Here is a 57,671-nt window from a genome sequence, read left to right as displayed (position 1 = left end):
TACTAAGGCTAATGTTGGTGAAAAGGTAACTTACACAATCACTGTAACCAATAAAGGTCCTTCTAATGCTACTGGCGTTAAAGTGACTGAGAAGTTAAGTGGTCTTGTTAAAGTTGTAGACTATGGTACTGCTAATTATGATGTAGGCACTAACGTTTGGACTGTTGGTGATTTGGCCAAGGATGCTACTGCAACCTTAAACTTAGTTGTTGAAATCATCAATAACGGTACTGTTGAAAACGTTGCTATTGTAAACTCTACCGAAAACGACACTAACATAACCAATAACAATGCAACTTCTGATAATGTCACTGCTGTTCCTGTAGTTGATGTTGAAGTAACCAAGACAGTTGACAAGACTGTTGCTAATGTTGGTGAGCAAATTACTTACACAATCACTGTAACAAATAAAGGTCCTTCCAAAGCAACCGGTGTTAAAGTGACTGAGGAATTATCTGACCTTGTTAAATTGGTCAAAGATGTTGAAGGTTATGATGGTCATGTCTGGACTGTTGGTGATTTGGCTAAAGGTGAATCCAAAAAGTTAGAATTAGTCGTTGAAATTATTGCTAACGGTACTGTTGAGAACTTTGTAGCTGTAAACTCCACTGAAAATGATACCAACAAATCCAACAACAACGATACTGCGGATAATGTTACTGCTGTTCCTGTGGTTGACCTTGAAATCACTAAGGTTGTTAATACAACAAAAGCTAACGTTGGTGAAAAGGTAACTTACACAATCACTGTAACCAATAAAGGTCCTTCTAACGCTACTGGCGTTAAAGTGACTGAAAAGTTAAGTGATCTTGTTAAAGTTGTTGACTATGGCAAAGCAGATTATGATGTAGGCACTAATGTTTGGACTGTTGGTGATTTGGCTAAAGGTGCTACTGCAACCTTAAACTTAGTTGTTGAAATCATCAATAACGGTACTGTTGAAAACTTTGTAGCTGTAAATTCCACTGAAAATGATACCAACAAATCCAACAACAATGACACTTCAGACAATGTCACTGCTGTTCCTGTTGTAGATTTAGAAATCACTAAAGTGGTTAATACAACCAAAGCTAATGTCGGTGAGCAAATAACTTACACAATCACTGTAACCAACAAAGGCCCTTCCAAGGCTACTGGTGTTAAAGTGACTGAAGAGTTATCCGAGCTTGTTGAATTGGTTGGAACTGTTGAAGGTTATGACGGTCATGTATGGACTGTTGGTGATTTGGCTAATGGTGAATCCAAAAAGTTAGAATTAGTTGTTAAGATTATTGCTAACGGTACTGTTGAGAACTTTGTAGCTGTAAACTCTACTGAAAATGATACCAACAAATCCAATAACAATGATACTGCGGATAATGTTACTGCTGTTCCTGTAGTTGACCTTGAAATCACTAAAGTGGTTAATGTAACTACTGCTAATGTTGGTGAAAAGGTAACTTACACAATCACTGTAACCAACAAAGGTCCTTCCAATGCTACTGGCGTTAAAGTGACTGAAAAGTTAAGTGATCTCGTTAAAGTCATGGACTACGGTAATGCAGATTATGATGTAGGCACTAATGTTTGGACTGTTGGTGATTTGGCTAAGGATGCTACTGCAACCTTAAACTTAGTTGTCGAAATCATTAACAATGGTACTGTTGAAAACGTTGCTATTGTAAACTCAACTGAAAATGATACTAACATAACAAACAACAATGATACTGCTGATAATGTTACTGCTGTTCCTGTTGTTGATCTTGTAATCACAAAAACAGTTGACAAGACTTCCGTTCTTGTTGGTGACAATGTAACCTACACAATCACTGTAACCAACAAAGGTCCGTCCACAGCTACTGATGTCAAAGTGGCTGAAAAATTATCAGACCTTGTTAAATTAGCTGAAAAAGTGGATGGATATGACGGCAGCGTATGGACTGTTGGCACATTGGCTAAAGGAGAAACTAAAACATTGAAATTAGTTGTTACTGTCATTTCAAATGGTACAATTCCGAACAGCGTATCAGTCACATCTAAAGAAAACGACACTAACAAAACAAATAACAATGCTAGTGCTCCTGACGTTGATGCAAAACCATTGGTAATATTAAACATTACCAAGACAGTCGATGTCAAATCTGCAAATGTCGGAGAAAATGTAACATACACAATCACTGTAACCAACAACGGTCTTTCTGACGCTACTGGCGTTAAAGTGACTGAGAAGTTAAGCGATCTTGTCAAAGTTGTTGACTTTGGCGATGCTGATTACGATGTGTCCATTAATGTTTGGACTGTTGGCAACTTGGCTAAAGGCGCTACTGCAACCTTAAAGTTAGTTGTTGAAGTTATCAATAATGGTACTGTTGAAAACAGCGTATTCGTAAACTCAAATGAAAACGACACTGATGTAAACACAACTTCCGACAATGTTACTGCAATTCCTGTGGTTGACCTTGAAATAACTAAAACAGTTGACAAAACAGTTGTAAACGTCACAGATGAAATAACATTCACTATTGTTGTTAAAAACAATGGTCCTTCCAAGGCTACTGGTGTTAAAGTGACTGAAGAGTTATCCAAACTTGTTGAGTTAACAAAACATGTTGAAGGTTATGACGGTCATGTATGGACTGTCGGTGACTTGGCTAAAGGCGAATCCAAAGAATTGGTACTTGTTGTTAAAGTAATTGGAAACGGAACCATAGCAAACGCTGTAATCGTTGCTTCCAATGAAAATGATACAAACAAATCCAATAACAATGCTTCATCCGATAATGTGACTGCATTGCCTATAGTTGACCTTGAAATCACTAAAGTGGTTGACAGAACCACAGCTAATGTCGGCGAAAATGTAACATACACAATTACCGTTACTAACAAAGGCCCTTCAGATGCTACTGATGTTAAAGTAACTGACGTATTGAGTGATCTTGTTAAAGTTATTGACTTTGGTGATGCTGAATATGATGGAGGCACCAACGTTTGGACTGTTGGTGATTTGGCTAAGGACGCTACTGCAACCTTGAAATTAGTAGTTGAGATTATCAACAACGGCACTGTTGAAAACGTCGTATCAGTTTCATCTGCTGAAAACGATACAAACATGTCTAACAATAATGCTACTGCCGAAAATGTGACTGCAATTCCTGTAGTCGATTTAGAAATCTCCAAAACTGTTGATAAGACAACCGCTAATGTTGGTGATGAAATCACTTTCACTATTGTTGTTAAAAACAATGGTCCTTCCAAGGCTACTGGTGTTAAAGTGACTGAAGAGTTATCCAAACTTGTTGAGTTAACTAAACCTGTTGAAGGTTATGATGGTCATGTGTGGACTGTTGGTGACTTGGCTAAAGGTGAATCCAAGGAATTGGTATTGGTTGTAAAAGTCATTGCTGATGGAATCATTGAAAATAATGTAACCGTTTCAGGTAATGAAAACGATACAAACAAATCCAATAACAACGCTTCATCAGATAATGTTACTGCTGTTCCTGTGGTGGATCTTGTAATCACTAAAAAGGTTGATAAGACTACCGCAACCGTTGGTGACTTGATTAAATTCACAATTACTGTGACTAATAACGGTCCAAGTGATGCAACAGGTGTTAAAGTAACTGAAAAATTAAGCAAATTGGTCAAACTCCAAGGTACTGTCAAAGGTTACTCTGGAAATGTTTGGAATGTAGGCAATTTAGCTAAAGGAGAAACAAAAACACTGGAGCTTGTTGTTAAAGTAATTAGTGCTGGAACTATTGAAAACAATGTAGATGTAAGTGCTAATGAAAAAGACACAAATGTCAAAAACAACCATGCTTCATCTGATAAGGTTAAAGCAAAAGCTAAAGAGTCTGTTGTAAAAGTTAAGGTTAAATTCTTAACTAAAAAAGGCAAATTGCTTAAAAACCAGAAAGTTACTTTCAAATACTTGGGAAAAACATACACAGCGAAAACTAATAGCAAGGGAATTGCAACCATAAAAGTTAAAAAAGTTGGAAATAAAGTTAATGGAGTTGTTAAGTTTAATAAGGTTGTATTTGATGAAAAAGTTTTAAAACATAAAGCTATCAAATTCAAGTATTCCATTAAATTCACCAATTCCAAAGGCAAACCTTATGTTGGTAAGACTGTTGTTATCAAATTTAAAGGAAAAACATATAAAGTCAAAACCAATAAGAAAGGTGTAGCTTCTTTATCTCTTAAAAACTTGAAAAAAGGAAAATATAATATTGTTGCTTATTATAAGGACACATATTATAGCACATCCCTTAAAATTAAAAAATAGGTTATTAACTTAACCATTTTTTTATTTTTTTGATTAAGATTATAATGGAGGTATAAATATTAATAGGAAATTTTTAATATCAACAATACTGATCATGTTAATCCTATCCTGTGGAATTGTTGCTGCAGCGGATAATGGTACTGGTGACTCATTAAGCGAGGATTCAAATAATGATAATGCATTGTCTGAATCTTCTGACAGTGAAGACCAAAGCAGTGATGATCAAAGCAGTGAAGATTCATCAGCTGATTCTAGTTCAGATTCAGAAGATGAGGATGTGAATACAGAAATAGATGTTGATGTTATTTATGACAGGAATGTGACCAATGACGATAATGCATCAACAGAAGTTCCTTCAAAGCATCATAATCCTATAGATTTAACAGTGCATGAAACTAGCAATCCGATAGTTTTCGGTTTGATTGCTATAATAGGTATATTTTTGCCTTTTAGAGGACGTATATAATTACGTTTTCTATTTTTATTTTTTTAAAAACAAGTGTGTGGAGAGAATTTCTGAGTCATCCGCCAATGAACAAAATTCTTTTAAGTATCCACATGTAGTATATTATTTATTTATTCTATTTAAAGATATTACTATTTAGGATTTCCAAAATTCCATTTTTAAGAGCTTTTTTTAGGTAAACTTAAATTATCAATGGATATTTGGTTAATTGTTGCGATTAACAACATTTATATACTAAAAAAACTTAAACAATAAACAAGGAGTTAATATTATGTCAAGCTTAGTAATTTACTTTTCAAGAAACGGTGAAAACTACTTTGGTGGTGAACTTAAAAACATAGAAAAAGGAAACACTGAAGTGATTGCCGAATACATTCAGGAATTGGATGGTGCAGACTTATTTAAAGTGGAACCTGCAGTTGAATATCCTGCAGATTACATGAAATGCATTGATGTTGCCAAAAAGGAACAGCAAGCTGGAGCAAGGCCTGAAATTAAGGAAACCCTTGAAAGCATTGATCAGTATGACACAATTTACATAGGTTTTCCAAACTGGTGGGGAACATTGCCAATGCCTATGTTTACACAATTGGAACAACTTGACTTTACAGGCAAAGTCGTAAAACCATTTGTGACTCATGAGGGGTCCGGTTTTGGCTCATCACAAAAGGATTTGGCCAAATTATGTGAAGGTGCTGAAATCAAAAGAGGATTGTCCATTCCTGGCGCCAGTGTGGGCAGTGCAAAGGATACCGTAAAAGCATGGATCGAAGAATAATCCATTTCTTTTCACTATTTTTTTTATAATTTTTTCTGTTTATTTTTTGTAATATATTTCTTAATTTAGTATAAAATATTATACCTTAATTTGAAATATTTGTATTTTGAAATTTTTTTGTATTTTGATAATTTTCATAATTTTGTGATATATTTTTAATATGTATATTTTTTTTAACATTTTAATCTTTATTTTTCAATTAAAATGTACTTATTTTAAAAAATATTTTTTTTATTTAATTTTAAATATGTTCAATATTTTAATAATTTTAATAAATATTTTTGATATTAAACTTTAAATATTATTATTAAAATATGTTAAATATGCAATAATATTGTATTTTGTATATATTTATTGTGGATTGGATAATTTTTATTATCTAATTTTGATTAAATTTTAAAATTTAATTAAAAAAGGTATTAATTTAAATAATATATTAAAGATTTATTGGGTTAAATCAATATTATAGTGAATATAAAAAATCAAATGTTCAGATAAAATTTTACCTGAATATGATTGGTATTCTCCGGTCTAGTGCTGCTCATCATGGGCATGATTAAAATGATTTAGTCATGTTTCGTCTTGATTAGCATGCTGATGATTGTGTATATTATTTGTATGATGTTTAAATTAACTGGAAATAAATTTAATTTATATTATTATTAAATTATTGTTTGATTAGTTTATATTTTGATTTGACTCTCATTTGAGGGAAAAAATGAAATTTAATAAACTATTTAAGATTTTATTATTAATTAGTGTAATATGCTTATTTATGGGTGCTGTTGCAGCTGCTGATGATGTGGACAGTCATGCGGTTGGAGCAGAAGATGGAAATTTGGCGGTTGAACATGAAGACGTTTCTGACAAGTTACAGTCATCAGATGATGAGGTATTGAGTGCAGGTAACAGTTGGTATGTTAAGGCAGGTGCATCCGGAGGAGATGGATCTGAAACAAGTCCTTATTCTGATATAAAATCAGTAACAAATAACGCAAACTATAAGGAAAATGATGTTATTTATGTAATGGACGGTACTTACAAAGGTGCAAAAAACCGTAACATTGACTTGAAGGAAAACACTACCGTAAAGGCTTATGAAGGAGCAAATCCAATATTTGATGCTCAAAAACAAGAGTCTATATTTGTGCTTTCAAAGAATGGAATTACACTTCAAGGATTGACATTGATTAATGGTGGGGGAGTTGTTGCAACAACCGCACAAGGTGCAAATAACTGGTGTGGTGGAGCAATCTGCAACTCTGGAAATAATTTAACTGTTGACGGTTGTACCATAAAAACCAATGACCCTATCACATATGGTGGTGGAATCTACTCAAAAGGTAAAAACACACAAATCACAAACTCAAACTTTGAAGGATGTGAAGCAACTTATGGTGGTGCAATAGCAATTGACGGACCATATGCTAAAATTATTAACAATAAGTTTGAAAATAATGCCGGAAGTCAAGGTGGAGCAATAAACATCTATAATTATGGTGGAGCTCTCATTGCTGATAACTCATTTACAAGAAATCGTGCTAGTAATGGATATGCTGGAGGAATATACGCTCGTGCTGGTGACAATTTAATAAAAAATAACACTTTCGACCACAACACTGCAAAAAGTTATGGTGGAGCAATAATCACTGTAAATCCAAATAATGTAATAGACAATTGTACTTTTACTAATAATCAAATATTTAACGATAATTCAAATGCAAATTTTGGAGGAGCAATTTATTCCCAAGGGTTTAATACCACCATCTCAAATTCCAAGTTCAGCAATAATGCTGTTAGGGATAATGGTGGAGCAATATATGTTAGAAATAGTGATAACTTAATTGAAAATTGTTCCTTTGATAAGAATTGGGCCGCAAGAGGTGGTGCAATTTATATTGCACCAGTTGTATCCGGTAAGAATATCACAAACGTAACTGTAAATAACTGTATATTTGATAAAAACGGAGTTGATGAAAGTAAAGGAGGAGCTATATTTTCATATGCTCAAAATATTCATTTCATCGATTCAACATTTGAAGGTAATGTAGGTCTCTCCTCTGGTGCTATCCAATTGGTTGGTAATAATAACACTATTGAAGGTTGTACTTTCAAAAACAATATTGCAAATCACTACGGTGGTGGAGCTATATCCAGTGCAAGTACTGGAGACACTGTATCCAACTGTGTATTTGAAAATAACAGAGCTATGGGTTATGGTGGAGCCATCAGTATGAATTATGTCACTGTAGTCGACTCAATCTTTAATGAAAACAGTGCTGATCACGGCGGTGCAATTTATACAATTAACGCTACCTTAAAAAATTGTGAATTCAATGAAAACCAGGCTAACAACAATTGGGTTGTATTGGCTGAAGACACATTGGAATTGTCCGGCAACAAGAATTTAGGCGAGCTTGTCATTATTGACAACGATTTATTGATGGCAACAAGTGCAACTCCGCAAATTCCTGTTCAATTTGGAAATAATGAAAAAATCAAGATTACAACCAGTGAAGATGGAAACATTGCTTATGCTGACGGATATGTTGCATACTGTGTTGAGGAACTCACTGATGCACCTACATTCGGTGTTTTAAGAAGTGATGTTTCTGCAGTCAAAAACGCAGTCACTCAAGAGCAAGTCGGTGAATACCTTAAATTATTGGTTTATCATTATGGTGATAAATATGAGTATGAGGATTTCGCAAAATTAGTGCACATATTCACTGAAACCGATTACACTTCAAGCGATAACGAAATCGTTAAGGATGTATTGGCCAGATTCAACAACGGCGAATCACTGCCTGACGTATATATTGAAAAACAGGATGATGGTTCCTTCGTGCAATACACATTCAAATCCGTTATTGTGCCTCAAGCAACCCAGAACTTGCTGTTATACAACATCAGTTCAGTTGTGCCTAATATGACTGTTGAGAAAATATCAAACAATGTAACTGCAAAAGTTGGTGACTTGGTCAGCTTTGACATTACCGTTAACAATACAGGTAACTGTACATTAACAGGTGTTTATGTTATTGACAGCGATTACACTGACGGTTTGAAATATGATCACTTTGTCGATGAAACAGGCAAATGGTCTTATGAGGGCAACGGCAAGTTTGTTTACAAGGGTGCTCTTAAAGCAAATCAAACAGCTAAGTTCACTGTTGTATTTGAAGCATTAACCGAGGGATTCAAGGTCAACAATGTAACTGCAGGAAATAATCTAACTAATGATACAGTCAACAGTACAAACACAACTAATGTGACAGTTGTACCTAAGAATGAGACTGACGTTCCTGAAAATGAAACAGATGTTCCAGAAAATGAGACTGATGTTCCTGAAAACAAGACTGTGGATCATAAAAAGGTTACTAAAACAACAAAAGCTAAAACAGTGAAATCCAATGTTGAAAATGCAACTGGTAATCCATTGTTATTGTTATTGGCTGCATTGATCATTCCGGTAATTAGATTTAAAAGAAAATAAAAAATAAATGTATAAGGGGTTTTTAACTCCTTATATCTTCTTTTTTTTAAATTAATATTTTTATATTATTTTTTCATATTGTATATTGACTTATTTTTTTTTAAAGGCATAATGTATATTTATTTTGTATGAAACATGTTACATAGATAATTATTTAATAATATATTAAATGTTTATTATTCTGGACATGTCTTCTTTTTTTGTAAATATTTCATGTATTTATTAAAAATATTGTCATGTAATAAATATTATTCTTTTATTTGTAGATTCTTTTAATTTTATAGGCGGGTTATTAAATGCAATTATTTTTTTATAAATGAATTATGTTCAATATTTTTTAATTTTTTTAATTATTAACATTTAAATAATATGATTAAAATAATTTATTATGCAATAATATTATTTATTGTTATAACGATATTTATTTTTAATTAAAATTTAATATTTAATTAAAAAATTATTAATTTAAATAATATATTAAAGATTTATTGGGTTAAATCAAATCTTATGTTAAATATAAAAATCAAATGTTCAGATAAAATTTTTACTTGAATATGATTGGTATTCTCCGGTCTAGTGCTGTTGATATGAGTATGATCAAACTCGGATTTGGTTGTGTCTCGTTTTGAATTGCATGCTGATGATTGTGTATATTATTTATATGAGGTTTAAATTAACTGGAATAAATTTAATTTATATTATTAAATTAGGTATTTGATTAGTTTATGTTTTGGTTTGACTCTCATTTGAGGGCAAAAATGAAATTTAATAAACTATTAACAATTTTATTATTAATTGGTGTATTATGCTTATGTATAAATGCTGTTGCGGCTGCAGATAACTTGACTGAAAAATCTATGGTCGGAACAGATGACAGTAACTTGATGGTTGAAAAAAATGATGTTCATGAAGAAACTCATGAAGCAAGTGTTAATGATGTAAAGAACTCCAAATTGTCTAATAATAAGTTGGGTGCATCAAATGAGGAAGTATTGGGTGCTGGTGAGGATCCTCTTTACTACCTGTGGTACTATACTTATTATGCAGATGGAGAGTACGACTTGACTCATGACTATAAATACACTCCAGGTAGATGGGATGATGATCCCGCTATGGATATGGGAATTCAATTCAACAAGCCCCTTATAGTCAATGGTCACGGCCATACGATTGATGGGGGCGGAGTTAAAAATCTGTTGTTGGTCACCGGTAGCAATATCATTTTCATGGATATAAAATTTATCAACGGACACGATACATCAGATGGACCTATCCATATTTATGGAGATAATGTGTACTTCTTTAACTGCAGCTTTATAGACAATGACGGTGCCTCAGGGGGAGCAATAAACTGGCAAGGAAAAGACGGTGGTTTGACTGACTGTACTTTCAAGTCAAATAGTGCAACCAGTAACGGTGGTGCTTTGTATGTTGGCAATCCCGTTGAGATTCAAAATTGTGAATTCATAGAAAACACCGCAAGGTTTTTCGGAGGAGCGGTTTATGTTCCAGATAGTATCACAGACCAGCTAATCGCTGAGTCAACATTCACTAATAATTCAGCTGCTCATGGAGGGGCTGTTTATTTGGGAGGTAAAAAAGGAGATATTGCAAACTCAAAATTCAATGAAAACCACGCTGAAAGAGAAGGAGGTGCAGTTTACGTCAAGGGAGATGATTGCATAATCGACAATACCGAACTCCATGCTAATGAAGCGGAATATGGGGGTGCTGTCTATTGGAAAGGCGATGATGGGAAATTAATTTTTTCCATGCACATTGATGAAAACAAAGCTTCAGTAGGTGGTGCAGTTTACTGGGAAGGAGAAAACGGAAACATATACCAATCTCGTTTACACAACAATCACGCTTCATCTGGAGGTGGGCTTTATCTTAATGCTGCCAATAAAATAGAACACAGCCATTTTGATTCAAATGATGCTGAAAGCGGTGCTGGAATTTATGTCAGTTATAAAGCTGATGGTGTTGAAGTAGACCATACCAATTTTGGCCAGAATAGGGCTAGGAGTACCGGTGGTGCTATCTATTGGGATGCTCCTAATGGTATAGTTAACAATTCAGTGTTTTTCAATAATTGGGTAGATGCTAATCCAGGTTCTGCAAAAGGTGGTGCCATCTATTGTGACGGTGACAATGCATTAATCAACAATTCCAAATTCACCTGGAACATGGCATTTAGCCAAGGTTCTTATGCGGATGGTGGTGCGTTGAACATTAAAGATCACAATGTAATAGTGGAAAACTGTGAGTTTGAAAACAACATTGCAGGATCCAATGGTGGAGCAATTCACTGGGAAGGAGACCATGGTGTAGTGTACAACTCAACATTCAAAGGAAACAATGCATCAGTTGAAGGTGGAGCTATTAACGGTATTGGAGAAAATCTTCTGATTAATGAGTCTACTTTCATAAAAAACAATGCTCTTTACTATGTTGGTGGGGCTCTTGCTTTAGACGCTTACGGTACAGTCGATAATTCAACATTCATTGAAAACTTCGCATATAAGGGCGGTGCCATTCATTGGATTGATGAGGGATATTGTATAATAAACAATTCAGTGTTTTATAAGAACCATGCAATCTATGCCGGTGGAGCGGTTTCTTGTGACTATTACTATTTCCATGCAGATAAGTTCATCCAAAACACGGAATTTGTAAATAATTCATGTGTCAATTATGGGGGAGCTGTTGCATCTCTTGACACTGAAATGGATAACTGTACTTTCATAAACAATTCCGCAAATATGGGTGGTGCTGTTCATTCATATGATTCAAAAATTAACAGTTCCAAGTTTTCCAATAACAATGCGCGTTATGGTAATGACATTTACCACAGTGGAACATTGGATCTAATAAACATTGAAGTTCCAAAGGAAAACATAGTATTTGTTCCAAGTGAATTGGCGGAAATCGTAAAATATAATATTGGTAACTCTACACGTCTGATGAACAACTCATATATTGGGATGTGCTTTGAAAGGAATTCCCTATTGCCTAAATATGGTTCATATGATGAGTCCTTGCATGCTTTAATCAATGTTTTAACTGGTGAAAGCATTGTTGAATACTTGAAAATATTGATTTATGACTCATTCAATTCAATGGATGACGTATATTCTCATGAAGGGGACAATTACACATTATATCCTGAAGGATGGGAGGGAAGGCCTGAAAGCGAAGACAAATCAAATTGGGTACCTATTTCTCGTACTGACTATTACAGTAGGGTAGTTCACATCTTTTCAGACTGTGACTTTAGAAAAAGCGTTCACCCTGAAGTGAAACGTATATTGGAACTTTATGACAATGGATTCAGAGTAAATCAAGACCAGACAAAAGAGGTGAATGGTTCAACCATTTTATATCATTTCTCTACTTTGATTTCTCCAGCATCACAAAGCCTGTTCCTGTTCCTTATCCAAAAGCCTAACATGACAGTCAACAAGACCTATCTTAACAAGACCGTGACAGTCTATGTGCATGACACTGTCGCATTCAATATAACTGTAAATAACACAGGTAAAGGTCCTCTAATCAATGTAACTGTAAATGAAAAGTACAATCCGAAAGAATTGCAATATGTGAGGCATTCCGACAGTAGCAAATGGATTAAGGATGGCGACGTATTCAGATACAATGGAACTATTGGAATTGGTAAAAATGCTACTTTAACAGTCTGGTTTAAGACTTTAGCTAGTGGTAACTTGCTAAATACTGTCGTTGCAGCTTCCAAGGGTGTCAATGGCACTACAGCAAACAACACTACAACAGTGTACAGGCATAGCTTGTCAGTTAAAAAAATTTCTTTGACTCCTATTGTGAAAATAGGTGAGATCACTTCATTCAAGATTGTAGTTACCAATACAGGGGACTGTAAATTAGGAGATATCTTCGTAAAAGAGAATGATTATGACGGTTTGATATTTAAGAGTTATAAAGGTGGCAAATGGACCAAAAAAGGAGACACATTCTATTTTGATGGTGTTTTAAATCCAGGCGAGTCATGTGAGTTTACAGTGTTCTTCAAGACAACTAAAGTTGGTGATTTCATAAACACTGTCATTGCTGGTTCAAATTTCACTGATAATGAAACAACTCACAATAAAACCAAAGTGATAGAAAACAAAACTCCTAAAACTCCTGTAAACAAAACCAACAAGACAGTTCCTAAAAAGCCTCCTGTCAAAACAGACATTATGAGGCCAACAGGTAATCCTATTGTCGCATTGCTTGCGGTTCTTTTCATAGCTTGTGGAACATCAATCAGAAAATTTAAAAAATAAATCTATTGGAGCGTCATGCTCCTATCTTTTTCTTTTTTTTTAGTTAATTTTAAATACATTTTTTCAATTAATTATTAAGAGAGGTAGTAATATGAAAATTTTAGCGTTACAAGGAAGTCCCAGAAAAAGGGGCAATACAAATCGTGTTTTGGATGAGATGATTAAAGGGGCTGAAGACAATGGCCATGAAGTCAAGAAATATTTCCTTCAAGGCTTGGACATAAATCCTGCAGCGGTTGTGAAATCTGTGCTAAAGGTAAGGACTGCAGATTTGATGATGATGGTACTGAAATTATCGACCAGTTGGCGGAAGGTGCTGGTGTAATTCTTGCATCACCGATATACTTTGGACAGATGACTGCACAGGCAAAGACAATAATTGACAGATTCTATTCAATTTTCAACAATCCTGATAAGAAATTCAACGGAAAGGCTGCGATGATTTTTACACATGCATTTCCGGACAAGGACATCTATGAGCCTTACATCAGGCTAACCGAAGCCCAGCCATTCATGAACAACACCGAACTTGAATACATAGAAACATTGGAAGTTGCAGGTGTCAAGTTCATTGGCGATGCAGACAAGGTCGAAGACGACCTTAAGAAGGCTTATGAAATCGGTCAAAAATTTTAATTAAACCAAAGATATAATATTAATTATGTCAAATTCAGTTTTCGTGCCGGGTCACATCACAGGTTTTTTCACTATTGAAAACCATGAGATATCCCTAAAAAATGGATCATGTGGCGCTGGCTTTTTACTTTCACAAGGTGTTAAAACAACAATCTCAAAATCTGATGAACTTGTCATTGATGTTAATCAAGGGGATTCAACAGTCATTGATGAGGTTTTAAGAATTTTGGAGATTGATACTAATTTTAAGATTACTCAGGACATTCAGTTGCCTATAGGAGCAGGATTTGGAACATCCGCTGCTTCCGCTTTAAGTTTATCCCTTGCATTGAATGAATATTTTGATTTGGGATATTCGAAAGATTTATGCGGTCAAGTTGCACATATGGCTGAAGTCAATCTTGGCGGAGGTTTGGGAGATGTGATTGCCCAGACAGGTCATGGTTTGGTCTTGAGAACAGATTCAGGAGCTCCTGGTGTTGGTGAGATAAAATCCTTTGAGCATGATGTATATGTTGCTTGGAAAACATTTGGAAGTATAGATACTTCAAGCATAATTACTGATCCTCATCACGGGGAGGTAATTTCAGATGTCGGTTTGAAATACCTTGAGTTTTTCGAGGAAAAGTCCAGCCTGAGAAATTTCCTTGACTTTTCATACAAGTTTTCCACCGAGACAAAATTGATGTCTGGGCAAGTGAAGGAACTTGTCGATTATCTTAATTCTAGGGACAATATTTTAGGCAGTTCCATGGCAATGCTTGGAAATACTGCATTTGCATTTGCATATGATGAAAGTACCTTCAAAACTTTAGACATTGAAGGACTTCATGTAGATAAACTCAACAATGTAGGTATAGTTTATGATTAAATTGAGTTATGACGTTAAAAAATATCGCCAAGATATCTTGGGTTTGGTCAATCCTGACGATACTGTGATAGAACTGGGTTGTCATGTTGGAGGAACCACAAAAAGGATTCCGGAAACATGCAACATCATAGCCATTGATAATTCGCCGGAAGCGCCCTCTGAAATGGAAAAGCTCGCTCATGTGAACTTTATCAATGAGGATGTGAGGTTGCATGACACATTGTCAAAGGTTTTTCAGATAACGCAATCCTGTGACATTTTAGCTATTGATTTGGGTGGAGGATATCATCCTGATACAGTATTTAAGGTATTCTACATCTGGTCGTCAACATTCAAGCCAACCCACACCATAATCAGAAACAGGGGCATTTTGGAATTTTTCAACTCTGCACAAGGTAGCGATGAGAGTTTTGTTTCTCAGTTTGGCTATTTAGAATCATATCATGACTCTGGAATTCCTCCTCAAATAAAGGAATTTGAATTGTGGACTTCCTCTTTTGTAAAATAAGTTTTACTTATTATAAAATTTATAGGGCATTTATATATTAGTATATATAAACTCATTATCAGGAGGATTTTCAAGAACATTAAAAGATTATGTCTTGCAATTCTGATTGTTTTGAGTCTTATTTTATGTGTCAGTGCTGTTTCGGCTGAAAACTCTACTGATGTAGGTGTCTCCGATGCACAGGATACTGCTCAAGAGGATGTGGCAGCAAGCACTTCCGCGCCGACAACAACCTCTTCAGCAACAAAGCAGGTCAAGAAGATTGATGCGGATGTTGATGCTGATGATAAGGTTGTAGTGTATAAGAAGAACTCCTACTTTAAAGTGAAAGTCAAGGATGATGATACCAGTAAACCATTGAAGAAATTCAACATTAAACTAAAAATTTATACAAAATCCAAAAGCAAAACATACACTATCAAAACCAATTCCAAAGGAATTGCAAAGTTCAACACCAAGAATCTGAAGCTTGGAGATCATAAGGTAGTGATTACTTCTGCTGAATCTTCATCAAAATTCAAGGAAACTGCACATATTTTCGTTGGTAAAAAGCATACTACCACTCTTAAACCTGGTGCCAGTAAAAAATTAAGGAATAAGGATGTATTGAGGGTTAAAATCAAGAACGATGATGATGAAAAGGAAATCAAGGTATGCTTTAATGGCAAGGCCAAAAAAACCAATGTCATGAAGGCGGTTTTCTATCTGAAAAATAAGGCTACCGGCAAAATAGTTAAAAAGGTGGATTACTCAGATTTTGATGATGGAAAATGGGAATATCCTGATAAGGACTATTCAAATAGGTATGTTGCCATCAAGGTAAGGATAATCTATGTGACAATTTAATAAGAAAAAATCATTTTTTTCTTATACTTTTTTTTATTAATTATTTCTTCTGTATAAAAGATAGTTGTAAATTGATTCGTTTTAAATAATAATAATCAATTATTATCTATTTTTGTTTAAATTTTTATATTTTTTATTAAGTATTCAATTAAATTTATTTATCAAATTGTATTCTTTTGTACAATTAATATTATATAACATTATAACAAAATTATAATTGAGGTAATAAATATGATAGGTAAAAAGATTCGTTTAGAAAGAATCATTAACAGAAATACAAAAAGAACAGTAATTGCACCTATGGACCATGGTGTATCCAGCGGTCCTATACCTGGAATTATTGACATGGATGAGACAGTTGAAAGCATCTCCCAGGGAGGGGCAGATGCAATCCTAATGCACAAGGGAATCGTGCAACAAGGACACCGTGGTTACGGTGAGGACATCGGATTGATTGTACACTTGTCCGCAAGTACTTCCCTTGCACCAGATCCAAATGATAAGGTTACAGTAACAAGTGTTGAAAAAGCTATTCAACTCGGTGCTGATGCGGTTTCCATTCATGTGAACCTCGGTTCTGACACTGAAAGCCAAATGCTTCAGGAATTAGGTAAAATAGCTGAAACTTGCGACTACTGGGGAATGCCACTTTTAGCAATGATGTACCCAAGAGGCCAAAAAGTGGATAATGAACATGACGTTGAATTCGTGAAACATGCTGCACGTGTAGGATCAGAGCTTGGAGTGGACATCGTCAAAACCAACTACACAGGAGACCCTGACTCATTCAAAGAAGTCGTTGAAGGAGCAATTGTTCCTGTTGTAATTGCAGGTGGCCCTAAAGTTGAAACTGATGAGGAATTATTACAAATGGTTAAAGATTCACTTGAAGTTGGTGGAGCTGGAGTTGCATTTGGCCGTAACCTGTTCCAAGCTGAAAACCCTGGAAAGATTACCCGTGCAATATCTGAAGTTGTTCACCATGACCTAGAAGTGGAAGAAGCTTTGGAATTCTTGAAATAAGGTGATTTAATGCAAAACAAATTCGCTTGGATAAGTACTCCTGATGAATTATGGGACGATAAAAAGGAAATGATTACCACCGCATTGGAATCCGGAATTGACCATGTCCTTGATTTTGATGACATTGAAAACATTCGCAAGTTGGGAAACGTCAAAATCATTGCAAACAGCGACGATGCAGACATTTATCTTGTCGGAATCAACGGTGAAGGAGACGGCTTTGTTGAATTGAATGAGGACTTCATCGATTCAAAAGACATTGCAGATGCAAAAAAAGCAAAAAGCGAAGGAAAACAAGTATGTGCCTATATAAAAATCACCGATAAGGCACATGAGCAACTGGCTGTAAAGTTAGGTCCGATTGTTGACTATATCATTTTAATCGGAACCGATTGGACTATCATTCCATTGGAAAACATCATTGCAGACCTGCAAAAGGAGGATGTTCAAATTATTGCTGCTGTCCGTGACCTTGACGGTGCACGCGTGGCATTGGAGACATTGGAGCACGGAACCGATGGAGTGATATTTGAGGCAAACGACTTCAACAACATCAAAAAAATCGCACAGGAAGTAGTTGAGGCATCACAGGCAAAATATGAATTGAAGACTGCAACAGTAACTAATGTAAAACCTTTAGGATCAGGAGACCGGGTATGTGTAGATACAACTGACATGATGAAGCCTGGTGAAGGAATGCTCATTGGTTCTTATTCAAAATCAATGTTTTTAGTGCATTCTGAATCTCTTGAAAGCGAATATGTGGCATCCCGTCCGTTCAGGGTTAATGCGGGTCCTGTTCAAGCATATGTTATGGTTCCAGGAAACAAAACAAGATACCTATCAGAACTTGTTGCAGGAGATGAGGTGTTGATTGTCAATACCGAAGGTGAAACAAGAACTGCCTATGTCGGAAGAAGCAAGATAGAAAGACGTCCGTTGATATTGATTGAGGCCGAATATGAAGGCCAGACCATAAGGACATTGCTTCAGAATGCTGAAACTATCAGAATTGTCGATGAAAATAACGAACCGTTGTCAGTGGCTGACGTAAAGCCTGGTGACAAGGTAAAGGTTTACATCGAAACCAGTGCACGTCACTTTGGAATAGCCATTGATGAAACAATTATTGAACAATAGGTGTGTGGATGTCTGAAATTAGAGCGTTTTTAGCTATTGATTTGGATGATGACCTAAAGCCAAAAATAAACAAGGTCATCCGTGAATTTAAGAAAATCGATACCAGAATCAAATATGTTGAGTTGCAGAATCTGCACTTGACATTGAAATTCTTCGGCGATATCGATACCAATGGTTTGGATGTATTGAAGGATGCAATCTCAAGGGTTGTAAGTGAATTTGAACCATTCAACATTAAAATCAAAGGCTGTGGTGCATTTCCAAACACAAACCGCATAAAGGTCATTTGGGTGGGCATTGATGATGACACTGTCTTAAAGGAATTGCATGATAAGCTCGATAAGGAATTTGTCAAATTGGGATTTGACAAGGACAAGAAATTCTCAACACATTTGACAATAGGACGTATGAAATCAGGAAAAAACAAGAATCAAGTCAAGTCAACCATTGAGGAATTTGAAGAATTTGAAATTGGCGAGATGGAAGTAAACAGCATATCTCTTAAAAAGTCAAAATTAACTCCAGCCGGACCAATATATGATGATGTAGAAATATTTGAATTGTGATTATATGGATTATGAAGCTATTTTAAAAGATATCAAACCAACATTGGAAGAAAAAAGACACATTGATGAGGTCTCATCCAATGTCATGAGCTTCCTTCAGAAGGAGTGTGACAGTAGAAACATTGATGCAAATGTGACCTTGGTCGGTTCTGTTTCAAAAAACACTGCCCTTAAGGGAAAGTCAGACATTGATATCTTCATAGCATTTCCATTGAATACTGATAAAAAATATCTAAAAGAAAAAGGTCTCGAATTGGCTCAATTATGCTGTGATGAATTTGGAAGTGAAGCACAGAGACACTTCGCATCACACCCATACATTACAACTGAAATTGAGGACTGTGAGGTGGATATTGTTCCATGCTATGCAATTGAAAATGGAAGTGAACTCAAATCCGCTGTCGACCGGACAATTCTTCATACCCGTTATGTCAAGGAGAATTTGGCCGAATCCCAGCAGGATGAGGTATTGCTTTTGAAACGTTTCATGGCAATGACCGGAACATACGGTTCTGAGTTTAAGGTTGGTGGCTTTGCAGGTTATCTTTGTGAGCTTCTTATCATTAATTACGGTTCTTTTGAAGACACATTAAAATCCGCAATCAACTGGAAATATGGTGAGGTAATAGATTTGATGGATTATGGCACTTCCCAATTATTCAAGGATCCTCTGATTGTCATAGACCCTACAGATAAAAACAGGAATGTAGGTGCTGCCTTGAGATTGGATAAGATGGCGGAATTCATCCAATCTGCTAGAAATTACATTTTTGGTGATAATAAGAAGGACTATTTCTATCCTTTAAAACGTGATTTGAATCAGGAGGAACTCTTAAACGAATTCAAGTTAAGAAACAGCGACCTGATTGCTTTCAGGTTTGACATTCCTGACATGCCGTTGGACACCCTTCATCCCCAGCTTAGAAAGACCTGTGAAGCTCTTGAAAGAAAGCTGAACAGTGAGGAGTTCAACGTTTTCAAGGCTGATTATTGGAGTGATGAGATTATAAAGTGTGTAATCCTTCTAGAAATGGCATCCTCCAGATTAAATGATGTTAAGGTGAATAAGGGTCCTAAGGTATTCATCACAAAGGCATGTGAAAACTTTGCTGCAAAATATGGTCGTGAAAACTGTTATATTGAAGGCGATTTTTTAGTCCATATGCAAAAAAGGGAATTCAGCAAGGCTGAGGACTTGATTTCCCATATCTTTACAAAAGAAAACATTGGACTTATCAAGGTTGGAAAGAACCTTAAGAAGAACCTGATCAACACTTTTGAATTCATTGATGTTGAAGAGATAGATTTGGAATTCTTGGATGATTTCCTCAATCCTGGCCAGTACATTGTAAGATGATTTCTTTTTTTACATAATATTAATATATTTAAAGATATAATTTATATTTAGGTAAACCTAAAAGTGATATGATGAGTGAAAAAACTTTATATGATTTTGAAAACGAAAACTTGAACGATTACAAGCCAATTGAAAAGGAAGCATTTAGAAAGGCTGTTGAGCTTAATGACAAGTTGATAGATGCAAAAACAATTCTTGAAGAGATATCCTATGGCTGGGAGGAATATATTGCATTTTTGGAAGATGAAAAGATTTCAAAATACTGTGAATTTAAAGGTCAGGATACTATTGATTTCGATGATGAATTGTTGAATGCAATTGTCAAGACTCTTAAGCAATCCCTAAACAATGCGAACAAGGCTATTGGTTATAATTCTAAAAAAATTAAAATTAATCGTGCGATTGATGGATAATTTTCATAGAAAGTTTTATTATATTCAATTTATATACTATTAACCATGTCAGAGATTAAAAAACTCACTGCAGATGTGGATGTTGAGGAGTACTATAACAATTATGTTGATTTTGAAAAGTTCTCAAAGCTCTGCATCGAGGAACAGGAAATGCTCGGGTACAACTGGAGCTACCCTCCTTTTGACTTTGATGTAGATGAGTTATGGCACTCTTTCAATAAACTTAAGATTATTGCTTTTAAAATTGATTTTTCAGAGGAAGAATTGGCGCACACTTTCGAGGAACAGGAATTGGAATTTGTCCTGAAAAGATTCGAACGCATTAAAGGAAGATTGATGAACGATATCTATGTGTTGGAGAATCAGGACTCTCAAGGACTGTTTTTAGGAAAGTGCAACCTGTGCATGAGATGCACAAGGGAATTCGGCATGCTCTGTAAAATGCCATTTAAAATGAGATATCCGCTTGAAGCTCTCGGTGCTGATGTGGATCGAACCGTTGAAGATATTTTTGGCTATAAAATCCAATATGCTCATGATGGTAAACTGCCTGAATATCTGATATTCGTTGGCGGATTATTATATGATAAAAAATAGGAGATGACAAAATGAAAGTAAGTATAATTGGTGGAACAGGACCTCAAGGACTTGGAATTGCTGAAAGATTGGCTATTGCTGGTGTGGATGTAATTGTAGGTTCAAGAAAAGAAGAAAAAGCATTAGATGTTGTCGCTAAAGCAAAAGAGGACTTAGCTGATTATGATTTGTCAAACATGGTTGGTATGGCAAATGAAGATGCAGCACGTGAAGGTGATGTATTGATCATCACAGTACCATTAGCAGCTCAAAAACCTACAATAGAAGGAATAAAGGAATTCTGTAAGGACAAAATCGTCATGGACGCAACAGTTCCATTGGAAACAGCTATTGGTGGAAAACCATTCCGTTTCATTGACTTGATGGAAGGATCTGCTGCAGAAAGAACCGCTTCCATTTTGGAAGGAACCGGTGCAAAGGTTATCTGTGCATTCTGTAACATCTCAAACTCCCACCTTGCAAACATCCCAGAAGAAATCGACTGTGACTGTTTGATTGCAGGTGACGACGCTGATGCAAAAGCAACAGCAGCTGAAATTATCGACAAGATTCCAGGAATCAAAACAATAGACTGTGGAATTTTGGAAAAAGCAAGAATCATTGAAAAAATCACTCCATTGTTAATCGGATTGAACATCAAGTACAAATCCCACTATGGCGGATTAAGAATTACTGGAATTCCTGCTTTAGACAAGGACTAAATTGATTCATATGGATTCATTTGAACAGTTGATTGGCAAAAATGTTAATGACATCTGTTTGGATGAATCAAATAACTTTTTTTTAGCTCTTTTGGAGTATGACACCAAGCACTGTGGCAAGCGCTTTCCCTCATCAAAGTTCAAGCTTGCAGACATTGACTATTTCAACCTGATTTCCTTTTCTGAACTGTTCAGATATGATTCGATTTTAATTGTATGGTATCACGATGATATCGTTACAGATTTGGAATTTTATTATTTAAGCAATGACTTTGACATTCTTTTTAATGATTATTATCTCATCAAAAAGGCCATCGATTGTGGTGAAGCCCATAAGTTGACTGAAGGGGACACCAATTATCTTGGAGCTTCAAGATTGAATGAAAAAGTGACACAGCCAAACAGTGACAGGATGGCAAACAAACGGGAATTTGTTTTGAAAAAGAAATATCTTCAAAAGATAATTGATGAGATGAATTTTAAGTGCAATGTTTCATTTTGAAATTGTATTTTTGTTTTCTTGTTTTTGTCTTTGCATATCACAATATCTGTGTAGATGTCATATATTTTATTCTTATTTTTTCATCTTTCTTTTCAAATTTATTATTTCATGTACAATTATTCCATAGGTTTTTTACATTATCTGTTAAATAATGGTTAGTTAAATGGATTAAATCAATATTAATTTTCATTGCATATCTGTTTTTATCACAATTTATATTATTTATGGACAATAGATATCAGATTAGTGGTAACTTATGGATAATCAGAAAATTATTATAGGATTATTGTGCGTGATAGTTGTAATCCTCATTGTGGGGGTTGTTGTCTTTTCACCTGCAATGGCTAAGGAAGATTCAAAGCTGACAATTGTCGATAAGAAAGTTAGTTTGGGCGATTCATTGGTCGTACAGTTGACTGACAGTGTTGGAAATCCAATTTCTAATGAAACAATCCATGTCAAACTCACGGATGATGATGGGATATCTGTTACTGAGGATATAACTACAAATTCCAAGGGTAAAGCTAAATTCAAAATGGAAGAACAAGGCAAATATTATGCTGAATGTCATTTTGATGGGGGCAATGGATATTCATCAAGCTCAGCGGCTGAAAACTTGACAGTTAAAAAAGCCAGCACTGAACTTGTCGATGAAGAGCAAACTTCAACTACAACCCATTCCAGCAAATACGCTTCAGATGGTTCAATCTATCCAGAATATGGTCCTGAAGTGGATGCTCAGGGTATAACCAGAGAATATGCAATTGCAAATAACATGCATTACATTGAGATGGAAGTTGATGGGGACAGACCTGGAGAAATAGTTACTGTTGGAGGATACACTGCATATGATCCTGCTGCAGGATGTTATCATTCATGAGGGGTTATAAATGGAAAATAAGAATATTATTGTTATTCTGATTGCAATTATTGTTGTTCTTGCTGTTGTTGCAGGTGCATTGTTTTTGCAGTCAGCAAATGCGAAGGAGCCTACAAAGCTTCAGATTACTAGTGATAAATCTCAGTATGAGGGTGGAGAATTATCAATTAAGTTGACTGACTTGAACAAGACTTCCTTGTCTAAAGAAAAAGTGAACGTTACAATCACTAATAATAAGGGTAAGGTTGTTGTTAATAAGACAGTTAAGACAAACTCTAAAGGTAATGCAAAACTTGATTTGGACTTGAAAAAGGGAAAATATGTAGTTAATGTCACCTATGGTGGAAACGACAACTATACTGGTGATGTTGATTCACAGAATTTAACCATAAAAGACAAACCTACAACAAATACCTTGTCCTCCACAACAAATGAATATCCATTATATAATTCGGATTTGGGATATTATAAACCTACTGGAATTGGACAAGATGAGATGGGTGTTGTTGAATTGGCTAGTGGCCGTTATGTTGTAGTTGCTGGTGATGGATATTATGAATATGGAGGTCAAGATTCCCAAGGAAATATAGTCACTGGTAGTTTTTTAGGACATGGGGGTAGTAGAATCAGTTAATCTTTTTTTTTAAATTTTGAGATTATGAATAATTAAGTAGATGAACTCCATCTACACTTTTTTTTTAATTTTCATAAATAGATGGTTAAAACTTAAATGAAATAGTTGATTGCGGATTTTCTTTATAAAATTTAATATACAAGTTAAACATAATATATCTCTGTAAGAGTAATTCATTACTTGGAAGTGTATCTATGGAACAGAAAGAAAAAATTATTATTGCAGCTTTAGTCGTGTTTATCATAGCGCTTTTAGTTGGAATTTTTGTGGCAATGCCTAGTTTAACTAAGCATGACACAGATTTAACATTTGAAAGTAAATCCACCATCGATGAAGGGGATTCAATTAAAATCAAACTAACAGATGTCAACGGAACCGCTATTGCTGGTCAAACAATAAACATTACTATAACAAATAAGGATAATTCAAAAGACTATCATTCAGTTGTTACTGATGATAAAGGTGTTGGAAAGTTAAAATTAGATAAAAAAGCTGGAAAATACAGCGTAGACATCACTTATAATGGAAATGATAAGTATAAGGGATGTAACTTAACTAAGAACATTAAAATTGAGGAAAAAGTTGTAGAAGCTCAAACTTCAAGCAGTTCATCTTCCTCAAGTACACCTTCAGCTTATGCATACAAGTCCGACGGAACTCCAATGTACAGCCAACAAGAGGTTGACAACTATATGTTAAATAAGTATGGTATGGTAAATTACCACGTTGGATCTAACGGATATATCGATATGGATGAGCCAGGATATGACAATGCGGGTAACCCGCTCTGGTAGTATTTAATTTTGAATTTTTTAATTTATGAGTGATATTTCACTCTAACTTTTTTTTATTTTTTTTAAATTTATTATATTTCATTTGAATATACATTCAATATATTTTATGGATTTTATATATGGATTCAATTTACCATACTAAATAATGTTACTTTGTCCTTTTTGTGTAGAAAATATTAAATACTATTTCTGAATTAAAATAATGTGAAAGGTTAAAATTTTTAATAACTTCTATGAAATTTTTGGGATTTATATGATTGATATTTGTTGTTTTTCTGTGTTTTCTTTAAAGGGGATTATGTTTGTATTCTGTAGAGATTAGAAGTTTTTTGTATTTTGAGGTTAGTACTATTAAGGTGATTTTTTTATGGACGATGAAGTGCTTAAATTGTATGGTTACGTAATCATATCTACATATAGATATAAAACTGTTGAATCTCTTAAAGAGGATGTTAAAACACCTACTCAGATATCATCAGAAACGGGAATAAGGTCAAATCATATTTCAAAAGTTCTAAAAGAGCTTAAGGAAAAAGGAATAGCTGAATGCATTAATGAGGATTATAAAAAGGGTAAGCTTTACAGGCTGACCGAAGTAGGAAATGAAATTGCTAAAAAAATATAAATAAATTTTCTATTTTTACTGAATGTCATGTTGGCGGTTTGATTTGATTGGTTGCGTGGAATCATTTTGCATAATCATTATCATATATTAAAACAAATTGTTTAATATGAAAAAGGTAAAAATCACAATTCTAAAGACAACCCTTCAGGAGGATCTTGCAAATGAATACGGCATTGAAGGTCTCACCACCTGCCCATTGATGAGGGAAGGTGAGGTATATTATGCCGATTATGCTAAGCCTGAAGGATTTTGCGATGAGGCTTGGAAGGCTATATATCAGTATGTATTTGCCCTGGCTCATGGTGCAAGTGAGGTCTGGTACTATTCAGACTGGATTAAGACTCCTGGTGTTGCAATTGTGTCTTGCAACGATGGCCTAAGGCCGGTTATCATGAAACTTGAAGCAACAGACATTGAAGCTGTTCCGGAGGAATAGATAATGTTTCCCTAACTGTGGGGAATATATTCCATTGTGAAACCATTCATGCAGCTTTGAACAAAGGTAATATGATGATTTTGATGACATGAGCCTAGTCGAATAAGTCGCTGTCAAACTCTTTTTGGGCGTTTTCATAAAAATATCCAAGCTCACGGCCATTAACAAAGATGTGTGAAACGGTAATTGACACGCTCATCTCATAATTTTCATTGACTTTTCCCCAAGTCACCAATGGCTGTATGGCTCTTCCATCAACCACACAGTTTGTAAGCATGTCAAAATCAATCCATGGGATGCATGAAAGGTTTACTATGTTTGTAAAGTCTCTTTCTTCCATCTCACAGACAAAACCGTCATCTTCAAGGCTTAAAATTTTTGAAGTCAATTCTCTCACATGGTCGTGCCATTCAACAATGTCATTGAACTCCTGAGGGGTGGGAACTCTCATTTCACGATATATTTCCTTGCCTTCATCCATTATTGGGCACACTCCATCAAGATGGTCATGCTCAATCGCCTTGCCGTCTATAATTCTTCTTTTAAGGTGTGGGACTGAATTTACTGCATTCAAAAGGCAACCCATGCTCATTGTGAAAAAGGACTTGTCATTTTCATGACACCATTTCCATAGTTTTTTAACGTTAATCCTTGCAGATATTGCATATCTTGCGGATTGAAAATTTATAAAAGGATTCTCATCTAAATTAAAATCTAACTCTTTCATGCGATAACCTTAATCTTTTTATATTATTTTATTATATATTATATATTGTATAAATCTTATATGGTTTTGTTAAAATGAAGGTAGTAATTGTAGGTGGAGGAGCTGGAGGAATATCCACAGCTTCCAATATTCGTAAACTTGATAAAGACATAGAAATAACAGTTCTCACAAGAGACAACAAGGTTGCATACTCCCCATGTGCTATCCCTTACGTATTGTCCGGTACAATCGAATCATTCGATGACATTGTGATGAGAACCCCTGAAGACTATAAGAAAAAAGACATTGATGTAATCACCGAATCTGAAGTGACTGCAGTCGACAGCGACAAGAAAACTGTAACTTACGTTAAGGGCGGCAAGGAAACAGTCATGAATTATGATAAACTTGTTCTTGCAACCGGTGGAAATCCATTCGTTCCTCCAATGCAAGGTGTCGACTTGGATGGAGTGTTTAGAATACGCAACATCGATGACGGTATCAAAGTGCAGGAAGCCATGAAAGAAGCAAAAAGCGCTATCGTCACAGGTGCCGGTTTAATCGGTATTGAAATTGCATTCGCTCTTAAAAAACAAGGTTTGGATGTTATCCTAAGTGAAATGTTGCCTCAAATCGTTCCGAGATCATTGGATAAGGACATGTCCGATATTCTTGTGAAATACCTTGAAATGGAAGGCATCAAGGTGGTCTTAGGAAAACCTATCACCAAGTTAATAGGTGACGGAAAGGTTGAAAAGGCATGCTTCGGTGATGAAGAAATCTATGACGCTGACATGGTAATCATGGCAACTGGAGTAAGGGCAGAGCTTGAACTGGCTCAAATGGCAGGATGTGAAATCGGAAGATGGGCTATCCTTGTAAATGACAGAATGGAAACCTCAGTAGAAGACGTTTATGCTGTGGGAGACTGTGTAGAGTCAAAAGACTTGATTTTAGGTTCAAACACCATTTCACAATTAGGTACCACTGCAGTGCGTGAGTCAAAAACATTGGCACGTACAATCTGCGGCAAAAAATCCAAATTCAACCCAGTATTGAACTCAATGGTTTCAAAAGTGGGCAAATTGGAATTCGGTGCTGTAGGTTACACCACAAGTTTCGCTCAACAGAACAGAATCAGACCTGTTGTGCAAAAGGTTCAGGCACTTACAAGAGCACGTTACTATCCTAACGCAAAACCAATGGATATCAAAGTTATTTGTGATGGAAACGGAACCATTATTGGATGCCAAATCATAGCAGAGGAAAGGGTAGCTGAAAGAATCGATACAATGACATTGGCTATTACCGAAGGATTGACCTGCTTTGACTTAAGCAACATGGAATTTGCTTATGCGCCGCCGGTATCAATGGTTACAGACCCATTAATCCTTGCTGTAGAGGAAGTCAGCAAAAAATTCAGTTAAATATTATTAAGGAGGAGAGATAATTATGCCAGAACATGGACACGGTCACGGTCATGGCCATCATGGTCACGGGGGTCAGATGACTCCTGAACAACAAAGACAAATGATTGAACAGGACTTAAGATTGGCTAGAAACTTAGGTCAAATCAAGCACAAAATCGTTGTAATGAGTGGAAAAGGAGGAGTTGGAAAATCTACCGTAGCTGCTAACATTGCAGAAACATTACAGGCTATGGGATACAAGACTGGTATCCTGGATGCGGATATTCACGGTCCGAACATACCTAAGATGTTAGGTATCGAAATGCTTGAAGAGGAATTCAACCAATACCAATTCGATGCATTCAAAAACATCGTTGAGGAAGGATTGGACACAAGCTTGCCTGAAGAGGAACAGCGCCAGTTCATTGAAGCCAAGAAAAAGGAATATCAACATTCAATCTTTCCGGTTGAAACCCCAACAGGATTGAAAGTAATGTCAATGGCATTCTTGATTGATAGCCTCGACAGGCCAATAATCTGGAGAGGACCTCAAAAAACCGGTGCAATCAAACAGCTAGTTTCCGATGCACATTGGGGAAACCTTGACTTCTTGGTAATTGACAACCCGCCTGGAACAGGGGACGAACCTTTAACAGTTCTTCAAACCATTCCTGAAGCTGACTTGGTATTGATGGTTACCACACCTAACGTAGTATCACAGGAAGATGTGCTCAAGTGTGTGAAAATGGTTGAGATGATGAACATCAAAAACATAGGCCTCATTGAAAACATGGCTTACTACATCTGTCCACACTGTAATGAGAAATTAAACATTTTCGGTGAAGGTAACGGTGAAAAATTCGCAGAAGAAATGGAAATTACCTACTTAGGTGACTTGCCTATTGAGGAAAACGTTTCTGATGCTCCTAACAAACAAGGAACCATTTCCGTATTGGACCCTTCCGATGAAGTATCCAAAAGGTTCAAGGAAATAGTTGAAGACATAAAAAAAGAATTCTTAGAGTAAGCTAGTGTTAATTATATAGCTTACACTACTAATGTTTACAAGATATCCTAAAAATTTAGGATCTTCTTTTAATTTTTTAAAATAATCTATTTTTTCAATAATATACTCTTTATTCTCGTCCATCACGTTCAAAGAGAAGTATTGCATTCCCAATGTGTATTCGCGCTCATCAGTAAATATCGGCACGATATACTCATCATGATTGCCGTAAGGAATTTTAACAGGTTCGCCATCTTCAACAGAGATGATCATTGGATTTTCTTCAAGATACGCTTTCATGTCCTGCTCAATTTTTTGGAGAGCCTCTTCATTGCCGTTCTCACCTTGCATGTAGGCAAGATTTATCATGTTTTTAAGTTCAGGGTGTTTTATTTCTTCTAGTTTCATTGAAGTAATATTTATTTTTATTAGTATTTAATAATTTAATCATTCATTTTTTTCAAATAGTCCTCAACTTCATCCTTAGGTATGAATTTCAATGCCGCTGAATTGATGCAGTACCTTTTGGAGCCGCCTGGTCCATCATGAAATACATGGCCCAAATGGGAGTTTGCCTTTTTGCTTCTCACTTCTATGCGTGTTGTCCCATGTGAAAAGTCCCTGTTTTTTGTTATTACATCTTCACTTATTGGTTTTGAAAATGCGGGCCATCCGCATCCTGAGTCGAACTTGTCATCTGAAGAGAACAAAACTTCGCCATCTACAACATCCACATATAGGCCATCCTCAAAAAAGTCATCATACTTGCCACTGAATGGTGGTTCTGTCATAGAAAGCTGTGTTATTTCATACTCTTCTTTGGTCAAGTGGTTGAATTCTTCATCGTCTATTAAATTTAAATCAACATGACAGTACCCCTGCGGATTCTTCTCCAGATATTTCTGGTGGTAATCCTCTGCAGGGTAGAAACTGTAGATTTCATGGGTCTCGACAACAATCCTTTTTGAAACCGATTTCTGTTTTGCCCTTAAAAAATTGATGACAACCTTTTTATCAGCAGGATTCTGCCAATAGATTCCTGTGCGGTACTGTGTGCCGATGTCTGCCCACTGGCGGTTTTTGGTGTAGGGGTCAATAATCTTAAAGAAATTTTCCAATATCTCCTCGAGAGATATGATTTCGGGGTTGAATGTCACCTTAACGGTTTCTGCATGCATTGTCTTCCCGCTGCATACCTTCTCATAGGTTGGAGCCAAATCATTGCCGTTTGCATAGCCTACTTCAGTATTGTTCACTCCTTTCAATCTTGAAATGAATGCTTCAACGCCCCAAAAGCACCCTCCTGCAAGATAGATTACACTTTGTCTTGAAAACATATTTAATAATTTGTTCTTTAACATAAAACTATTTTTATTATAAAAATCATAGATTATATTATATACTGGAGGAAATTTTAATGTTTTACAGTACTATAATGAAAATCGATTCAATTGACAGACTAAGAGATATTAGAGATGCATTACTTGTAGAACAAGGTATTAATCCTACTCGTCAAGGAGAACAAGCTATTAAAGTTGTTGTTGAAAGAATTGACGAAATTCAAGCTACTTTAGATAAATCCGCTACCAAAAATTTAAACAGAAGAAGATAAGTGATTTTTGTGATAAGAAGAGTAGCATCATATAGACGATTGCTCAGAAAGAGAATGTATAAAGCACCACATTCCAGACATAGGGTTTCTAAATACTATCGTGAGAACAAAAGCCTGGCAAAGCCTCATCAGGAGAAGTTCAAGGATCAAAACGGTCCTAACATAAAGCCTAGAAGAAGACCAAAAAGAGAGGTAATCAAAGGGTTTAAAATGTCTTACAGGTACAGATATTATCAAAATCATGATAATGAAGAAGAAACAGATGAAGAAGAATTAGATGAGTAATTCTTCTTTAGTTATTATTTTATTTTCTGAATGAATATTTAAAATCAGGCCGTTGAACGCATCATCATTTTTAGCTAATTCTTCAAACAGTTCATCGGAAACCTCTGTAGGTTTATAATCGACCAGTTCCAAATATTCAAAACCTTTTTTGTATTCATCAATGTCTGAAAAGACAATAATTTTAAAGTCATCGAGACTACCTGTTACAAGAAAGTCCTTTTCATGATCTTCACCAATGGTAGGGCAGATATACATCAGAAATCACCGTTCCTGTCCATGTTGAAGTTCTGTGAATGTGGATTTATAACAAATCCTTGGAAATATTCGTCCTCTTCAGCCTTTTTTGCAATGTCTTCAGGTGAGATGACTTTCATTTCAAGCTTGTCCAAGAACAGTTTGGATATCTTGGCACTGCCGACGGCATATTCACGAATGTCAGTGAAAATTGGTATGATATATTCCTTGCTTGTTTCTGTAATTGTTAATTTCACAGGCTTTTCGACCTCGTCGACGAGTGTAAAGTATATTTCAGTAGGATATGTGTCTTTAATGTTTTTCTTTACTGCTTCAAGTTCAATAGCATCCTCGCTTTTAAGCTTTTTTGCCATGTCTGCATATATCTGAATATACTCTTTTAGTTGGCTTTTTGAAGCCTTAACATTATTCTTTTCGTAATCTTGGTAGTCTTCAATTTTCATGTCTACTCACAACAGTCGTGAACGTCTTCGCTTCCAATAACAAAATCCCATTGTGGAGCATTGATTGCAAGACCAATGAAATCTTCATCTTCAGCATAGTCAGCAATGATTTCATTACCTAATTTTTTATCGCAGGTGAACTCGTTTTCTTCGAATTGTTCTTTGAAAAGTTCAATAGCTTCGTTTGCTTCTTCTTCATCGGTGTATACAGGAATTACAAACTCTTCGTTTTCGTCATCCTCTTCGCTGATGATTAATGCAACTACTTCTTTTTCTTCACTTTTTGCATTTGAAACGATGATGAATTCTTCATTGAATACGCTGTGTTCGATCTCGTGGTAAATTTCACCTAATTCATCGATCTGTTCTTGGTTGTCTTCTTCAAAACTTTCAGGAAGTTCTTCTGCGTTTTCCAATTCTTTTTCGATTTTTTCATTTAAATTATCGTCAAGTTCTATAAATTTTTCTACTAATTGTTTAAGTTCGCTCATAATATCACTTAATAAATTTTATAAAAATAAGTTTTTAAAAACAAATGAACATTCTCTTCCTAAACACCACTAAAGGAATACAAGCGAATGCTCATTTCAACCATCACCATTGTTCATATTATAAAAAAATAGTACATAACAATATGAACAATATTATTTATATTCTCAACATATATAAAGTTTTAGTTTCTAAAAGGTTATTTCAATAGCTTTAATGAGGTTATATATTATTTTATTGGTACTTACGTCAATATTATTGGCCTCACCTAGTTGGATTACTTTCCCGTTTAATGAGTCAATCTCTGTTTTGATTTTCCTTTGAATGTCCTGATGTGTTGAGGAGTAATGATTATAGGTGTCTGGAACAAGCTTTGAATAGAAAAGGTCCTTGTATTCATCTGCATTGTCCCAAAGGGTTTCGTATGGGCTTGCTTTTATGACCTCAAAAATCTCATCAATTATGCTGTTCATGATATCCAAGGTGTATTGGCTTTCTGTGAGTTCGCCGTATGTGACATCCAAAATAGCTCCCAGGGGGTTCAGTGTGCAGTTGTAAAGCATTTTCGCCCAGAGGTGCTTGTCCACTTCATCAGTTATTTCGCATTTGATTCCGGATGATGTAATCATGTCTGCAATTTCCTTCAATTGTGAGGGATCTTCATTTTGAAGGGACCCGATTAATATGGGTTCGGTATAGACTGTCACTTCGCTTATGTGCCTTTCAGGTCTTGCAAATCCTGTAATTACTCTTGCTGTGAACACCTGCTTTTTGGTGAAGTATCTTAAATATGGCTCGTCGTTTCCAAATCCGTTCTGGAAAACTATGATTTTTCCATTGTCCTTTAAGATGTCCTTGTGATCATTGAGATTGTCTGAAATATCGTAGTTTCCTGTTGTCTTTGATGTTATGAAGATGTAGTCAAAGTTGTCTCGAGGTATTTCAGTGTAATCCTCATATACTTGGACATTATCTATTTTATAGTTTTCAAAGAGTCCTGTTCTTTCGATTCCGTTTTCCCTTATTGCATTTGCTGTCTTGCCACGTGCATATATTGAAACGTTGGCTCCCTGTGATGCAACTGATGTTGCAAGTCCTATTCCAACCGCTCCTGCACCAATCACTAGGATATTCATGATGATGATTTTGTTTTTACTGTGTAATAAATTATTATTCATTTTTATTTTATTTTTTTATCAAATGTAATTTAAATATATTTTATTTTTATTCAAATAAATTTTAAATTTTATATACTATTTATTATTATAAATATTACTGTAAAGTTGAAACAATTTAAATTTTAATTAACTTTATGATAAATAAATTTAACGACGTGGTTGAATGAAGATAAGTAAAAGTCTTTTAATTAGTGTGCTTTTGGTCTTGGTGATGCTATGCATCATTGGAACCGCAAGCGCAGCTGAACCACTTAACGGAAACTTAACTACAACAGATTCTGGGGGAGATATTGACGAAGTGGTCAATGAGGACCTCAGCATCTCGGATAGTCAGGACAAGTTAAGTGCTGCGGGAGACACTATCACTGTGGATGCAGGAGGTAGTGGAGATTATCAAACAATTTCCGATGCTGTTGGCGCCGCCAGCGGTGGGGAAACTATTTTTATAAAGAATGGTGAATATAAAGAAACCAAAAAGATTGACATCGGTACAAAGCAATTGACTTTTACCGGTGAAAGCGCTGATGGGGTAATCATTACCTCCGGCGATAATGACTTGTTTTACACAACCGGATCTGGTTCCTGTTCATTGGTTTTCAACAATTTGATTTTTAAAGACATTTCAATGACTGGTGCTAGGGTTCCTATATTCATTGGAGGAAATGACAATGTCAATATAACCAATTGTGTCTTTGACAATTGTGCTTCAAGATATGGTGCATTGCGTATCTTTACATCTGGAAACGTGGTTGTCGACCAATGTAAGTTTTTAGGCACAAAATCATCAACTGGTTCATATTCCAGTGCAATTGACTTTGGAGGTAGTGGAGAAACTGAATACGTATTGAAGAATTCCATAATTGACAATTCTGGAATATCCGATGCAAGCACTGCATCTTATATATTGGGTGCAATATACATCGAGAAATCTGCAGGAACTACAATATTGGATAATGTAACTATTAGTAATTTCCAGGGAAACGGTAAAGGAAGAGCACTTATTACAGCTAAAGGAAACACTGAAATAAAAAATTCAAAAATTATAAATAATCAACTTAGTGAATCTTTGGCTTATAATGCTTTATTCTTCATTAATACAGGTGGTAAAACCGTAACTATAGAGACAAGCATGATTGCTAACAATTCCGAACCGAATTATATTGTAGCATCTAATTCTGCAACTTCATCTTTCAATTTGAATTACAATAACATCCAGAATAACACTGTCAAATTGGGAGTTAATCATCTATCTTCAGGTTCATACACTTTGGATGCAAACTACTGGGGTAGCAATGCATTGCCTGATGGTGTAACCGCTTCCACATGGATTGTGGAAAACAACGGCGCTTATGAATTGAACACCGGTGAAGTAATCGATGTGACAATTCCTGGATTGAACGACGGCCCTGAACCTACATATCCTGAAGGAACAATTTACGTTTCAAAAGAGGGTAATGATGAAAATAACGGTTCTGAAGACAGTCCTGTTTTAACTATTGCTAAAGGTATGGAGCTTGCAAATGCCGGATCTGGCTTTTTGGTAATCAAGGAAGGTAAATATCTAGAAAGCAACATTGCACTCAACAACACCAAACCTATTACAATCACTGGTGAAGGCAATGTTGAAATTGACGGTCAGGCCAGCACAACTAGCATCTTTGTGATGGATGGTGGTGAGGCAAGCTTCACTAACATCAAGTTTACCAACAACAAACCTAAATACGGCGGAGCAATTAACCTCGGTTCAAATGAGGTCATCGCTGTATTGATTGACAACTGTACCTTTGCAGACATCAACTCCACATCTAGGGGTGGAGCTATCTACGGTGCAACTGTCAAAGGTAAATTGACTGTTAAAAATTCAAACTTCTACAATATCGACAGCGGATCATGGGGAGCAATCACAATCGCAACATCTTCCCAAGCAGACGGTTTGACTGTGGATATCAGTGGATCCAATTTCGAAAACAATAAGGCAAATAATGGTGCCGCATTATATTTAAGAGCTGCAAACGTAAATATTGTTGATTCAACATTTGTAAACAACACCGCTGCAAATGCACCTGGTGCAATCTATCTTTATAATGCAACAGCAACCATAGACAACTGTATAATTTCAAACAACACTGCTGGAGCAAAAGGGGTGGCTATAAGTACAACTCCTGTATCTGGTTCTGTTACAAAATTGACAATAACCAATTCAATTATTGAGAACAACAACGGAAACGGCCAAGTATTGCCTGCAATCTATGCGGACATGAACATGATTGACATTTCATACTCCTCATTGATTAATGAATTGTCCATTGAAACCCGTACCGCTACAGGTTACGATGCAGTTTACGGTCAAGGTGTTGTTATTGCAAACAACAACTGGTGGGGAGTAAACGACCCTGCTGACAAGGTAACCGGTAAAAACATCACTGTGGACTCTTGGGTAATCATGAATGTTGAAGCAAATGCAACCGAAGTGCTTCCTGGAGATGAAGTTAAATTAACCATTGACTTTAATCATGTAAACACAACTTCAGGAGAAGTTCAGGAATTGACTGGTGGAGAAATCCCAATCGATTCATACACCGTAAAATTAACTTCCCAAAACGGTACTTTCTCACAAGATGAAGTTGTCGTTAAAAAAGGCATGTCACAAAATGTCATATTCACATCAAGTGACAGCACTGCTCTAATCACTGCAACTTCCGGAGATGCAACTGTCGATATAATATTGGCAAAAGGCGTTGAACCTTACTACGGAGTTATCTACGTATCAACCGAAGGTAACGACAACAATAACGGTTCTGAAGAAGCTCCTGTTTCAAGCATTGCAAAAGCTATTGAACTTGCATCCATCAATGGAGGGTCAGGAGAAATAATCGTAAATGCAGGTACCTACACCGGTGCAAATTATGAAGTTACCAAGGATTTAACCATTACTGGTGTTGGGGATGTTGTACTCAATGCTGAAGGACAAGGCAAATTATTCAATGTTGCATATTCCGCTAACGTGGCTAAATTGTCATTAGCTAATTTAACATTGACTGGTGGAAATGCAAATTATGGTAGTGTAATTTACAGCTACGCAAAAGAATTGATTTTGGAAAATGTTAATGTAATCAACAATCCAACTTCCGGAAACCTCATCACAAACAACGGTAAATTGACCGTAAGCAAATCCAAATTTGCAAATAACACTTGTGGAGATGTTATAAAAAGTTCCGGCAACTATGACATTACAATTACAGATTCCACATTTGAAAACAATACCGTAACAGACTCTACATCTGATTATGGAATCTTATACATTTCATCAGGTAAAGGCAATTTGATTGTTGAAAACTCAAAATTCATCAACAATATTGCAAGACAAGGTATATTGATTGGCGCATCAGATACAATCATTGATGTAAAAGGTTCCGAATTCATCAACAACACAAACACTGTTTCTTACGGTGGAGCTATTCGTGCAAGTTCCAAATTGACAGTTACTGAATCCAAATTCATTAACAACCAAGCGTTAAGAGATGGTGGTGCTATCTATGTAGGTTTCCGTGGAGATGCGACTGTAACCAAATCAGTATTCATCAACAACACAGTAACCAGCAGCGGATATCATGGTGATGCAATTTACAACGGAAACAAACTTTTTGTAAACTACTGTGTATTACTCACCAACGGTACTAAATACCTCATTTACAATGACGGTGAAGACAATGTTGTCAACGCTCAATACAACTGGTGGGGAACCAATGATAATCCTAAATCATTGAATGGCGTTGGAAGCTATGAAGATGATTGGGGTGATGATATGGACTGTGCTGAAGTTGACTCATCAAATTGGGTTGTAATGACTGTATCAAACAATATAACTGGTGATTTAGATGTTGGAGATAAAGTAGAATTTACTGTAGACTTTACCCATGATGTAAACAAACAAGCATTGGCAGATTCAATTCCTGAAGTTGATGTAGAAGCTAGTGCAGTTTACGGTGAATTGAACAAAGATAAAGCAACAACCGAAAATAACGTTGCTAAATTTGTATTCACAGCTACCGATGGTGGAGTAAACAATGTAACAATCACATCTTCTGATGCTGTAAATACAACTGCTTTAAATGTGAAAGAGCCTATAGTATTGGAAGTAATTTATGTATCCATGTCCGGTGATGACAACAACATTGGATCTAGAGATGCGCCTGTAGCTACCATTAAACATGCTATGGAAATTGCTGAGAAAGGCAAAATTGTAATATTGAATGGTAATTATGTAATTACTGAAACATTGGTTGTTAATAAAGATTTAGATATTTCTGGTCAAGGAACTGTAGTTATTAATGGTAATGAATTAAGAATTATCGAAAACACTGCAAACCTTAATTTAACCAATATTGTATTTACAAATGCAAAATCAAGTGTTGCTTCAGTACTTTCAGATGACGGAAATACTATCATTACCAATTGTAGTTTCTATTCAAACAAAGCTACCTCTACTTCTGGAGGTAACCTTATTAACAATAAAAAAGGAACAATGGTAATCGATAACTGTGACTTCTCTGAAAATGTTGCTTCAAGAGGAGTTATTGGTTCACAATCTGGAACCGAATTATTAATTAATAATTCTGAATTCATTGGAAATGACATGACTTCCTTAGCAACTACATATGGTATTATTTATTCAACTTCTGCAGACACTGTAGTTGAAAACACTGTATTCAGAAATAACAAGGCTAAAATCGGTGGAGCAATATACGCCACCAGAGCTACCTCTTCAACTACTGGAACTTTGGAAATAAATAACTGTACATTTGACAACAATACTGCTTTACAAGGTCAAGGTGGAGCGATATTTGCTGGAAGAACTCCAACAACAATCAAGGATTCCACATTCACCAACAACCAGGCTATCAGTGGTTCATATGCTAAAGGTCAAGGTGGAGCAATTTATCAGACTATTGATGATACAAAATCAACAATGAGCATTGACAACTGTGTATTCGTAAACAACACAGCTGGTGATACAGGTTCTGCAATTTATGTAAATACCGATCAGGGAACATTTGACATTGCAAATTCAGTCATCATCAACAAAGAAGGTGACGACAGTTATGCAATAGACAAAAAGGATAAGGCAACCACTGTCATTACTGCTGACAACAACTACTGGGGTAATAATACAAAAGCTAACGTTGACATTAGTGAAGACAGTAAAATTACCTTGGATGTGACTGTTGAACCTAAAGATGCAGTTGCAGGTGATGAAATTACAATCACTGCAGTATTCTCAAGTGAAATTCCTGACGGTGTGGAAGTAGGATTCACTTCAGACTCAGGTAAATTAAATGAGGTTGTTTTAAGCAAAGGTAAAGAAATCACATTCAAATACACTGTAGATGAAGCTGATAAAGAAATCCTTGTTTCATTAGCTGGCGTTCCTCAATTCACCTTGCTCATCAGTGAAATTCCAGATGTAATCTATGTATCTCCTGAAGGTGACGATGCAAACGATGGATCTATGGAAAATCCTGTAAAAACATTGGCACATGCAATTGAAATCGCTAAAAAAGGTCAAATCGTTCTTTCAGAAGGCACCTATAAAACCGGTGATTTGGGAATCATTTCCAAAGACTTAAACATTACCGGTGAAGGAAAAGTTGTAATCGATGCGGATAACAGCAACAGAATCCTTTATGTCGGTGAAGATGCAAAAGTTGTTCTTAAAAACCTAATCATGATTAACGGTTTCAAAGCTGATGAAAGTGGTGCATTATTAGGAAACTCAAACTATTTAACCTTAATTAACTGTACATTAGCTAATTCCACAGCTGGTGAATTTAATGGTGGAGCAATTTACAATGTAGGTTATTTAACAGTAATTAACTCAACTATTGCAAACAACACTGCTAAACTTGGTGGAGCAATTTACTCTGGAAATAGTCTTGCTAAAGGAGCAACAATTGTCATTGAAAATTCTGTAATTGAAAACAACATTGCTAATGGTAACGACAACAATGGTGGTGGAGCTATTTTCGCTCAACAAATTGCAGGAATGACCATTGACAACACTACCTTCAAGGACAATAAGGCATTGACCACTTCAAGCGGAGGAGCCATATTCGTTTCACACTCCGAAGCTGAAATGAAAATCACAAACTCTGAATTCATTGCAAACCATGCTAACGGTAAAGAAGGCACCGGTGGTGGAGCTATTTACATGGCTGGAACATCAAACTATGAAAGAAAAGGTAAATTAACCATTTCAGATACATTATTTGAAAACAACACTGCTGATGCAAACGGTGGAGCAATATACGCAAGAGCTACTACAGTCAATGTTGAAAAATCAGTGTTCATCAACAATGCAGATGAAAACGGCATTGCAGTTTACGGATATAAAACAGAACAAACTTCCCCTTCAATGACTGCCAATAAGAATTGGTGGGGAACCAATGATGATCCAAAAGAATTCATTGGAGGTAACAGCAATTACAAGCCTACCATGAACAATTGGGCTGTCTTAACAATAACCAACGACACTGAAATCAAGGACGGAAACACTGTTAAATTGACTGTTACAATCGACAGCTACACTGACGGTGAAACCGTGACCAAATTGGACTCACCAATCAAAGTGTCCATGCCAGTCACCATCTCCACAAACAAGGGAGATATTGAAGGTGTGTTAACTGATGGTGAATTCACTTACGATTTAGATGCAACAGGCATCAAGTTCATTTCCGCTAATGTTGGTGGCGTTGAAGAAGTTTTATTTGCAAATACTGTGGATACAACTATCTCTATTGAAGATGTCACTGCTTCAAAAGGTGATGAGATCGAATATACCGTAACAGTAACATCAGCTGACGGAACAGTTGTCAACAAGGGTATTGTTGAGTTATACTTCGACAGTGAACTTGTTAAAACAATGGATGTCATTGATGGCGTTGCTAAAGATAAAGTATTCATAACCAAAGAGCCTGGTAAATACAATATAACCGCTAAATATATTGATGAAACCGCTCAATTTGCAAACAGTGAGGAAAACAAGACCTTAACAGTATCTGGAATAAACAATATAGTTACACCTGAAAACTTCCATAATTTCTTTGATGAAAACGGAGTTTTAAAAGAGGATGTTCCATTTGATGAAATCATATTTAAAGGAACCTTCGACAACCTTGGTGTAATCACAATTAATGATGAAATCAAATTGACAGGTGACGGCGCAGTATTCAACAACGCTTCATTCAAACTCAATGGAGACAATATTGAATTATCCAATGTGGCTATCGTATTGGATAAAAACTTTGCTGAAACCGACGGTGCTGCAGTTTATGTAGGTGGAGACAACGTTGTTCTTTCAAACAACAACATCACATACAATGCTCCAGACAACGTTCAAAGCTATGCGATTTCTGTAGACGTTGCGGATGATGTAAAAATCATTAACAACAACATCAACTACTCAGCTAAATCAGACGGCAACGTTAAAACAATCGCTATCAATGCAGTTGACTCAGACAATCTTGTTGTTGAAGACAACGTATTAAATGCAAACATTCCATCTGTAGACATTGATTATTCCGCTTTCCCAACTATAGAATACAACTCCCAAGGAGTTCACATTGAAAACAGCGACAACGTATCATTCAATAAGAATGACATAACTGTCAACTATAATGATGCAACAGGTTATGATGACACCATCTATGCAGTACACTTTGACAACAGCGACGATTCAAGAATCACAAACAATGCAATTGAATTGAACGGTCATAAACATGCATACGGATTAGTTACCAATGATTGTGAAAACATCACAATTTCCGGAAACGACATCAAATCCAATTCCGATGATCATTATGCTGCTGGTCTTCAAGTTGGCGGAGAATCAACTGCTGTTGTGGACAACAACAACATTTCCGCAAAAGCAAAAGATGTCACATATCCAGTATACCTTGATGACTGGGAAAATGACGGTGAAGTGAACCTCACCAACAACCACATCAAAGGTGAATCCGATACTGTATATGGCGTATATGTTGAAGAAAACAAGACATTAATTGCTGGAAACACAATAGATGCTGAAGGAAACCATGTTTATGGTGTTGTAACTCACCAAACTGATGCTGTGATTGATTCAAACAACATCACTGCAAATGGTAAGGATGTTGGAGATATTGTATCACCTCAAAGTGGTGTGGATGAGAATACCACAGGAATAATCGTCAGTGAAGGTAGTGCTGAGATTACAAACAATAATGTTGTAACTACTGGAAAATCCACTATTGCGGCTATAAATACCAATGCAACTATTAAAAACAATGGATTGACTGCTAATGGAACAACTGCGGATAAAAGTATTAAAAACATCAACTCCAATGTTGTTACAGAAGGCAACACTGCTGCTTATGAAAAATCTGAAAACACTACTCCTGCTAAAAAGCCTGTGATCAAAATCACCGCTAAAAACAATGCAAAAGTTGACTATGGTTTCGGATACAAGGTACGTGTAACTCAAGACGGAAAATCCGTAGGTGCCGGTAAGGTTGTAACTCTTAAGATAGCTGGAAAAACATTAAAAGCAAAAACCGATAAGAACGGTTATGCTACTTTCAATTTAGCAGTTAAACCTAAAGCATATGCTGTTACTGTAACCTACAACAAGGTTTCACAAAAGTATAAGGTAACTGTTAAAAATGTTATTAAAGCTAAAAAATTGAAAGTTAAAAAATCAGCTAAGAAACTTAAGGTTAAAGTGACTTTAAAAACATCTGCTAAAAAGCCAATTGCTGGTAAAAAGGTCATTCTTAAAATTAAAAGTAAAAAACTTAAAGCAAAAACCAACAAGAAAGGTGTTGCTAAGTTTAAAGTTAAAAAGAATGTTCTTAAAAAACTCAAAGCAGGTAAAAAATACAAATATAAAGTCATCTACGGAAAAGACAAAGTGAAAAAGACTTTAAAAGTTAAAAAATAGGGATTTTTAATCTCTATTTCTTTTTTTATTTTTTTTGGAGGAATGAAATTGGTTAAATATCATGAAATATTGTTGATTGCTGTATTGCTTGTGATATTTCTTGTTCCGTCAAGTTATGCGGCAGATAACCAGACAAGTGATATAATTGAAATTGAAGATTATCAAGCGACAATTTCTATAGGTGATGAAGATATTTTGGCTGCGAACAACGACTATTACTTTAACTCATCACTTGAAAACGATGATGGTGATGGATCTTCTCAAAATCCATATAAATATTTAACTGCAGATAGAATTAAGGGAAATTGTAATATTTATTTATCTGATGGTGAATATGCATTGGATGATTCAAAATCAATCGAAAAAGTTAACATTATCGGATCCAACCCTACAAAAACCATTCTTAAATACGATGGTGTTGGATTTAAGGTAAATTCATTCTTATCATTAACTAATGTAACATTGACAGACATGTCAATAACTAATTATGGAAGCCTTGACGCTACAAACGTCATTTTTAATTGCGGTTATGGCAGTAAGGCAGATAGTTACGGAAACAATTATGGTGGTGCAATATATACGTCCGATGAAAACACCAATTCCAAGGTAACTATCATAAATTGTACATTCAACGAAGGATATGCCGTTTATGGCGGTGCGATTTACATGGGTGCAGGTTATTTGAGCGTAACTGATTCTGATTTTATCAATAACTATGCATATAACTATGGAGGTGCTATCGCCTGTGAAAACATGTTGAATGTAACAATTTCAAAATCAAGATTTATTAAGGATTATTCCATTGAAGATGCGGGAGGTGCAATATATATAAAATCCTCTCCTCTCACAATAAATAACTGTGATTTTATAAACTGTTCCTCAACATTTGGGGGAGCTATTACAACTCTTAATGGGGATGTGAGATTAAATCGTATTAATGCTTTCAATAATTCCGCAAAATGGGATGGTGGAGCTGTTTATCATATGTACGGCAAGTTCTATTCCACATATGGAAATTACAATAACAATTCCGCTAGAAATGGTGGAGCATTGTATATCGATAACTCTTCAGACTTATTGCTTATATCCAACATATTTGAAAGCAATAATGCAAATGTTCAGGCAGGAGCAATATTTTCCATTTTAAACAACCTGCACATGTCCTTAACTGGAAATACATACAGGAATAATAAAGCCCCACTGAATAACGATTATTTGGATACCTCAGACCTGAACACCAATATTGGAAATGGAAATTATACAAATTATATTATGGAAGATGTGGAAATCACTGATATTCCAAGCTATTACAACCTTGTTGAAAATGGATATGGAACAGTGGTGAAAGATCAGCAATCCAGTGGAAATTGTTGGGCATTTACTGCAATGGCGGTTTTAGAGTCCTGCCTTAAAAAAGCAACAGGTAAGGAGTTTGACCTGTCAGAAGAAAACATGAAAAACCTCATTGCATTGTATTCTGATTACGGTTGGAAAATGAATACCAATGAAGGAGGGTATGATTCAATGCCTTTCGGATATTTTGCAAGCTGGATGGGTCCAGTCAATGAGTCCTCAGACATGTTTGATGACAAGTCAGTTTTATCCCCTATTTTAAACAGCATATTGCACATTCAAAATATTTTGCTCTTGAAAAGGGATAATTATACAGACAATGATGCAATAAAAACTGCAATAATGAAATACGGTGCTGTTGGAACTTCCATTTACTTTGACACTTACTACCTTAACAATGGAAAGGACTATTTCACTTGGGCATTGTACCCATCAAACCATGCGGTGACAATTGTCGGATGGAACGACACTTACTCAAGAGAGAACTTCTACTTTGGAAGCTATGCTGCAGGTGACGGTGCATGGATCGTCAAGAACAGCTGGGGGCCTAATTGGGGAGACAATGGATATTTCTACGTTTCCTATTATGATGAATCCTTTGCAAAGCCTGGCGTTGAAGGAATAGCTTACACATTTGTGTTGAATGAGACTGTAAAATACGATAAGAATTATCAATATGACATTGCAGGAAAAACCGATTACCTGCATGACGACAGAACCCAAGTGTGGTACAAGAACAAGTTCACAGCAACCGACAACGAGATATTGTCAGGGGTTTCAACATACTTTGAAAAATTGACCAACTGGACATTTTCAGTTTATGTGAATGGTGTTTTAAAAACAACAAAAAGCGGAATCTCAAATGCAGGATATTACACTTTCCATTTGGATGACATTGTGCCTTTGTATGTTGGTGACATCTTCGAGATTGTATTCAACACCACAAGCGATAAGCTATCAAGCGTTCCAATTTCTGAAATTCAATTACTCAATAAGGCAATATACTTCCCTGAAATATCCTATGTGAGCTATGACGGAGAGTCCTGGCAGGACTTGTTCTATTTGCAAAAGACATATGCACTACATACATACAAGTCTCAGGTTGCATGCATAAAGGCATTCACAGTATTGGCAGATTACAATACAACCACCAAAATCAGCGTCAACAATTCAAGCATTGAAATAATTGTTGTTGACCAATTCAATAATCCAGTTAAAAATGGGAAAGTTTGCGTTAGTTTCAACAATGTCTCCCAAACATTAAAATTAAATGAAGGCAAGGTTGAAGTGCCATTCTCTTTGGTTGACGGAATCTATGACATCAATGTGGATTATCAAGGCAAAAACTATAACTCTTCCCACGGGAGCCATGTGCTTGAAATCTTGTTGGATGTTAAATTGCCTGAAAACGGTGTTTACACATACAATTCAAAATACGGAATTGTCTTGACTGATCAATTCGGCAATCCTATTGCAGGAAAAACCGTGATAGTTGATGTAAACAACAAGCAATATAAATTAAACAGCGGAAAAGATGGTGCGATGGCGTTCAATATTGTTTTGAATGTTGGTAAATATGTCATAAAAGTCATCAATCCTACTGATAATGAAAGCTTTTCTAAAAATATTGAGATTGTTCCACGCTTATCAGACAATAAGAATGTTGTCATGTACTATGGAGCAAACAATGTCTATAAGGTCAGGGTTCATGGCGATTACGGAGATGCTGTCAAGGGGCAATTGATAAAAATTATCATTGGCGGAAAACCATATTCTGCAAAAACAGACAATAACGGTTTTGCAAGCGTTAAATTGAATAAACTTGCAGCTAAAACTTATGCTGTCACTGTCAGCTACAAAGGCTTTAAAGTGTCCAACAAGATACAGGTTAAGCCTACATTGACCGCTAAGAACAAATCAATCAAAAAGGGCAAGACCTTAAAGTTCACTGCAAAGCTTGTTAACTCTAAAGGAATTCCTTTGAAGGGCAAAAAGATAAAATTCAAAATCAAAAACAAGAAATATTCCGCAAAAACAAATAAAAAGGGAATTGCAAAGATTAAGGTTAAAAAGCTAAAATCAGGCAAGTATACAATTAAAACAAGTTATGGCAAAATTAAAATCTCAAATAAAATCACTGTAAGGAAATAAAGATATATTTTATTTCCATTTTTTTTTAATTTTTAAATGCTTATTGTACAAAAATTCAAGTTATTTTCAAAACTTTTATATTATATTAAAGTGTTAATTTTATACTATAATTACAATTTTGTGATGATATAATGAAAGTGACATTCTTAAATCCTCCACAAACAAATTCAAAATATAAATTCTTAGGTGTTGTAGCACCGTCCTTGGGGATAGGTTATATGGCTGCAGTTCTAGAACAGCATGGCATTGATGTTGACGTTTTGGACGCTTCAGCATTGGAATTGACCTATGATGAGATTGGAGAGGAAATCCTAAAAAGAAATCCTGATATTGTCTCCATAAGTGCATTGACTCCTACAATTGGAGTTGCACTTGACTCTGCCGATAAGATCAAGCAGGTTAAACCTGACACCGTTGTGGTGTTGGGAGGTTACCATCCAACTTTTGAATTTGAAAGCGTCTTGGCGGAACCAAGCGTTGATGTTGTTGTTAGAGGAGAAGGAGAATACACATTCCTTGAACTTGTCCAGACAATTGATGATGATGGTGATTTAAGGAATGTTCAAGGATTGGCTTTTCATGATGAAAATGACGGTTCTTTGGTATTGACTCCCGACAGACCAGTCATTGAGGATTTGGATGAGCTTCCTTTCCCGGCATTTCATCTGTTCCCTATGGAAAAATATAGGATTTTAAACATCACAACTAATGTCGCAACAATCATTACGACCAGAGGATGCCCTATGCAGTGTTCATTTTGCTCATCAGCTGCTCTTCATGGCCATAAGCTCAGAAGAAGATCCTATCAAAACGTTGTTGATGAGGTGCAATTGCGCCTTACTGAAGAAAACATCGATACGATTGCATTCATGGATGACACTTTTACACTGAATAAAAGGTTTGTATATGACTTTTGTGCTGAAATCAAAAGAAGGAACCTTAAGTTCTGGTGGGGATGCACTTCCCGTGTGGACACATTGGATGAGGATTTGCTTCAAACCATGAAGGATGCGGGATGTATTACAATTTTCATTGGTGTTGAAAGCGCAGACCAACAAATGCTTGAGAAGATGAACAAGAACATCACAGTTTCAAAGACCGAAAACGCATTCAAGCTAGCACGCAAGGTCGGAATAAGAACAATAGCATCCTGTGTGATAGGCATGCCTGAAGACACTCGTGAAAGCATGAACCAGACCATTGCATTTGTTAAGAAGTTAAATCCAAGCTATGCGTTGTACAGTTTGGCAACCCCTTATCCGGGCACTCGCTTTTACAATGAGACATTCAAGAAAAATCTGATCAATATCAAGGATTGGTCCAAGTACACCCTTCTCAATCCTGTTCTCGAAACCATAGACTGCACAAGCTCTGAACTCAGAAGCATTCAGAAGAATGCTTTTCTTAAATTCTATTTAAGGCCTGGTTATCTTATAAGACAGGTTTCCACAGATGGTTTGGTTCTTTTAAAGACTATTTTTGGTGTTGCAAGGCAAATAATTTCCAAACAGACCAACGGAAATACTGACTATAACAAGACCAATGTGAACAAGGGAAAATAATTAAATTTAGTAATAACTAAATTTTATTCTTATTTTTAGCAATAACTAAATATTTGCTTATTTTTTAGTTAAAACAAAATTTTTAACCGAATAATTTATATATCATCAATTCTTAAATAAGTTTAATTGAAATTAACTGATTTAACTAGGAGTTGTATGAATATTATTGAAAAAGACACCAATGCTCAAAGGGTTTTCCTGAGCGAAAATTCTATTGATGTCGTTGAAATTTTGCAGAATCATTATCCATATATCTGTGATTCCATTAAAAAAGAGGAATTCATCTTAAAATATCATGAATGCAATCTATTTAAGGAACTTGTTTTTGATAATAAGGTGGTTGGTTTCTGCACATATGATTTTTCAAGGGAATTCATCACCGCTGCTTTAAACAATATCTACGTTTTGCCGGAATATCGTGGAAATGGACTTTTCTTATCTGAAATCCTAAAGACTATGGAGGAGCACAACAAGCCAAGCATCATGGAACCTACACGTCTTGTTGTTGAATTGCTGATAAAGTATGGTTTCGCTTCAAAGATCAATGATGATATTGTTGCAAGTGCATTGGAATTTGTTGTTCCGGGCGATCACGTTCTTTCAAACACAGATTATGACAATGAGGAGCTTTCAACACATTTTTATGACTTGAGCGTATGCAGCAGCATCCATATTCTAGATGCGAACAAAAAGCATATTGCATACAGTGCCCCCTTGAACTATGATATAATGCATTATGGATGCTTGAAGGAAATTGACGGTGAGTATATTGATGGCATCATTGAATTTTTTGGTGATAATGATGTTGAGATAATGAATTCCGTTTTGAAGCTTGAGGAAAATCTTCCAATCAAAAACTACACTCTGGAAGAGGTCATTGGAGATGATGATAATTTTTCAGTATACATCGAGTCCCTCATTGATGACGCTCATGTTACCCATAGCAAGGCCTTGGAGATAAAGCAGCAAATTAAAGAGGAATATGGGGCGGGAATGATATTAAATGAGTCATTGATGATTCGTCTTGCATATCTTTTTAATGAAAATCCATTGCCTTCAATAACTTCCCATGAAGAGACATGCCCGTATTGCAATATGCCAATCGATGACCATGACAGGTTCTGTCATTTCTGTGGCATTAATTTGGAATATGATCCAAACAAGATGGAAGAGTACTTGTTTAATTCACTCAATACACATAAAAGTGAATTTGAGGAGGATATTCGATTCGTTGCTTATAAGTTCTTAAAGCTCATTGAAGAAAAGATTGAATTGGAATATTCAATATATACCATAGAGAATAATTACAATGTCAATTGGAAAACTTTGAATGTGTTTTTGATGAAAAACAATTACTTTGTTGACAATGATATCACAGATGAGGGTCATGAATTCCTAGACAACCATCCTCTGAACTTTTGGGAAAAGTATCATATGGACATTGTGGACTATACTGATTTTGAAAATTATTTTTATGAGCATGCTGATTTAAATCCAATTGAGATTTGTCTAAATTACTTAAAACAATTTGATGATGATGAGTTTATTTTAGAAATAATGCAGAATATTGAGAATAATTAACATTAGTTCAATTTTAATTATTTTTTTTATATTTTTTTCTAAAATTAAATTTTTTGGAGTGTTTTTTTAACACATGTTCATTTTTTCATCTTATTTTTTGAAAATAGTTAATATTTGAACTCAAAATTAAATTATAATCTTTTTATATTATTAAAATCAATATTAATGTGTACATGATAAGTTTTTCTGACTTATAATGAAAATTTAATATGTATAGGAAATATGGGTTGATAATAAATGAATGAAAAAATGAGATTAGGTTTAATTGCAGCTGTTTCAATTATACTCCTTTTTGTTTTATCATTATGGATTTCAACAACACCAGCAGACGCTGATAATTCCGTAAGATTCGGTATCTTGACTTTATTACCTCCTCTTGTTGCTATCGCTTTAGCATTCATAACAAAAGAGACTATATTGTCATTATTTATCGGTGTTTTTGTTGGGGAATTCATGTTATGTGCAAATGATTTAAACATTATTTCCACTATTATCAATGCATTCTTGAACTTAGGTGCTCAAGTCATCTCCTGTATGGCTGACCCTTGGAATGCAGGTATTATTCTTCAATGTTTACTCATTGGAGGTATTATCCAATTAGTAACAAAAATGGGTGGAGCAAAAGCTCTTGCGGATGCATTCGCTAAAAGAGCAGACACTCCAAGAAAGGCTCAATTATTTACTTGGGTTTTAGGATTATGTGTATTTTTCGACGATTATGCAAACTCCTTGATTGTTGGTCCTATCATGAGACCAGTTATGGACAAACTTAAAGTATCTAGAGAAAAATTAGCGTTTGTAGTAGACGCAACTGCAGCTCCTGTAGCGGGAATTGCAATCATTTCAACTTGGATTGGATTAGAAATCAGTTTGATTGCGGCTGGTTTCCAATCAGTCGGCGTAACCAATGTAACTGGATTCGGTATTTTCTTACAAACCATTCCATACAGATTCTACAATATATTTATCTTAATATTCATTGTAATTTCTGCACTTACATTATACGAATTTGGTCCAATGAAAAAAGCAGAACAAGCAGCACGTGCTAGAAAAGAAGATGAAGAAATCATTGTTCCATCAGCACCAGGTTTTGATGAAGTTCAACCTGTTGAAGGAATCAAATTATCCGTTTGGAATGCTATCATTCCTATTGGAACATTGATTATTGGTGCATTAATTGCATTCTACTGGAGTGGATACACTACTATCTTAGGTGGAGAAGATCAAGCATTAATCACTTTAATGAAAACTTCCCCATTGTCATTTGACGGTATCTTCCAGGCATTATCTCAATCCGATGCTTCTGTAGCATTGTTCCAAGCAGCGCTCCTTGCTTCCATTGTAGCAATAGTAATGGCAGTCGGTGAACAAATCTTAACCATTGAAGATGCAATATCTGAATGGATTGGAGGTATGAAAACCATTGTTATTACCGGTGTAATCTTACTTCTCGCTTGGTCCTTAGGTGGAGTTATCGGTGAAGTAGGTACTGCTGACTATTTGGTAGGTGTTTTAAGTAGCACTATCCCTGCATGGATTGTTCCAGCTTTAATCTTTGTTTTAGGTGCTTTGATTTCATTTGCGACAGGTACTGCATACGGTACCATGAGTATCTTGATGCCATTGGCTATTCCTTTAGCTTGGGCAGTAAGTACTGGTGACATGAACTTTACAATCGTTTGTACAAGTGGTGTATTGACTGGAGCTATTTTCGGAGACCACTGTTCTCCAATTTCAGATACAACCATTCTCTCATCCATGGGTACAAGTTGTAACCACATTGATCACGTTCAAACACAAATCTACTATGCTATATTTGTTGCATGTGTAGCAATATTCATCGGATACATCCCAGCAGGATTAGGAGTCCCATGGTTCATCTGTATCCCTGTAGGTATTGTTGTAATGTTCATAGGACTTAGAATATTAGGTGAAAAAGTCGATTTTGAAGAAGTTGAGGAAGCCTCCTCATAATCTTCATTATTTTTTTTAATTTTTAAAATATTTAGGCATACCTAAATTTATATACTATTTTTGATAAATCATTAAGTATGGAAAAGGATACTCACTTGCCGCTTTATGGCGTTGGACCGTTTCTGGTGGCGCCTGTAATAATCACTGCAATAATCGGATTGATATTAACTTTTTATGGGTTTATTCCTAAATATGAAATAATATCTTTAAATTGGCTATTAACAATTTTAGGAATCCTTATTGTAATATATGGAATATTCTTTTGGATTTCCGCGGTAAAATCAGACATTGATGACAACATAAAGGAAAATAAACTCATGACAACAGGAATATACGGGTTAGTAAGGCATCCCATTTATGCGGCATTCCTGCACATTTCAATCGGTTTGATTTTGATATCAAACAATGTCCATCTGTTTTTTCTGCCAATAATCTATTGGATATTTTTGTCAATGATGTTGAAAAGAACTGAAGAAAAGTGGCTGGTCGATTTGTACGGTGAGGATTACATTAATTATTCAAAGGAAGTCAACCGATTCTTCCCGAAGCTGGTGAAATAATGGGATTTTTTGACAACATGAGAAAACCGAAAGGAAAACTAGGAAACCTGCAATTGAAATCAATGAACAAGGAACACACTCCAGTGTCACTATGGGGATTGAAGCATTTGGACATCAAGCCGGATGATGTTATACTTGATGTCGGATGTGGCGGTGGAATAAATATCAACAGGATGAGTAAAAAGGCCAAAAAGGTCTATGGTGTTGATTACAGTATAGAAAGCGTTAAACTTTCACGCGAAGTCAATATGCAAGAGATATACGACGGCAAGGTGGAAGTCGTTAAGGGTGATGTTCAAGATCTTCCTTTTGATGATGAGTCATTTGACATAGTCACTGCATTCGAGACAGTCTATTTCTGGCCAAACATTGAAAAATGCTTCGGTGAAGTGAAAAGAGTTTTAAAGCCTGGAGGTATATTTCTAATAGGATTGGAATCCAACGGGTCAGATAACATGATTATGAAACTATCTGAAAAATTCATTGACATGATAGTATATAATGATGAGGAAATTGAAGGATTTCTTAAAAACAACGATTATTCCAAAATCACTGTGTATCTGAGGGATGGAAAAAATAAGGAAGAGGTTGTAAAAGAGAGTGGAGGGCAAACTCGAAGGATTTCGGATGATTATGATCATGTGTCACTTTCGGACAAGTTCGTCCAATGGATGACGGTTGTTGCTGAGAAGTGAATTTTCTTAATTAAACTTTAAAAATAGGATGAAGAAGGTCATTAAATTCCGGCCTTCTTCATTAAAAATTAACTTTTTTTATATTATTCAATTATTTTTCAAGGACAGCTATGTAGTCCATCTGTTTTCTTAGATATGGAAGCCATGTAATGATTCTTAGGTATGGCCTGTAGACATTGACTCCTTCAAACAGGCTAACGTCCCTAATCCATTTGAAGTTAGGGTTAAGGTTGGTCAATTCATGGCCCTTTTCAACGCCCCAAATGAATTTGGCATCAGTGTCTTCCACAGATTCCTCTTTTACGCTGTTGACTGATACTGGGGGCATGATTTCCATAAACACTGTGCAGCTGTTGAAATTTCTATCGATAATGTTTAGTATGTCGACAACATCATTCTGGTTCAGATACATGGTGATTCCCTCAAGAATTATCAGGACATCATTTCTTATCTTAATCTCATCTGCCCAGTCAGGGTCCATGGCGGAGTAGGCCAATGTTTTAACCCTTTCGTCATCTTCGATGTATTTCAACCTGTATTTTACTGAATTTTCCAAATCGACATTGTACCAGTTTATCAATCCGTTGTCAAGCCTGTTGAAGCTGGTGTCCATGCCAGAAGCAAGGTTGACTATTGTGCATTCCGGGTGGCTTTTGATGTAGTCGCTTACCATCCGGTCTAATACGATTGTTCTTCCGATGGTTCCCATCTGCATAAGTTTGTCCTTTTCGGCTATTGAGAAATCGTAATCAACTTTAGAAATTACTTCAATAGCTTTTGAGTCATAAAATACGTGATTTTTTTGTTGGGAGTGTTTTGCCTTTGCAAATAATGTCAAAAGCATTGTTTTTTCTACACCTTCTAAATTCATAAGTATTCCTCCTAATTATTTTTTGGTATATATTTTATAGTTGGAGGGTATACTATATAAATTTTTAGGTATACCTAAATTTTAGTAGTATTCACAGATATTTTTATAAGTGCAATATCTGCATAAAAATTGTGGTTTCGCTTCAAAATTACCTTTATTGACTTCATTTCTCACTTTGTAGAAAGTGTCAATTGCCTCATCAATTTCTCTTGTGTGTAAAAACTTACGCTTGTTTTCCTCATCACACACATCAAGAAGCCTTAAACGACCATTTTTTGTGAAGAAAACTCCCACAGTTGACACGTTTTTCTCATAAACGTTTTCAACAAGCAGCTTGTAGTAGCATAGCTCACGACGATATTTAGAAAAAGAGTTTGAGTTTCCGGTCTTGTAGTCAATAACAACCAAATCGCCGTTTTCATCCTCAAGGATTATGTCGCAGATGCCTGAAAAGCGATGTTCCTCGTCAATGAGATACTCTTCCTGGCTGTAAAGCTTATAGTCATTTTCAATAAACATCTCCCTGAAAAATGACCCCAAATTTTCAATGTGGTTGGTCAGGTCATAGCCAAAATCCAACTCATAGGCAATTCTGACAAGCTCATTGTCTATATCCACATCGTCTAAGTCATCACCGAACTCTTCTGAAAACTTTTCGGCTATTAGGTGAACGTCACTTCCCAAAGCCATGTATTTGTTCGGCTCTGATTCAATTTCATCTATATACTGGAATTTAAACTCCATTGGGCATTTCAAGTAAGAATTAATTTTTGATTTTGATAGCTTCATAATATTTTGTCCATTAGTCTTTTAATTTTCCTTTCTTTATTGTAGCTTTCAACACATGACTCAAATTTGTTTGCGTTTTTGGATTTTATGGCACACTTAAACATGTGTTTGTATTTTGGATTTAATTTATCTTTAAAGTAATCATCATTTTCCCATTTGTCCTTGCTTTCAAGGTAGTCTTTCTTGATTTTTTCAAATAACTCCTCTTTTTGGGATGAATCGGCATTCTTGAATATGTTATAGATATTGTTGAATATCCTGTAATATAACTCTTTTTTATGCTTTTCATGATTGAATCGGACGCATAAATCAATCAGCAAATTGGAAATTTCTATTGTGTCAAGAGATTTCACTGTAATTGGGGTTGTAGTTGAGTCTTCTCTTTTGCGTCGATTATATAAGAATTTATCATAGAAATAAACTTTTTCAGCCTTAAAAAGTGCATGTGTGAAAAATACATTGTCTTCAAATAGCAGTCCTTCAGGAAACCTTATGTCTTTAATCAGCTCTCTTTTAAAAAAGCATCCTGGTGGACAAACGCAAAGGTCAAGTGCAATCTTGGATATGTCTTCATAACAGAAGGTATTTTCTCCAACGGCCGCTTTCAGATATGGCATATTGTAGTAATCATCATCAATGATCTCTTTTGTTTTGTCATTGAAGTTACTAATCTGGAATATGATAAAGTCAGTGCCTTTTCGAATGCTCAGGTCATGTAATTCCTCAAGGGCAGTCAACTCAAGATAGTCATCGCCATCTATGAAATACACATACTTTCCTGCTGCATATTCCAATGCTTTGTTTCGTGCAGCTCCTGCACCCTGATTTTCCTGTTCGATTATTCTAATTCGGGAGTCACGATTGGAGTGTTCTTTCAGTATTTCTAGGGATTTGTCTGTTGAGCCGTCGTCAATGCAGATTATTTCAATGTCTTCAAATGTCTGATTGGAAATGCTTTCAAGACATTCGCTGAGATAATCTTCTATATTATAAACCGGAAGGATAACAGATATTTCAACCATTAAAACGGACTCCATTTTTTTAGTTTAGATTTAACATTGTCATTTTTCAGACTGGCTATTTCATCTTTATAATGTGTATTTTCTTTTTTAAGTTTTTTAAATTTATTTTCAAGATGATATTTTTCCATTGACAGGTCAAATGCCTCAGGTGACTCGTAGCGTGTGATGTTTTCAAACAGTGCTTTTGAGAACTCATCAATCTTTTCGAAATCAATGTCTTTTTCATATTCTCCCTTTTTAGATTCGAAATCCCTTTTCATTTCATTGAAAAAATACTCCTTGTTTTCAATGTTTATTTGACTGTAGCGATAGTGGCATCCGTTGATTTTGGAGACAAATAGGCTTTCCTTAAATTCATCGTACAATCCTTTCTCTTTCAATAGGGCTTCAATCTTATTGAATACAATTATTATGTCACTATGCCTTTCATTGGAGGATGAAATGATGGAATCATCTCTGATTCTTTTATAGTATAGGCATTTGTCGTAAAAATAAATTCTTTTTGCATCAAAGATGTAATTGATGAAGAAAATGTTGTCCTCAAATATCACGCTTTCATCAAATAGGACATTCACTATCAATTCTCTTTTAAAGAATTTGGTATAAACGGTCACATCAACCCTGAACAGATCATCCTTAAAGTCATTGTAGGTCAAAATGCTGTTTTTGTTTAAAAAGGGCATGTTTGAATAATCATGGTCCATCTCATTTGTCTTTTCATCGAAATTGACCAGTTTAAATATTAGCAAATCAAGGTTTTTGTCTTTTGCCATGCCATGCATTTCACTCAATGCGTTTTTCTCAAGATAATCGTCGCTGTCAGCAAAATAAATATAGTTTCCAGAGGCATGGCTCAATCCTTTGTTTTTTGCAGCTCCAACTCCTTTATTTTCCTGGAAAAATAGTTTCACACGTGAATCAAGTCTTTCATATTCCTTTAAAATGTTTGGCGTGTTGTCTGTTGAACCGTCATCTACACAGATTACCTCAATGTCATTAAAGCTTTGAGTGATGATGCTGTCCAAGCATTCATTCAGATATTTTTCAACATTGTAACATGTAATGATAACGGAAATTTCGACCATAAATGCACCTTTTTAAAGACTTACGACAATAATTATTTTAATGTTTAATGTATATATTATTAATTGCAATTAATTTAATTGGAGAGTAGAAAAGAATGAAAATTATAGCACTTCAAGCAAGTCCACGTAAAGGTGGAAACTGTGACGTATTAATGGATGAAATGATTAAGGGAATTGAGGAAAACGGTGGAGAAGTAGTCAAATACTTCCTTGAAAACTGTGACATTGCAGCATGTAAGGCATGCATGTACTGTGCTGAACACCCTGAATGCGTAAGGGCTGACGATGGTAATGAAATCATCGACGCTTTGGTTGAAGCTGACGGCGTTATATTTGCAACCCCAATCTACTACGGTCAAATGACCGCTCAAGGTAAAACAATCATTGACAGGTTCTATGCAATCGGTCAAAACCCAGATAAGAGCTTATCTGGAAAAGCTGCATTGATTTTTACTGAAAACCAACCTGAAGGAACCTACGAGCAATACATCGAGCTCACCAAATTCTCACCATTCACATTCATGGGATATGAAGTGATTGGTCATGTAGATGCCGGTTCAGCAGGTCCTGCAGGTATCGTAGCTGAAGAGCAAGAGGACAAATTGAAAGAAGCATACGAATTAGGTTTAAAATTCTAAACCTATTTTCACTATTTTTTTTAAAATATCAATTGTTGATAATTACAACATTTATATAATATCGTTTCCATAATAATTAAACAAGTGATTTATTATGAAGTGCGAAAAACTAGTTTTATGTGAAGAATGGGATAAGGTTTTTCCAAAATCCGACAAGGTTCATCATGAAAAGGTGACATTTGTAAACAGATACGGAATAACTCTTGCTGCAGACTTGTACAAGCCATTGGATGTGGAAGGAAAATTGCCTGCAATTGCATGTTGTGGTCCGTTTGGAGCTGTAAAGGAACAAGTTTCAGGATTGTATGCACAAACATTGGCTGAAATGGGATTTTTAACAATAGCTTTTGACCCTTCATTTACAGGTGAAAGTGGAGGACAACCAAGATTCATGGCATCACCAGACATCAACACAGAGGATTTCCAGGCTGCAGTCGACTTTTTGGCAACAAACGACGATGTCGATGCAGAAAGAATCGGTATCTGCGGTGTGTGCGGATGGGGAGGAATGGCCTTAAATGCAGCAAGCATTGACACCCGTATCAAGGCAACTGTAACCTCCACAATGTACAACATGACACGTATCAACGCAAAAGGATATTATGATGCAGATGACAATGCAGATGCAAGATATGAGATGAAGGTCGCACTCAACAACCAAAGAACCGAAGACTATAAAAACGGAGAGTATGCAAGAGCAGGAGGAGTTATTAAGGAATTGACAGATGACTTGCCTCAATTTGTCGTTGACTATCATAACTTTTACATTAAGGAATTAGGTTATCATCCAAGATCTCCTGGATCAAACGACGGATGGAACGTGACTGGATGCATGTCATTCATTTCCCAACCTATTATTGCATATTCCGATGAAATCCGCTCTGCAGTGCTTATGATTCACGGTGAAAACGCTCATTCTCGCTATTTCACAGAGGATGAGTTCAAAAAATTGACTGGAGACAACAAGGAACTTGTGATAGTTCCTGATGCGGTCCACACTGACTTGTACTACAAGACAGACGTGATTCCTTTCGATAAGATTGCTGAATTTTAGAGTCTGTAAAATTTCATAGGCTTCTTTCAAATTTTATTTTTTTACACTTGAAATTTCACTTCGATGAAAATTCGTTCTAATTTTTCTTTAATTTCAAAATAAACAATTAAAAAATAGTAAATTACTTAAATAAGTGAGG

47 protein-coding genes (1 of these 47 running past the window's edge) are annotated in these 57,671 nt (G+C 35.6%); 36 read left to right on the top strand and 11 right to left on the bottom strand.

Annotated features, from left to right (window positions below; genetic code table 11):
• The 23 genes from ILA26_RS06570 to ILA26_RS06460 form a co-directional block, all read left to right on the top strand.
• A protein-coding gene (locus ILA26_RS06570) for a DUF11 domain-containing protein (protein ID WP_292895572.1) crosses the window boundary here: on the top strand, positions 1-4,270 show its 3' end. 6,488 nt of this gene lie to the left of the window's left edge; only the last 4,270 of its 10,758 coding nucleotides appear in the window; the start codon falls outside the window, past its left edge; it ends in the stop codon at positions 4,268-4,270.
• A 94-nt stretch (positions 4,271-4,364) separates the two neighbouring features.
• Positions 4,365-4,736, top strand: coding sequence for a hypothetical protein (locus ILA26_RS06565; RefSeq protein ID WP_292895570.1), 372 nt, complete (start codon positions 4,365-4,367; stop codon positions 4,734-4,736).
• 268 nt (positions 4,737-5,004) lie between these two features.
• Positions 5,005-5,514 (top strand): flavodoxin, encoded by a 510-nt coding sequence (locus ILA26_RS06560; protein ID WP_366514888.1) that lies wholly within the window; start codon positions 5,005-5,007, stop codon positions 5,512-5,514.
• Between the two features lie 775 nt (positions 5,515-6,289).
• Positions 6,290-9,010, top strand: coding sequence for a right-handed parallel beta-helix repeat-containing protein (locus ILA26_RS06555; protein ID WP_292895566.1), 2,721 nt, complete (start codon positions 6,290-6,292; stop codon positions 9,008-9,010).
• Positions 9,011-9,768: 758 nt separating this feature from the next.
• Positions 9,769-13,314 (top strand): hypothetical protein, encoded by a 3,546-nt coding sequence (locus ILA26_RS06550; RefSeq protein ID WP_292895564.1) that lies wholly within the window; start codon positions 9,769-9,771, stop codon positions 13,312-13,314.
• 91 nt (positions 13,315-13,405) lie between these two features.
• Positions 13,406-13,639 (top strand): NAD(P)H-dependent oxidoreductase, encoded by a 234-nt coding sequence (locus ILA26_RS06545; RefSeq protein WP_292895562.1) that lies wholly within the window; start codon positions 13,406-13,408, stop codon positions 13,637-13,639.
• Positions 13,618-13,950, top strand: a complete 333-nt coding sequence (locus tag ILA26_RS06540; protein WP_366514887.1) for an NAD(P)H-dependent oxidoreductase — start codon at positions 13,618-13,620, stop codon at positions 13,948-13,950. Before ILA26_RS06545 ends, ILA26_RS06540 begins: the two co-directional genes overlap by 22 nt.
• A 25-nt stretch (positions 13,951-13,975) precedes the next feature.
• The gene (locus ILA26_RS06535) at positions 13,976-14,821 is read left to right on the top strand and encodes a GHMP kinase (protein WP_292895560.1); all 846 of its coding nucleotides are present in this window, start codon (positions 13,976-13,978) and stop codon (positions 14,819-14,821) included.
• Positions 14,814-15,329, top strand: coding sequence for an SAM-dependent methyltransferase (locus tag ILA26_RS06530; protein ID WP_292895558.1), 516 nt, complete (start codon positions 14,814-14,816; stop codon positions 15,327-15,329). Before ILA26_RS06535 ends, ILA26_RS06530 begins: the two co-directional genes overlap by 8 nt.
• 111 nt (positions 15,330-15,440) lie before the next feature.
• Positions 15,441-16,175 carry a hypothetical protein gene (locus ILA26_RS06525; RefSeq protein WP_292895556.1) on the top strand — a complete coding sequence of 245 codons (735 nt, stop codon included), beginning with the start codon at positions 15,441-15,443 and terminating at the stop codon, positions 16,173-16,175.
• Between the two features lie 231 nt (positions 16,176-16,406).
• A complete protein-coding gene (locus ILA26_RS06520) occupies positions 16,407-17,198 on the top strand; it encodes a 2-amino-3,7-dideoxy-D-threo-hept-6-ulosonate synthase (RefSeq protein ID WP_292895554.1) in 792 nt (263 codons plus the stop codon).
• A 9-nt stretch (positions 17,199-17,207) separates the two neighbouring features.
• The gene (locus tag ILA26_RS06515; RefSeq protein ID WP_292895552.1) at positions 17,208-18,338 is read left to right on the top strand and encodes a 3-dehydroquinate synthase II; all 1,131 of its coding nucleotides are present in this window, start codon (positions 17,208-17,210) and stop codon (positions 18,336-18,338) included.
• 8 nt (positions 18,339-18,346) lie between these two features.
• Entirely contained in the window at positions 18,347-18,904 is a 558-nt protein-coding gene (thpR, locus tag ILA26_RS06510; RefSeq protein WP_292895550.1) for an RNA 2',3'-cyclic phosphodiesterase, read from the top strand.
• 4 nt (positions 18,905-18,908) lie between these two features.
• Entirely contained in the window at positions 18,909-20,261 is a 1,353-nt protein-coding gene (gene cca / locus ILA26_RS06505; RefSeq protein ID WP_292895548.1) for a CCA tRNA nucleotidyltransferase, read from the top strand.
• Positions 20,262-20,332: 71 nt separating this feature from the next.
• Positions 20,333-20,674: a hypothetical protein gene (locus ILA26_RS06500; protein ID WP_292895546.1), complete on the top strand. Its 342-nt coding sequence runs from the start codon at positions 20,333-20,335 to the stop codon at positions 20,672-20,674.
• A 45-nt stretch (positions 20,675-20,719) separates the two neighbouring features.
• Positions 20,720-21,271 carry a DUF2284 domain-containing protein gene (locus tag ILA26_RS06495; RefSeq protein WP_292895544.1) on the top strand — a complete coding sequence of 184 codons (552 nt, stop codon included), beginning with the start codon at positions 20,720-20,722 and terminating at the stop codon, positions 21,269-21,271.
• Between the two features lie 11 nt (positions 21,272-21,282).
• Positions 21,283-21,972, top strand: a complete 690-nt coding sequence (gene npdG, locus ILA26_RS06490; protein WP_292895542.1) for an NADPH-dependent F420 reductase — start codon at positions 21,283-21,285, stop codon at positions 21,970-21,972.
• Positions 21,973-21,982: 10 nt separating this feature from the next.
• Positions 21,983-22,474, top strand: a complete 492-nt coding sequence (locus ILA26_RS06485) for a hypothetical protein (protein ID WP_292895540.1) — start codon at positions 21,983-21,985, stop codon at positions 22,472-22,474.
• Positions 22,475-22,730: 256 nt separating this feature from the next.
• Positions 22,731-23,354, top strand: coding sequence for a hypothetical protein (locus tag ILA26_RS06480; RefSeq protein ID WP_292895538.1), 624 nt, complete (start codon positions 22,731-22,733; stop codon positions 23,352-23,354).
• A gap of 10 nt (positions 23,355-23,364) precedes the next feature.
• The gene (locus tag ILA26_RS06475; protein WP_292895536.1) at positions 23,365-23,988 is read left to right on the top strand and encodes a T9SS type A sorting domain-containing protein; all 624 of its coding nucleotides are present in this window, start codon (positions 23,365-23,367) and stop codon (positions 23,986-23,988) included.
• A 194-nt stretch (positions 23,989-24,182) separates the two neighbouring features.
• Positions 24,183-24,782, top strand: coding sequence for a hypothetical protein (locus tag ILA26_RS06470; RefSeq protein ID WP_292895534.1), 600 nt, complete (start codon positions 24,183-24,185; stop codon positions 24,780-24,782).
• Between the two features lie 367 nt (positions 24,783-25,149).
• Positions 25,150-25,407 (top strand): winged helix-turn-helix domain-containing protein, encoded by a 258-nt coding sequence (locus ILA26_RS06465; RefSeq protein WP_292895532.1) that lies wholly within the window; start codon positions 25,150-25,152, stop codon positions 25,405-25,407.
• 106 nt (positions 25,408-25,513) lie between these two features.
• Positions 25,514-25,843 (top strand): TIGR04076 family protein, encoded by a 330-nt coding sequence (locus tag ILA26_RS06460; RefSeq protein ID WP_292895530.1) that lies wholly within the window; start codon positions 25,514-25,516, stop codon positions 25,841-25,843.
• Positions 25,844-25,937: 94 nt separating this feature from the next.
• On the opposite strand, the gene ILA26_RS06455 is transcribed toward ILA26_RS06460, so the two are convergent.
• Positions 25,938-26,570, bottom strand: a complete 633-nt coding sequence (locus ILA26_RS06455; protein WP_292895528.1) for a CatA-like O-acetyltransferase — start codon at positions 26,568-26,570, stop codon at positions 25,938-25,940.
• A 74-nt stretch (positions 26,571-26,644) separates the two neighbouring features.
• Between ILA26_RS06455 and ILA26_RS06450 the strand changes: the two genes are divergently transcribed.
• Both ILA26_RS06450 and ILA26_RS06445 read left to right on the top strand, forming a co-directional pair.
• Positions 26,645-27,976, top strand: coding sequence for an FAD-dependent oxidoreductase (locus ILA26_RS06450; protein ID WP_292895526.1), 1,332 nt, complete (start codon positions 26,645-26,647; stop codon positions 27,974-27,976).
• Positions 27,977-28,001: 25 nt separating this feature from the next.
• Positions 28,002-28,985 (top strand): Mrp/NBP35 family ATP-binding protein, encoded by a 984-nt coding sequence (locus tag ILA26_RS06445; protein WP_292895524.1) that lies wholly within the window; start codon positions 28,002-28,004, stop codon positions 28,983-28,985.
• Here the strand turns inward: ILA26_RS06445 and ILA26_RS06440 are convergent.
• On the bottom strand, positions 28,977-29,372 hold the full coding sequence (locus tag ILA26_RS06440) for a hypothetical protein (RefSeq protein WP_292895522.1): 396 nt from the start codon (positions 29,370-29,372) through the stop codon (positions 28,977-28,979). The two genes, ILA26_RS06445 and ILA26_RS06440, sit on opposite strands and share 9 nt — an antisense overlap.
• A gap of 35 nt (positions 29,373-29,407) precedes the next feature.
• Positions 29,408-30,325: a peptide-methionine (S)-S-oxide reductase MsrA gene (gene msrA, locus ILA26_RS06435; protein WP_366514886.1), complete on the bottom strand. Its 918-nt coding sequence runs from the start codon at positions 30,323-30,325 to the stop codon at positions 29,408-29,410.
• Positions 30,326-30,381: 56 nt separating this feature from the next.
• On the opposite strand from msrA, the gene ILA26_RS06430 reads away from it, so the two are divergent.
• Together ILA26_RS06430 and ILA26_RS06425 are read left to right on the top strand one after the other, a co-directional pair.
• A complete protein-coding gene (locus tag ILA26_RS06430; protein ID WP_292895518.1) occupies positions 30,382-30,576 on the top strand; it encodes a hypothetical protein in 195 nt (64 codons plus the stop codon).
• 39 nt (positions 30,577-30,615) lie between these two features.
• The gene (locus ILA26_RS06425) at positions 30,616-30,861 is read left to right on the top strand and encodes a hypothetical protein (RefSeq protein ID WP_292895516.1); all 246 of its coding nucleotides are present in this window, start codon (positions 30,616-30,618) and stop codon (positions 30,859-30,861) included.
• Here ILA26_RS06425 and ILA26_RS06420 read toward each other — a convergent pair.
• The 4 genes from ILA26_RS06420 to ILA26_RS06405 all read right to left on the bottom strand — a co-directional run bounded on the left by ILA26_RS06420 (position 30,850) and on the right by ILA26_RS06405 (position 33,184).
• Complete coding sequence (locus tag ILA26_RS06420; protein ID WP_292895514.1) at positions 30,850-31,116, bottom strand: hypothetical protein; 267 nt, start codon at positions 31,114-31,116, stop codon at positions 30,850-30,852. The genes ILA26_RS06425 and ILA26_RS06420 overlap by 12 nt on opposite strands.
• Positions 31,116-31,559 carry a hypothetical protein gene (locus ILA26_RS06415; RefSeq protein WP_292895512.1) on the bottom strand — a complete coding sequence of 148 codons (444 nt, stop codon included), beginning with the start codon at positions 31,557-31,559 and terminating at the stop codon, positions 31,116-31,118. Before ILA26_RS06415 ends, ILA26_RS06420 begins: the two co-directional genes overlap by 1 nt.
• Before the next feature lie 2 nt (positions 31,560-31,561).
• Positions 31,562-32,050 (bottom strand): hypothetical protein, encoded by a 489-nt coding sequence (locus ILA26_RS06410; protein ID WP_292895510.1) that lies wholly within the window; start codon positions 32,048-32,050, stop codon positions 31,562-31,564.
• A 189-nt stretch (positions 32,051-32,239) separates the two neighbouring features.
• Positions 32,240-33,184, bottom strand: coding sequence for a ketopantoate reductase family protein (locus ILA26_RS06405; protein ID WP_292895508.1), 945 nt, complete (start codon positions 33,182-33,184; stop codon positions 32,240-32,242).
• Between the two features lie 205 nt (positions 33,185-33,389).
• On the opposite strand from ILA26_RS06405, the gene ILA26_RS06400 reads away from it, so the two are divergent.
• From ILA26_RS06400 to ILA26_RS06370, 7 genes are all read left to right on the top strand, one after another.
• Entirely contained in the window at positions 33,390-42,197 is an 8,808-nt protein-coding gene (locus ILA26_RS06400) for a right-handed parallel beta-helix repeat-containing protein (RefSeq protein ID WP_292895506.1), read from the top strand.
• Between the two features lie 42 nt (positions 42,198-42,239).
• Positions 42,240-45,701 (top strand): C1 family peptidase, encoded by a 3,462-nt coding sequence (locus tag ILA26_RS06395; RefSeq protein ID WP_292895504.1) that lies wholly within the window; start codon positions 42,240-42,242, stop codon positions 45,699-45,701.
• 131 nt (positions 45,702-45,832) lie between these two features.
• Entirely contained in the window at positions 45,833-47,263 is a 1,431-nt protein-coding gene (locus ILA26_RS06390) for a radical SAM protein (RefSeq protein ID WP_292895502.1), read from the top strand.
• 156 nt (positions 47,264-47,419) lie between these two features.
• Entirely contained in the window at positions 47,420-48,844 is a 1,425-nt protein-coding gene (locus ILA26_RS06385; protein WP_292895500.1) for a GNAT family N-acetyltransferase, read from the top strand.
• 237 nt (positions 48,845-49,081) lie between these two features.
• Complete coding sequence (locus tag ILA26_RS06380) at positions 49,082-50,818, top strand: Na+/H+ antiporter NhaC family protein (protein WP_292895498.1); 1,737 nt, start codon at positions 49,082-49,084, stop codon at positions 50,816-50,818.
• Between the two features lie 77 nt (positions 50,819-50,895).
• Positions 50,896-51,378, top strand: coding sequence for an isoprenylcysteine carboxylmethyltransferase family protein (locus tag ILA26_RS06375; protein WP_292895496.1), 483 nt, complete (start codon positions 50,896-50,898; stop codon positions 51,376-51,378).
• A complete protein-coding gene (locus tag ILA26_RS06370; protein WP_292895494.1) occupies positions 51,378-52,073 on the top strand; it encodes a class I SAM-dependent methyltransferase in 696 nt (231 codons plus the stop codon). Before ILA26_RS06375 ends, ILA26_RS06370 begins: the two co-directional genes overlap by 1 nt.
• Before the next feature lie 91 nt (positions 52,074-52,164).
• On the opposite strand, the gene ILA26_RS06365 is transcribed toward ILA26_RS06370, so the two are convergent.
• From ILA26_RS06365 to ILA26_RS06350, 4 genes are all read right to left on the bottom strand, one after another.
• Entirely contained in the window at positions 52,165-52,944 is a 780-nt protein-coding gene (locus ILA26_RS06365; RefSeq protein WP_292895491.1) for a class I SAM-dependent methyltransferase, read from the bottom strand.
• Positions 52,945-53,025: 81 nt separating this feature from the next.
• Positions 53,026-53,733 carry a PD-(D/E)XK nuclease family protein gene (locus ILA26_RS06360; RefSeq protein ID WP_292895489.1) on the bottom strand — a complete coding sequence of 236 codons (708 nt, stop codon included), beginning with the start codon at positions 53,731-53,733 and terminating at the stop codon, positions 53,026-53,028.
• The gene (locus ILA26_RS06355) at positions 53,730-54,755 is read right to left on the bottom strand and encodes a glycosyltransferase family 2 protein (protein WP_292895487.1); all 1,026 of its coding nucleotides are present in this window, start codon (positions 54,753-54,755) and stop codon (positions 53,730-53,732) included. Before ILA26_RS06355 ends, ILA26_RS06360 begins: the two co-directional genes overlap by 4 nt.
• Positions 54,755-55,840, bottom strand: coding sequence for a glycosyltransferase family 2 protein (locus tag ILA26_RS06350; RefSeq protein ID WP_292895485.1), 1,086 nt, complete (start codon positions 55,838-55,840; stop codon positions 54,755-54,757). Before ILA26_RS06350 ends, ILA26_RS06355 begins: the two co-directional genes overlap by 1 nt.
• A 95-nt stretch (positions 55,841-55,935) precedes the next feature.
• On the opposite strand from ILA26_RS06350, the gene ILA26_RS06345 reads away from it, so the two are divergent.
• Together ILA26_RS06345 and ILA26_RS06340 are read left to right on the top strand one after the other, a co-directional pair.
• Positions 55,936-56,478 (top strand): flavodoxin family protein, encoded by a 543-nt coding sequence (locus ILA26_RS06345; protein WP_292895483.1) that lies wholly within the window; start codon positions 55,936-55,938, stop codon positions 56,476-56,478.
• A 94-nt stretch (positions 56,479-56,572) separates the two neighbouring features.
• Positions 56,573-57,532: an alpha/beta hydrolase gene (locus tag ILA26_RS06340; RefSeq protein ID WP_292895481.1), complete on the top strand. Its 960-nt coding sequence runs from the start codon at positions 56,573-56,575 to the stop codon at positions 57,530-57,532.
• Positions 57,533-57,671: the final 139 nt, after the last annotated feature.

The sequence above is a fragment of the Methanobrevibacter sp. genome, from assembly GCF_017940815.1.
In the GTDB taxonomy this organism is placed as follows: Archaea; Methanobacteriota; Methanobacteria; order Methanobacteriales; family Methanobacteriaceae; genus Methanocatella.
The sequence above is the reverse complement of the archived record's forward strand: the minus strand, read 5'-3'. Positions and strand labels throughout refer to the sequence as shown.

Coding starts and splice junctions, on each gene's coding strand:
- ILA26_RS06445 (WP_292895524.1), top strand. CDS start 28,002: ATGCCAGAACATGGACACGGTCACGGTCATGGCCATCATGGTCACGGG.
- msrA (WP_366514886.1), bottom strand. CDS start 30,325: ATGTTAAAGAACAAATTATTAAATATGTTTTCAAGACAAAGTGTAATC.
- ILA26_RS06555 (WP_292895566.1), top strand. CDS start 6,290: ATGGGTGCTGTTGCAGCTGCTGATGATGTGGACAGTCATGCGGTTGGA.
- ILA26_RS06380 (WP_292895498.1), top strand. CDS start 49,082: ATGAATGAAAAAATGAGATTAGGTTTAATTGCAGCTGTTTCAATTATA.
- ILA26_RS06400 (WP_292895506.1), top strand. CDS start 33,390: ATGAAGATAAGTAAAAGTCTTTTAATTAGTGTGCTTTTGGTCTTGGTG.
- ILA26_RS06480 (WP_292895538.1), top strand. CDS start 22,731: ATGGATAATCAGAAAATTATTATAGGATTATTGTGCGTGATAGTTGTA.
- ILA26_RS06420 (WP_292895514.1), bottom strand. CDS start 31,116: ATGTATATCTGCCCTACCATTGGTGAAGATCATGAAAAGGACTTTCTT.
- npdG (WP_292895542.1), top strand. CDS start 21,283: ATGAAAGTAAGTATAATTGGTGGAACAGGACCTCAAGGACTTGGAATT.
- ILA26_RS06565 (WP_292895570.1), top strand. CDS start 4,365: ATGTTAATCCTATCCTGTGGAATTGTTGCTGCAGCGGATAATGGTACT.
- ILA26_RS06345 (WP_292895483.1), top strand. CDS start 55,936: ATGAAAATTATAGCACTTCAAGCAAGTCCACGTAAAGGTGGAAACTGT.
- ILA26_RS06530 (WP_292895558.1), top strand. CDS start 14,814: ATGATTAAATTGAGTTATGACGTTAAAAAATATCGCCAAGATATCTTG.
- ILA26_RS06410 (WP_292895510.1), bottom strand. CDS start 32,050: ATGAGCGAACTTAAACAATTAGTAGAAAAATTTATAGAACTTGACGAT.
- ILA26_RS06440 (WP_292895522.1), bottom strand. CDS start 29,372: ATGAAACTAGAAGAAATAAAACACCCTGAACTTAAAAACATGATAAAT.
- ILA26_RS06450 (WP_292895526.1), top strand. CDS start 26,645: ATGAAGGTAGTAATTGTAGGTGGAGGAGCTGGAGGAATATCCACAGCT.
- ILA26_RS06520 (WP_292895554.1), top strand. CDS start 16,407: ATGATAGGTAAAAAGATTCGTTTAGAAAGAATCATTAACAGAAATACA.
- ILA26_RS06415 (WP_292895512.1), bottom strand. CDS start 31,559: ATGAAAATTGAAGACTACCAAGATTACGAAAAGAATAATGTTAAGGCT.
- ILA26_RS06360 (WP_292895489.1), bottom strand. CDS start 53,733: ATGAAGCTATCAAAATCAAAAATTAATTCTTACTTGAAATGCCCAATG.
- cca (WP_292895548.1), top strand. CDS start 18,909: ATGGATTATGAAGCTATTTTAAAAGATATCAAACCAACATTGGAAGAA.
- ILA26_RS06460 (WP_292895530.1), top strand. CDS start 25,514: ATGAAAAAGGTAAAAATCACAATTCTAAAGACAACCCTTCAGGAGGAT.
- ILA26_RS06550 (WP_292895564.1), top strand. CDS start 9,769: ATGAAATTTAATAAACTATTAACAATTTTATTATTAATTGGTGTATTA.
- ILA26_RS06375 (WP_292895496.1), top strand. CDS start 50,896: ATGGAAAAGGATACTCACTTGCCGCTTTATGGCGTTGGACCGTTTCTG.
- ILA26_RS06500 (WP_292895546.1), top strand. CDS start 20,333: ATGAGTGAAAAAACTTTATATGATTTTGAAAACGAAAACTTGAACGAT.
- ILA26_RS06485 (WP_292895540.1), top strand. CDS start 21,983: ATGGATTCATTTGAACAGTTGATTGGCAAAAATGTTAATGACATCTGT.
- ILA26_RS06385 (WP_292895500.1), top strand. CDS start 47,420: ATGAATATTATTGAAAAAGACACCAATGCTCAAAGGGTTTTCCTGAGC.
- ILA26_RS06355 (WP_292895487.1), bottom strand. CDS start 54,755: ATGGTTGAAATATCTGTTATCCTTCCGGTTTATAATATAGAAGATTAT.
- ILA26_RS06515 (WP_292895552.1), top strand. CDS start 17,208: ATGCAAAACAAATTCGCTTGGATAAGTACTCCTGATGAATTATGGGAC.
- ILA26_RS06395 (WP_292895504.1), top strand. CDS start 42,240: ATGAAATTGGTTAAATATCATGAAATATTGTTGATTGCTGTATTGCTT.
- ILA26_RS06370 (WP_292895494.1), top strand. CDS start 51,378: ATGGGATTTTTTGACAACATGAGAAAACCGAAAGGAAAACTAGGAAAC.
- ILA26_RS06495 (WP_292895544.1), top strand. CDS start 20,720: ATGTCAGAGATTAAAAAACTCACTGCAGATGTGGATGTTGAGGAGTAC.
- ILA26_RS06350 (WP_292895485.1), bottom strand. CDS start 55,840: ATGGTCGAAATTTCCGTTATCATTACATGTTACAATGTTGAAAAATAT.
- ILA26_RS06405 (WP_292895508.1), bottom strand. CDS start 33,184: ATGAATATCCTAGTGATTGGTGCAGGAGCGGTTGGAATAGGACTTGCA.
- ILA26_RS06465 (WP_292895532.1), top strand. CDS start 25,150: ATGGACGATGAAGTGCTTAAATTGTATGGTTACGTAATCATATCTACA.
- ILA26_RS06535 (WP_292895560.1), top strand. CDS start 13,976: ATGTCAAATTCAGTTTTCGTGCCGGGTCACATCACAGGTTTTTTCACT.
- thpR (WP_292895550.1), top strand. CDS start 18,347: ATGTCTGAAATTAGAGCGTTTTTAGCTATTGATTTGGATGATGACCTA.
- ILA26_RS06545 (WP_292895562.1), top strand. CDS start 13,406: ATGAAAATTTTAGCGTTACAAGGAAGTCCCAGAAAAAGGGGCAATACA.
- ILA26_RS06340 (WP_292895481.1), top strand. CDS start 56,573: ATGAAGTGCGAAAAACTAGTTTTATGTGAAGAATGGGATAAGGTTTTT.
- ILA26_RS06455 (WP_292895528.1), bottom strand. CDS start 26,570: ATGAAAGAGTTAGATTTTAATTTAGATGAGAATCCTTTTATAAATTTT.
- ILA26_RS06390 (WP_292895502.1), top strand. CDS start 45,833: ATGAAAGTGACATTCTTAAATCCTCCACAAACAAATTCAAAATATAAA.
- ILA26_RS06430 (WP_292895518.1), top strand. CDS start 30,382: ATGTTTTACAGTACTATAATGAAAATCGATTCAATTGACAGACTAAGA.
- ILA26_RS06475 (WP_292895536.1), top strand. CDS start 23,365: ATGGAAAATAAGAATATTATTGTTATTCTGATTGCAATTATTGTTGTT.
- ILA26_RS06365 (WP_292895491.1), bottom strand. CDS start 52,944: ATGAATTTAGAAGGTGTAGAAAAAACAATGCTTTTGACATTATTTGCA.
- ILA26_RS06470 (WP_292895534.1), top strand. CDS start 24,183: ATGGAACAGAAAGAAAAAATTATTATTGCAGCTTTAGTCGTGTTTATC.